Origin of the sequence: Mesorhizobium sp. M0715 (assembly GCF_040320355.1) — a bacterium.
GTDB lineage: Bacteria > Pseudomonadota > Alphaproteobacteria > Rhizobiales > Rhizobiaceae > Mesorhizobium.
In genome coordinates, this window is the sequence record NZ_JAMYPL010000006.1 from 114,237 (window position 1) to 169,978 (window position 55,742).

Consider the following 55,742-nt stretch of genomic DNA (forward strand, 5'->3'; position numbering starts at 1 on the left):
CGGCGACCCGCGACGGGCGCTGGCCCGCATCCTCGATCGCTACAAGGCCTTGGGCCTGACTCCGGTCGCGGCAACGGAACTCGAATTCTACCTCGTCGATCCGCAGTCGCAGCGGCCGGTCGGACCGGTCTCGCCGGTGACCGGACGCCGCCTCGATTCCGACGCGGCGCTGTCGATCGACGAGATTGACGACTTCGAATCCTTCATCCATGACGTCTACGAGGCCTGCCGGACGCAAGGCATTCCCGTCGACACGGCCATCGCCGAGAACGGCGTCGGCCAGTTCGAAATCAATCTGAACCATGTCGCGGACGCCTTGCGGGCGGCTGACGATGCGGTGCTGTTCAAGCGCACCGTGAAGGGCATTGCCCGCAAGCACGGCTTTGCCGCCTGTTTCATGGCCAAGCCCTATGGCGACCGGGCCGGCAACGGCTTTCACGTTCATTTCAGCCTGATCGACGGCGAAGGGCGCAACGTCTTCGATGACGGCACCGACCAGGGTTCTGAGACCATGCGCCATGCGGTCGGCGGCCTGCTTGCGGCAATGGCCGAAAGCACGCTGGTGTTCGCGCCGCACTTCAACTCCTACCGCAGGCTGCGCCCGAGATCCTATGCGCCGACCGCAGTCGCCTGGGGTTATGAGAACCGTATGGTCGCGATCCGCATTCCCGGCGGGCCAACCGGTGCGCGCCGCATCGAGCATCGCGTTTCGGGAGCCGACGCCAATCCCTATCTGGTGCTAGCGGCCATATTGGGCGCCGCACTGACGGGCATTGAAAGACAAATATCGCCAGGCGATCCGATCGGCACCGACGGCCAGGGACTTCCGCCGGCAAAGCTGCCGCCGGACTGGGCGTCGGCGATCGCCGCCTTCGAGAGCGGGACGCATGTGGCGGAGATTTTTCCAGCCATCCTGCGCGACTCCTTCGTTGCCTGCAAACGCCAGGAATTGAACACGTTCGCGCTCAATGTCAGCGATTTCGAGATCGAGACATACCTCGAAAGTGTTTGAGGCCCGATTGCCCCAGCGGCATTGGTTCCGGCCGATTTTCGAGCAGCCGCAAAGCACTTGCGGTGGGGTCGCTAACCGGGCATAAACATGATGGTCATGTATTATGGCTGGGATCACAGGACTTGACCTTCGTTGCGCGCATGGAAAGCCGGATTGAGGGCTTTTCAGTCATTGGCGACCTGAAATGGCATGTCTGGGACGGCGTGGTCGCCGACCTCTGGGATGTCTCATGCGGTGACAAGGCCGAAGGCTATTACGTCTCTCCCGACCCCCGGCTGTTCGTCGCGCTCGATGTGGATGGCGATGGCGCTTTCTTCGTCGAAGACGCCAAGGGCGAATTGCGCCGCCACGACCAGGCTTTTTCCATGGCCTACATACCGGCCGGCGTGCCGATCCGCGGCCGGGTCGAGGGGCTGCGGCGGATCCGGCATCTCGACCTGCATTTCGACGCCGCAGTGCTGACGCGCCGCTTCGGCCGCAGCCTTGACCACGAGGCCTTGCGGATGTCGCGCTTCCAGTTTCGCGACGACCGGATCGCCATGCTTGCCGGCCTGATCGCCGCCGAATGCGGCAGCGACCGGCCCCTGCATGATCTCTATGGCGAGGGTCTGCTCAATGCCTTGTTCGCAAGCCTGTTCCAGATCGACCGGCCTGATACCCTTAGGCGGCGGTCGCCGCTGTCGCGCCGCAAGCTGCGCCTCGTCACCGACTACATCGACGCGCATTGCCTGGAAAGGATCCGGCTTGCCGACCTCGCCGCGCTGACCGGCCTGTCCGAAACCGCGATGAGTCACGCCTTCAAGGCGGCGACGGGCGTGCCGCCGCATCGTTGGCAGATGCAGGCGCGGGTCGACAGGGCCAAGGCCATGATGGCGCGTGGCACCGCTTCACTTGGCGACATCGCCGAGGCAACGGGTTTTTTCGACCAGGCGCATCTGACGCGTGTGTTCAAGTCGATTGTCGGCGTGACACCCGGCGCCTGGATGAGGAGCACCAGTCGCCAGTGACATTTCCGCAACATCACACCGCGATGTCCCTCGTTTGGACAAGAATGGACAAACCGCCCAATTCCGTCCAATGACCAGCAGATAAGTTGAGATAAATAATCAGGTATCTCAATATCGACAGGCGGGGACTTTCCTGATGAGCAGAACTTACCTGATGAAGGCGCTTCTGGCGGCCAGCGTCGCCGCAGCCGCGATGATCCCGCCAATGGCCGCGTTGGCGCAGTCGGTGCAAACCAGCACCCAGCTTGAACCGGTGGTGGTCGAGGGCGAGGCCGGCGATGGCGCGACCGGACCGGTTAAAGGCGTCGTCGCCAAAAAAAGCAGGACCGGCTCCAAGACGGCGACCGACATCAAGGATATCCCACAATCCGTGTCGGTGGTCGGACGTCAAGAGATCGACGACCAGGGCGCACAGAAAGTCGACGAGGCCTTGCGCTACACGGCCGGGGTGTTCGCACAGCCCTTCGGCCCGGACAGCGACACCAACTGGCTGTTCATCCGCGGTTTCCAAGCCACGGCTGATGGCACCTACATGGATGGGCTGCAACTGTTCAGCTACGCCTTTGGCGGCTTCTACGTCGACAGCTTCGGCCTCGAGCGAGTCGAAGTGCTGAAAGGGCCGGCCTCCGTACTCTATGGCGGCAGCAATCCCGGCGGCCTCGTCAACTATGTCAGCAAGCGACCGGATGGCAGGCAGCGCTATATCGAGACCGGCGTCAACGATGCCGGCAATGTCTATCTGGGCTTCGACATCGGCGACGTCGACGGCAATGGTGTTGTCAGCTACCGGGTAACGGGCAAAGTCGCCGGCGGCGACACCTACAGCGATTTGCAGAATGGCTGGCGCGGCTTCATTTCGCCCAGCATCACCTGGCAGCCCGACGAGCAGACCAAGCTGACGGTACTGGCCAACTACAGCCACATCGACGAGAACCACAATGGCGGCAGCTTCCTGCCTTACATCGGCACTGTAACGGATCGGATTATCGGCGGCGTGAATTACGGTCGAATCGACCCAGATGCCAATTTTACCGAGCCGAGTGTCGATCTCTACAAGCGCGAGCAAGGTTCGATCGGCTACGAGTTCGAGCACACTTTCGACAACCAATGGACGGTGCGTTCCAACATGCGCCTCAGTGCGGCCTCGATTAATGAAGTCAACGTCTACGCCAACGGGTGGGCGAGCGCGACGCAGCTCAATCGCATCAATTTCGGTCACGATACCGACGCCACGACATTCCTGTCGGACCTGCAGATCGAGGGCAAGGTGGAGACAGGCGCTGTGGAACACACGCTGCTGGCCGGCATCGACTACAAATATTACAACATCGACCAGGTGCAATCGTCGGCGCTCTTCGGCACAACCCCTCCCATTGATGCTTTCGACCCAATCTACGGCGCGCCACTGACGCCACGAGTCAGCTACCTCAATCAGGACTTGACCCAGAAGCAGCTCGGCTTCTACGCGCAGGACCAGTTGCGCTTCGGCGACGGCTGGCTGGTGACGCTGAACGGCCGTTACGACCGTGGCTGGCTCGACGCCGACAATCGGCCGACATATTACTCGGCGAGTTCCAGCACGCAGAACCAGACTGTCGGCGACTTCTCCGGTCGCGCGGGCCTCGCCTATGAGTTTGCCAATGGCGTAACCCCCTATGCCAGCATTGCCACCTTCTTCAACCCGCTCATCGGCACCGACGCCAACGGTAATCTGTTCAAGCCGGAAGAGGGCGTGCAGTACGAAGTCGGCGTCAAATATGTGCCGACCTTTGTCGATGGCCTGTTCACCCTGTCGCTTTTTGACCTGACCCGTCAGAATGTACCGTCGAACGTTACTTTCTTCACGCAGTTGCAAACCGGCGAAGTGCGCTCACGCGGTATAGAACTGGAAGGCAAGGTCAACGTCACCGAGGATTTCCGGCTCACCGGCGCTTTCACCGCCTATGACATCGATATCACCAAGGACGCCAACCCGGCGCTGATTGGCAAGACGCCGTTCATCGTGCCAGAGGTGATGGCCTCCGCCTCAGTCGACTATACTTTTCGTGGCGGCTGGTACGACGGCATCTCGATCGGCGGCGGCCTGCGCTACGTCGGCTCCTCATGGGCAGACAACGCAAACAACAACAAGGTTCCAGCTGTCACGCTGGCCGACTTGAAGCTTGGCTACGACAAGGAGACCTGGGGTGTCGATCTGAACATCACCAATCTGTTCGACAAAACCTATGTCTCCAGTTGTCAGACCACCACTGTCGAAGCCTGTTCTTATGGCGAAGGCCGCTCATTCAAGCTGAAGGCGCATACGACTTGGTAGCCATGTGCCGAATCCGCCAGTGATGATCCATCTGCCCAACAGACGGCAGGTGCTTGCGCTGGCGGCCGCGGCATTGCTGCCACCGGTCGCCGCCAGGGCGGCGGCGATGCGCGTTGCCGCGATCGACTGGGGCATGCTGGAGACGTTGCTGGCGCTCGGCATCGAGCCGGTGGCGGCGACCGAACTGATCCAGTTCCGCAAGATCGCGGTCGAGCCGGCGGTTCCTCAATCGGCAACCGATCTCGGGCTGCGCGGCGCGCCCAATTACGAGCTGCTGCGCATCGTCGCGCCTGATCTCATCGTGATCTCCAATTTCTACGAATACCAGCGCCCGATGCTCGAACGCATCGCGCCGGTGTTTGCGCAAACGGTCTACGAGGCCGGCGTGCCACCTTATGCGCTCGCCGAGGCGGCGACACTGGCCCTGGGCGAAAAGCTGGGACGGCAGGCCGAGGCGAAGCGCTACGTCGATGAGACGGCGGTCGAGATCACGCAGCTTGGCGCCACCTTGCCCCCCTCCCCCGCGCGGGTCTTCGTCATCAGTCTCGGCGATAGCAGGCATTTTCGAGCCTTTGGCCGCGATTCCATGTTCGGCGATGTGCTGACGCGTCTCGGCCTGGTCAATGCATGGACCAACGAGACGAGCTACAGCGCGGCGGCACCCGTCGGACTGGAGGCGCTAGCGCGCGTGCCCGAGGCGTCGATCCTGATCGTTTCGCCACTGCCGGCAGATGTCGGGCGTTCGCTTCCTACAAATGCCTTGTGGAACGCGCTACCCGCTGTCCGCCAGGGGCGTGTTGCTGTGCTGGATCCGGTCAACCATTTCGGTTGCCTGCCATCGGCACGCCGCTTCGCGCGTCTGGCGACGGCCGCCCTTGCCGGGCAGAGCCATGGCTGAGCGCACCATAAGCGATCGCACCGCGACGAGTGCCGCGCTGTCGCCAATCGCCCTGTGGAGCTTCCTGGCGGCGCTGGCCGCGCTCCTCTTCGCATGGCGCGTCGGCATGCAATGGCCGGCCGCACCGCCGGGCGACGGCATTGATCTCGACAGCGTCATCCTGGTCTACAGCACGCTGCCGCGCGCCGCCGTGGCGGTGCTGGCCGGCGCGGTGCTCGGCCTGTCCGGCCTGCTGTTGCAGCATGTGCTGCGCAACCCGCTGGCCGAACCGTCGACGCTCGGTATTTCGGCCGGCGCGCAACTGGCCATGACGATCGCCTCGCTTTACGCACCGCTGCTGATGGAGCGGTCGCAGGGCCTGGTCGCCTTCGCCGGTGGCATCGCCGCGGTGCTGCTGGTGCTGGCATTGACCTGGCGGCGCGGGCTGGAACCGGTCTCCGTCGTGCTCGCCGGGATGATGGTGGCGCTGACCGCCAGTTCCGTGAGCGCGGCGCTGATCCTCGCCAATGGCGAGTACCTGTTTTCGCTGTTCATCTGGGGCGGCGGATCGCTGGTCCAGCAGGACTGGGAGCCGACCATCGCGCTGACGATCAGGCTGGCGGCCGGTGCGGTTGCCGCATTGATGCTGCTGCGGCCGCTGACCATCCTTGGTCTCGACGATGCCTCGGCACGCGGCCTGGGCGTCGCCCGTCACTCAAGCCGCTTTCTCATCATCGCGCTTGCCGTGTGGATGGCGACGTCAGTCGCGGCAGAGGTTGGCGTCATCGGGTTCGTCGGTCTTGCAGCCCCGGCGCTGGCCACGCTTTCGGGCGCCCGCACACTGCGCCAAAAACTGATCGCCGCGCCACTGATCGGCGCCGTGCTGCTGTGGCTGACGGACGGGCTGGTACAGCTGGCCGCCGGTTCCGGTGGCGAACGCATTCCGACCGGTGCCGGCACCGCCCTGCTCGGCGGTCCGTTGCTGCTGTGGCTGTTGCCGCGGCTGCGCCTTTTCGAATGGCCGCATCTCGGCTCCAACGGGGCAGCACCGCGCAAGGCCAGCCGGCCCTGGCTGATCATCCTGCTTCTGTTTGCGCTGGCGCTTGTCGCTGCCATCGCGGCGCTTGTCGTCGGGCGCGGCCCGGACGGCTGGTCTATTGCTGGGGGAGACCTGTTAACCGACCTCGCCGCGTGGCGCGCGCCACGGATCGGCGTAGCGGCTGCCGCCGGCGCCATGCTCGCGGCTGCCGGCGTCGTCATCCAGCGGGTCACCGGCAACCCGCTGGCAAGCCCCGAAGTGCTGGGGGTCGGCACCGGCGCCGGTGCCGGCCTGACAGCCGTGCTGATGGTCAGCGCCACGGCCAGTCTCGGCTGGCAGCTCGCCGGCTCAGCCCTGGGCTCACTGGCGGCCTTGGTTGCCATGCTGGCCCTTGCCGCACAAGCAAAGTTCGGTGCCGAGCGGCTGCTGCTTGCCGGTATCGCCATGAGCGCGCTGTGCAGCGCCGCGATCACCGCGTCGATCGCCATGGGCAACGCGCAGTCCTACATTCTGTTGCGCTGGCTGAGCGGCTCGACCGGCCAGGCGTCGGCGCTCGATGCAGGGCTGGCAATCGCCTGTCTGTTGCCGCTGACGTTGCCGCTGTTCCTTGCCGCCCGCTGGCTGGACATCCTGCCGCTCGGGTCCGACAGCGCACGCGGGCTGGGCGTGCCGGTTGCCGGCGGACGGCTGATGCTGATCGTCGTTGCCGCGCTGCTGACCGCGCTGGCCGCCATGGTCGTCGGGCCATTGAGCTTCGTCGGCCTGATCGCGCCGCACCTCGCCAGGTTGGTGGGGTTTTCGCGTGCCCGCGTCCATCTCGCCGGAGCGATGCTTCTGGGCGCCCTGCTGATGATCGTCTCGGACTGGCTATCGCGCATGGCGGCCTTTCCCTACGAACTGCCCGCGGGCCTGTTCGCTTCGCTGCTTGGCGGGCCGTATCTCGTCTACCTGCTTGCCAAGGGCGTGCCGCGCCAGGGCTGACAGGTGCCGAAATGCTATGAGGTTCTATCCATAGGGCTAGGCCAGTGCGGCCAAGCTGGCGCGCATCGATCGGTCATGTTCCGGCAGCCGCGATACGGTCGGCAGGCCGCGGGCTTCCTGGGCGCCGAAGCCCAATCGGTTCAGACAGGCTCGCGCCAAGGCCGCATTGCTGTCGATGACGACCAATCCAGTGATATCGTTGAGGCTGGCGGCCACCACCGACAGTTCGGTGCAGCCGAGCAGGGCTGCATCGGCGCCGGCCGCTTGCGCGATGTCGAGCGCGCGCTCGGTTTCAACCGCCGCATCAGCGATCGAACCCGCCTTGACGAGGCTGATCGCGCTGTCGACGCAGGCCTGAAACTCGGTGTTCGCGGGAAGGCAGAGCTCAAATCCCGCTGCCGACATCCTGTCCTGATAGAAGCCGGAGACCAGCGTGCCTTGGGTGGCGAGAACAGCAACCCGGCCCTGATCCAGGCTGCGACGCGTCTCCGTCACCACAGCATCTCCGATATGGATGATTTCCGCGCGCGAATTCGCCGCCAGTTGGCCGTACCAATGGTGGGCGGTGTTGCACGGCATCGCGATGCGGGCGACGCCGAGCGCATTGAGCGTCGCGACCGCGGCTTTCAAAGGCGCCAGCGGCCCGTCATGGCCGGCAAGGATGGCTTCGGTCCTGTCGGGCAGCTGCGGGACACTGAGGATCACGGCAGGCACATGTTCGTTGTCCCTGAGCGCCTGGGTCATCCGGGTCAGCTTGAAGTAGAAATCAGCCGAAGCAAGCGGCCCGAGACCGCCGATAATGCCGAGCTGGGGACGGATGCTGTCGTCGATCATCTGACGGGCTCGGCTTCGAGCTGGTCCGAGGCGGCGTCAGTCTGCGTCGTCTCCCTGTGGCTGGGAGCGATCATTGCCGTGCTCGCCGCGACGGTGCAAACGCTGGCCAGCGTCATGAACGTGTCCACGGCCGCATCCACAGCGACGAACAGGACGAACGCAGCCTCGAAGGGAAGCTTCAGGTATCCGCAGACGATGGACATCTGCGACAGGATGAGCAGGCTGCCCATGCCGCCGGTGGTGAGCGCGAGAAGCGCTGAGATGATGCCGACGAGCACGAGGTCCGAGACTGCAAGCTGGTGGCCGTAAAGCTGGGCGATGAAAAGCGCACCCGAGGTGTAGAGCAGCGCTGGGCCTGTACGCAGCAATGCCGCCTGCAACGGCACGAGCAGTTCGACCACCACCAGGCTGAACCGCAGGCGCTCGCTCAAAAGGTTGATGACCCAAGGGAGCGAGGCGACCGTAGAGCGTGTGGTGATGGCCACCATGAGAAGGGGCTGGCAGGTCTTGATCGTGGTCCAGTAGCTTCGTCGCGACCGGATGGCGATAATGGCAAAAGCCCCGGCAACGAATATGAGGCAGGAAAGGCCCATCACCAGCAGGTAACCGCCCATCAGTGTGAGCGGCTTGGTTCCAGTCGACGCGGTCTGGTCCGCGATCAGGATGAAGGTTGCAAAGGGCAACCCCCAGATGAACCAGTTGGTGAGCACCGTGCAAGCCCGGTAGACGGCGTTGAGCGCCTGGGTCAGGCTCATGGACGAGGGCTGGGGAATCTTCCCCATCGCGAGCCCGAAAAGCAGGCAGAACAGCAAAACCTGGATGGTCTGGCCCGAGGCCAGCGCGTTGAAGACGTTGTTCGGCACCAGGTCGAGCAGGATCGAGTGCCCGCCATTGGGATCCCCATTGGAGGGCGGCGGCTGGAACGGGAAGGCGAGATCGGTGGACACGCTGCCTTGCGAATTGATGAACTCGCCAAGCTCGATACGCGACTGGGGATTCTCGATCTGGCCCGGCTGCAGGATCAGCGACAAGGTGCCACTCACCAGCACGCTCAGGAACGACACGACCAGCACGGCAATACCCACCTTGCCGAGGTAGCGGACCGATTTCGGGTCCTGGACCATCGCCGTGATGGAGAAGATGACCGACGAGACCAAATAGGGCAGGACGACCATCTTGAGGAAATTCAGGTAGAGCTGTGCGACAGGGCTGATCGCATGGGCAAAATCTGGATAGTAGAGGCCGCACAGGATCCCTGCAGCAATCATCGCGATCGTCGTCACGGGTGATCGCAGTATGCGCCTGGCCATCAGGCGCCAATCGAAAGGCAGGGGTCCGGCTAACTCGGAGATTGCCATGTCAGGCTTTGCTCCCCTGGCGATAGCGGGCGATGATCTCGTCCGTGCTGAGAACCTGCTGACCCCGCGCGAGATCGAGATACAGATCGACAAAGGCTGCGAGATGCGGATTGTCCGGCCGCACGCCGACTGCGATCGTATCGACCTTGTCGGTCAGCGTGATGGAGCGCGCTACGACCGTCATCGACGGATCGTCGACCATCAGCTTCTTGATCTCGAAATCATCGCGATAGGCCATGTCGATCGTCCCGTTTCGGATCGCATCGATGATCAGATCCCAGCTTGCCAAGCGGTGGATTTGCGCATGCGGGAAAGTCGTGGCCGCATAAGTGGCGAATGAAGAGCCCTCGATCACGCCAAGATCGCCTGAGAAATCACGGACGATCCCTTCGGGCGGCTTGCCTTGCGCGATACGCGCCAGGTTGAGGCGGTTGGCGATCAGCCCTTGCCGCAGCATGGCGTAGGGGCGCGAATAGATGATCGACCGGCCGCGCTGAAGCGTCCGGCTGAGCTTGCCAATCGCCAGGTCGGCCTGTCCGGAACTGACCTGTTTCACAATATCGTCGAACGTTGCGGCGGATCGGTCGAACACCGGCTCGACGCCAAGCGCCGCGGCGATGCCGTGGGCCAGTTCCATGTCTATGCCATCGTCCCCCGATCCGTCGGCCGGGAAGAACGGATTGGAAGCGAAGGCCGGCATTGCGATGCGCAATGCATCGCCGCTCGCGATAGGTTGAGGGGCGTTCTCCGCCTGCTGTCCCGGAGTGCTGGCTGCGCGGGCTTGCGAGATCAGCAACCCGCCGCTCCCGGCCGCAAGCAGTGTACGACGTGTAACCGGCATGCGCGTTCTCAATTAACCCGGGAAAGCCAGCAACATGCACAACCGACGTTAAACAAACGTATATATTACACTGTGCCTTTTTATGCATTGGATAAGCAGCTTAGCGCCACAAAACATGAGCAGCGCCTAACATACAAGGAATGGCGGAAGGATCGCGATACTTCCCGCCCGCCGATCAGCTGGCCCTCAGGCGATCAGCTTTACTGTCAAAACGTCTCAATCCACGGTCGCAACTCAAGCTCCGAGCTCCAGGCGCTGCGATGCTGGCGATGGGTTGTGAGATAGGCCTCGGCGATAGCGTCCGGCGACAGGCGGCGGTCCTGTCGGTCGGGATCGGCTGCCTGTCCGGGCGCCTCGATCTGGCCGTCGATAATGAAGTGGGCGACGTGGATGTTCTTCGGGGCGAGTTCGCGGGCCATGGACTGCGCCAGGCCGCGCAGGCCGAATTTCGGCATGGCAAAGCCGGCCGAGCCGGGAAAGCCCTTCACACTGGCGGTGGCGCCGGTGAACAGGATCGAACCGGATCCCCGGACAAGCAGCCGGCGCGCCGCCTGCTGGCCGACCAGGAAGCCGCCATAGGCGCCGACCAGCAATGCCTGTTTGACCGCTTCGGCATCGAGCTCGGCGATCGGGCCGCGTGTGCGTGCGCTGGCGTTGAACACCACGAGCGCCAGCGGGCCGGCCTTGTCGGCGGTGTCGAACAGCCTGGCGACGGACGCAGCGTCGGCGACATCCGTCTCAACGGCCAGCGCACCGGTCTCATCGACCAGAGCGCCCAGCTTCTCGACGTTGCGGGCGGCCAGAACCACGCGAAAGCCTTCCCGGGTGAGAAGGCGCGCAAGCGAGGCGCTCAGACCAGCGCCCGCGCCTGCAATAACGGCCACATCGGATGTCATGATTTTCTCTCCCTTGCGGATTTCGGCGGAAGCGTTTCGCCAGATCGAGCAAGGTCGCGCCTTCGCGCATGATAGGCAAGAGGTGGCATTGCCGCTGTGTTGAGCCCAAACGACCGCAGAACCGGCGTTGCGCGGTCCAGCATCGCCTGTGGCGCTACGAAGGCCGCTCGGCCTTCAGCAACGAGACCGCCACTTCGAAAGTGGCAAGGCTTGGACCTTGCCCGCCAACCGGATTCATCCGACCGACATTTTGACGGTAGAATCGTTAGGCTTCGTAAAGCTGTCGGCGATCTCATCAATGGGGACTGGAGCATGGTCCCGAAAAGTGGGAAACGGTTTTCGGAAAAGATCATGCTCAACGAGGAAACGACCATGGAACCAATCTGGGCTATCGGCCTGATGACCGGCACGGTGCTGGACGGCAACATCGACGTCGCGCTGATCAAGACCGATGGCGAGCAGATCGAGGATTTCGGCACATATCGGCTGATGCCCTATCCCCCATCTATCCGCTCCCTGCTGGAAGAAACGCTGACGCAGGCGCGGGCGTGGAATTTCGTCGGGCCGGAGCCGGCGATCTTCCGCACCGCAGAGCAAGCCCTGACGCGCGCGCAGTCGGCGGCCGTCAAGGAGTTGGTCGAAGGCTATGGCATGACGATGGCCGATATCGGCATCGTCGGTTTTCACGGCCAGACCGTGCTGCATCGCGCGCCGCAAATCGGACGTCTCGGCCAGACAAGGCAACTTGGTGATGGCGAGCTGATGCACAGCATATTGGGCACCAAGGTTGCCTATGATTTCCGTTCGGCCGACATGCGCGCCGGCGGGCAAGGCGCGCCACTGGCCGCAGCCTATCACACCGCGCTGATGCGCAGCGCCGGCGCCAGCGGCGAGGTGGCAGTGCTCAATCTGGGCGGCGTCGCCAACGTCACCTGGTGGGACGGCGCCGACAATGTCATCGCCTTCGACACTGGACCGGCCAACGCGCCGCTGAACGATTTTATCAAGTTGAAGGGGCTCGGCGAGATGGACCGCGATGGCGCGCTTGGCCGTGCGGGAACGGTCGACGAGGCTCGGCTCGCCAAGCTGTTGCAGCACCCTTATCTCAGCAAAGCCTATCCCAAATCGCTGGACCGTTTCGACTTCGGCGCCGCGATGGCGGAGGGTCTGGACGCCGAGGATGGCGCGGCGCTGCTGACGGCCTTCACCGCAGGCGCCGTCGGCAAGGCGCTCGACCTCTTGCCAAGCCGTCCGAAAAAGCTGGTGGTCAGCGGCGGCGGTCGCCACAACCCGACCATGATGGCCATGCTGGCCAGCCGCGCCGGCGTCGAAGTGGTGGAGGCCGAAAGCCTCGGCTGGAGCGGTGACGCGGTGGAGGCGGAGTGTTTTGCTTTCCTCGCGGTTCGCGTGCTGCGCGGCCTGCCTATCAGTTTCCCGAGCACGACCGGCGCACCGCAGCCGATGCGCGGCGGAAAACTCGCAGGGTAATCAGCCAGCCAGCTTCTTCTGCAGGAAGATGCGGCTGCGGCCGACAGGGAAATCGGCAAGCGTGCCAAAAGGCTGATAACCTTGGCGCTGATAGACCTTGGCGGCGTTTGGGTTGAAGGTGTCGATCCAGGCGTTTTGACAGCCGCGCGCCATGGCTTCCTGTTCGGCGGCATCCAGCATCTGGCCAGCCATATGCTGGCCACGCAGCCGCTCATCGACCCAGAGCCATTGCACATAAAGCCAGCCCCAGGCGGTGTAGCCCGAAATGCCTGCGACGACCACGCCATCCTCGTCATGCACGAACACGGCCAGCGCCTTTCTTTCGGACGCACCGACATCGCCGTCGTTGAACGCCGTCAGACGTTCGCCGAGAAAGGCGAGTTCCTCCGGCGAGGGATTTGCCGTCGTTTCCAGTGTCGTGTTCATCGCTTTCCCGAGACAGGTTGTGGATCGGCATCGCCGCCATTGCGAAATTCGGACGCGGCAATGCCGTAGCGCTTGAGCTTGTCGTAAAAAGTCTTGCGCGGCACGCCGAGCGCGTCGATGGCGCCGCGCACGTCGCCGCCATGGTCGCGCAGCGCATCGCGGATGAGCTGCGCCTCGTAGTGGCCGACCCGTTCGGGTAATGCTGCCTCCGGCTCCGGCACGTGCGCGGGAACCGCCCTCACCTCATCGTCCGGGCCGAGACCAAGTGCGACGCGATCGGCGAAATGGGCGAGCTCGCGCACATTGCCCGGCCAGTCATGCGACTGGAGATGATCGCTGACCGCGGCATTCACCTTCGCAACCGACCGGCCGAACCGTTCCGCCGCCTTGCCGAGGAAATGCCCGAACAGCATCGGGATGTCGCCGCGCCGTTCGCGCAGGGGCGGGATGCGCAGCGTCACCACGTTGAGACGGAAATACAGATCCTCGCGAAAATCGCCGCGCTGGTCCGGCCGGCCGAGATCGACCTTGGTCGCGGCGACGACCCTCAGGTCGATGCGCCTGATGTCGTTCGAGCCAAGCGGGGTGAGGCTGCGCGTTTCGAGCACGCGCAGCAGCTTGACCTGGAGCGCCGGCGGCATGGATTCGATCTCGTCAAGAAACAGCGTGCCGCCGCTGGAATGCTCGATGCTGCCGATCCGTCGCCGCTGCGCGCCGGTGAACGCACCCGCCTCGTGGCCGAACAGCTCGCTTTCGATGACGGTTTCCGGCAGTGCGCCGCAATTCAGCGCGACGAAGGGTTTTGCGCGGCGCCGGCCCCATCTGTGCAGGAGGTCCGCCACCACTTCCTTGCCGGTTCCCGTTTCTCCTTCGACCAGCACATCGACATCCATGTCGGCGATCTGGCGCAAGGTCTCGCGCAACCGTTTGATGGCAGGCGCCTCGCCGATCAACGGCAGGCCGTCGGCCGCCAGTGCCGCCGCTTCGCGCAGCCGCCGGTTTTCCATCACCAGTCGCCGCTTCTCGCTCGCCCGCTTCAGCGCCTCGACAAGGCGGTCCCCGGCATAGGGTTTCGGGATGAAATCATAGACGCCGTCCTTGAGCGCAGCCACGGCGAGATCGACATCGCCATGCCCGGTGACCAGGATCACGGGTATATCCGGATCGATCGCCTTGATGCGATCGAACAATTGCAGCCCGTTCATGCCCGGCATGCGGATGTCGCTGACCACCACACCTTCGAAGGCCCTGTCGACGACGGCAAGTGCTGCCTCGGCGGCATCGAGTGCGGCCACGGTGAAGCCGGCAAGCTCGAGCAATTGCGTGGTGGCGTGCAGCAGGTCTGCATCGTCATCGACGAGCGCGACCAGCCCTGATCCCTCGTTCATTCTATTCGCCTCAGATCGATGGTGAAGGATGCGCCGCTGCCATTGCCGGAGGCGCTGGCGCTGCCGGGATCGAGCCGCAGCGTGCCGCCCAATTCCTGGGCGATCTCCTGCGAAATCACCAGCCCGAGGCCAAGCCCCTTCTCCTTGGTGGTCTGGAACGGCATGAACAGATTGCCGGCCGCTTCCGGCCCGAGACCGGGACCGTTGTCGCGCACCGAAATCAGCACCCTGTCGTCACGCTCGGCAAGTTCGATCTCGATGCGGGGGGCGGGCTGGTCCTTCATCGCGTCGAGCGCATTCTGCAACAGATTGACGAGGATCTGCTCCAGCCGGATGCGGCTTGCCATGACCACCGGCGAGGCATTGCCGCGCGGCTTGACGATGGTCACGCCGGAATCGCGGATGCGCCCCGACAGCAGCGACAGCGCACCGTCGATCGCCTCGCGCACCGGCAATGGCGAGGCGGCGACGCCTGGCCGGCGGGCGAAGGTGCGCAAGGTGCTGGTGATCGCGCCGATGCGTTCGGTCATCGACACGATCGACGTCAGATTGCCGCTGGCCGGTTCGGTCTTGCCGCTGTCGAGAAAGCGGCCGGCGTTCTCGGCATAGGTGCGGATCGCGGCGACCGGCTGGTTGATCTCATGCGCCACGCCGGCCGCGATCTGGCCGAGGATGGACAGCCGGTTGGCCTGGGCGAGGTCGTCACGCAACCGGCGGACCTTGGCCTCGGCATTTTCACGCTCGGCGATTTCACCGGCAAGTGCGGTGTTGGAGCGTGTCAGCTCGGCCGTTCGCGTGCTGACCCGGCTCTCCAGTTCGGCATTCATGCGCGCCAGCGCTTCCTGCCTCAGCCGGCGCGTGCGCCGGCGGCGCGTGAGCACGTAGGCAAGCAAGCCCGTCAGCAGCAGCCCGAGCACCGTGGTCAGGCGCGCCGTATTGGCGGCAGACGAGAGGGCAGCGTCGGCAGGCGTCAGCAGCCAGAGACGCCAGCCGGGAACCGCACCGGGCAGATCCTGCACCACCTCGACGAACTGGCGCGGTTTTCCGGCGCTGTCGATTGTCGCCAGGCCGTCCCCGGCGCCGCGCCGTATCGGCAGGGGTTCGAAACCGGCATCGGCCAGCTGAAGCTGGTCATGGGCGGCGGCGGCGTCTTCGGCGGAGAGCCGCGCCAGCGCGTGAAACCGCCATTCGGGCTGGCTGGTGGCAAGCACGACGCCGTGTTCGTCGGTGACGAAAACGAGGAAGCCGCTGGAGCGCCAATTGGCTTCGACGCCGTCGAGCTCGACCTTCAACACCGCGACGCCAAGCGGCTTGCCGTTATCGTCGACGCGGCTCGAAAGGTATAGGCCCGGCCGTCCGCTGATCGTGCCGAGTCCGTATTGGCTGGCGGCGCCGTTGGCCATCGCCTCCCTGAAATAGTGACGAAAATTATAGTCGATGCCGACAAAGCTGGTCGGCTCGCCGGCATTGCTGGCTGATATGGCGATGCCCGCCGTGTCGATGACATAGATGGCGGACGCCGAGGCATCGCCGGCGATCGCCTTGAGCTTCTCGTTGAGGGCCGCTTCTTGCATTTTTCCGGCCCGGCGCAGCGCCCCGCGCACCGCATCGTCGCGGGCCAGGACCAACGGCACCAGACGCTGCTTTTCGATTTCGCCGGTCAGGGTTCCGGCCGCCAGCGGCAGAGCGGCAAGTGCAGTGTCACGCAGATTGCCGGCAGCCTGGCCGGAGGCAATGCGCCCGGCGATGACGATCGCGCCGGCCAGGACGGCAAGCGCGACGAGCACGACAAGCCAGCGGCCATTGCGCAGCCGGGCCACCGCCTCACGCAGCAACTCACGGCCGGCAAACCCTTGGAGTTCGCTATCGGTGCCTGCTTGCAGCGTCTGCCCTCTCCTTTTGCTCGCAGCCTTGCGGCCAGTGTAATGCGAAAATCCGCCCAGGCAAACGCCGTCTGTGCGGAAATCCGCACAGGCATTGCCCGCATGGCCTCTGACAAAGGCGGAATTGCCGGGATTCCAGCCTTTCCCCGATCTGGCACGACGCTTGCAAAAGTCCTGGCTAGCGGCGCGCGACCGGAACGCCGCGATGGGAGAAGTCACGCAGGGCGGTGCATTCCGCCCTATCCGGCCAGGGAGAGTTCGATGCACATCGCAGACCATTCAGGCGCGTCTTCCGCGCAGCGCAAGCCTTTCTATGCCCAGCTCTACGTGCAGGTGCTCGTCGCGATCACCGTCGGCATCCTGCTCGGCCATTTCTATCCGTCCGTCGGCGAGAGCATGAAGCCGCTCGGCGACGCCTTCATCAAGCTGGTCAAGATGATCATCGCCCCGGTCATCTTCCTGACCGTGACGACGGGCATAGCCGGCATGAGCGACCTGCAGAAGGTCGGGCGTGTCGCCGGCAAGGCGATGCTCTACTTCCTCACCTTCTCGACGCTGGCGCTGATCATCGGCCTCGTGGTCGCCAATGTCGTGCAGCCGGGTGCCGGCTTCAACATCGACCCAGCGACGCTCGACGCCTCGACCGTCAACACCTACGCCGCCAAGGCGCACGACCAGTCGGTCACCGGCTTCCTGATGAACATCATCCCGTCGACCATCGTCGGCGCCTTCGCCGACGGCGACATCCTGCAGGTGCTGTTCTTCTCGGTGCTGTTCGGCATTGCGCTGGCGCTGGTCGGCGACAAGGGCACGCCCGTCCTCAACTTCCTGCAGGCGCTGACGACACCGATCTTCAAGCTGGTCAGCGTGCTGATGAAGGCAGCCCCCATCGGCGCCTTCGGCGCCATGGCCTTCACCATCGGCAAATACGGCATCGGCGCGGTCATCAACCTCGCCATGCTGGTCGGCACCTTCTACGTGACCTCGTTTCTGTTCGTGTTCGTCGTGCTGGGCGCGGTCTGCCGCTACAACGGCTTCTCCATCCTGTCGTTGATCCGCTACATCAAGGAAGAGCTGCTTCTGGTGCTGGGCACCTCCTCGTCTGAAGCCGCCCTGCCCTCGCTGATGGAAAAGATGGAGAAGGCCGGCGCCAAGCGCTCGGTGGTCGGCCTGGTCATCCCAACCGGCTATTCCTTCAACCTTGATGGCACCAACATCTACATGACCTTGGCGGCGCTGTTCATCGCACAGGCGACCAACATCCACCTGTCGATGGGTGACCAGATCCTGCTGCTGCTGGTGGCCATGCTTTCCTCCAAGGGTGCCGCCGGCATCACCGGGGCCGGCTTCATCACCCTTGCGGCGACGCTTTCGGTGGTTCCGGCGGTGCCGGTCGCTGGCATGGCGCTGATCCTCGGCGTCGACCGCTTCATGTCTGAATGCCGGGCGTTGACCAACTTCGTCGGCAATGCTGTCGCCACGCTGGTGGTGGCGCGCTGGGAAGGCGAACTCGACGAGGCCAAGCTGGCGAGGGCGCTGGCGGGCACGGCCGACGATAGCCTGCCGGCGGACGTTGTTCCCGCCGAGTAATGACGCGCGGTCAATGCGTAAAAGGCCGGAGGCGTGCTGCCTCTGGCCTTTGTCATGCAGGTCGCAACGTCAGACCGTGCCGGTCTTGCTCAGCGGTGTCCGGAAACGTGCTTGGGCCAACAGGCATGCGGGCTGCCAAAGTGCCGCCGTCGTCGAACAGCACAAGGCTGGCGGCGCCGACGAGCCCGGCATGGCGGCCGAGCTGGGCCTGAACGACCGGCACGTCGCGATAGGCGCGCATGGCCCGTTGCCTGATGGTCGCCTCGATGGTCGGCAGCATCAGGTCGAGCCCATTGGCGATGCCGCCGCCAACGACCAGCACATCGGGCGAATAGAGATGCAGGAGATTGGTGAAGCCAACACCCAGCCAGCGCGCTTCCTCCTCCAGCAAGGCCGAGGCAAGAGCGTCCTGCAGCCGTGCCGCCTCGACGACATGGCGGCCGGTTACCTCCGCGTCCGCTGACAAGCGTCGCAAGGTAGAGCCGTCTCCGGCTGCCGTGGCGGCGCTGGCGCGGCGGCCAAGTGCCGTTCCCGAGGCGATGGCCTCGAAGCAGCCAACGACACCGCATACGCAGCGCTCGCCTTCATTGGTGATGGTCATGTGACCGATCTCGGCGGCAAGGCCACGGCGGCCATGCAGGATGCGGCCGTCGACGACGACACCACCGCCAATGCCGGTGGAAACCGTGACGAAGACCAGCGAGCCCGCACCATGGCCGGCACCGAAACGCCATTCGCCGAGCGCCGCGGCATTGGCGTCGTTCTCCAGCCGCACCGGCAGGCCGAGCCGCCGCTCGAGGATGTCGGCAAGCGGCACGTCCAGCCAGCCGGCGAGTGTCGGCGGGCCGACGGCGATGCCGGCCAGCGGATCGAGCGGTCCCGGCGCACCGACGCCGACGCCGACGATCGAGAGTGCCGGCGCCTCGGCGTGGACTGTCGCCGCCAACGCCTCGATCTGGCCGATCACCACATCGGGACCGGCCTGCGCCTGCGTCGGCACCGCCGCGAATGCCAGGATCTTGCCGTCGCGGTCGACCAGGGCGACACGAAGCTCCGTCCCGCCAAGATCGATCGCAAGGGCGGCTTCTGATGTCATGCCGCGACCTTCAAGCCGTGCAGCCAGCCGAGGCGGCCGGCGAGGTCCTTGTCACCGAAGGCGAGCGAACCGAGAACCACGGTTTCAGCCCCGGCGGCACGCAGCGACGGCACGGTCTCGTGGCGGATGCCGCCATCGGCCGCCAGAACCACCTGTGCCTCACGGCCGGCCTTTCTCAGGATGGCGCGGGCAGCGCCCAGCCTGTCGCAGGCCTTGTCCGACAGGCTCTGTCCCTTGACGCCGATTGCGGTTCCAAGAAGCGTCACGAAGGCGACTTCCGGGGCAAAGGCCGTCACCGCTTCCACAGGCGTCTCCAGCCTGAGTACGACGCCGGCCTCGGCGCCGAGCTCCCGCGCCAGCCGCACGGCGCGCAATCCGGCCTCGCCATTCTCGGCATGGACGCTGATCATGTCGGCGCCGGCCTCGATGAACTGGCGCGTCTGCGCCTCGACGATTGCTTCATCGACCATCAGATGGACGTGGATGGGTTTCGCCGTCAGCCCGGCGATGCGGGCGACAAGATCGGGAAAGAACAGGAAGGACGGGGCGAAGTGGCCGTCCGCCACATCGATATGATGAAGATCGACATAGGGCTCGATGCGCTTCAAGTCGTTTTCGAAATTGGCGAGGTTGGCCGACCACAGCGAGAATTCGGCGATCATCCGGTCGCGCGGCAATGCGGCGATGGCGGCCGGGCCTGAGAGAGGTTTCGAGATCATGACTGGTCCTGGTTGTTGAAACGATCTTTGAGGAAGCTGCCGATGGCGGCGCGGATCTCGGCGAAATGGCGCTCCTTGTCGGTGGCCTTCGGCGTCACCTCGGCAAAGGTCGCATTGGGGATGGCGTCGGCGAGGCTGCGGGCGGCGGCCAGCGGATGGACGAGATCGATGCCGCTGCCGATGACGAGCGTAGGGAACGCAAGGCTAGCGGCCGCTGCCCGCGTCACGCCAGGTCCATCCTCTGCGATCGGCTGCATCACCTCGGCGAAGACGGGTGCGTTTTCGCGCGCGAAGAAGCCGAGCAGGGAAGCAAGATTGTCCGGCGCTTCGGTGCGAAAGCGGGCGGCCGTCGCGGACGCCGCGAAGATATCTCGCGCCTCCGATAAAGGACGGCTGAGGATGAGCTCCGCCACTTCCACGTAAGGGCGCATGTTTTGCGGTGCCGCGTCGAAAGCCCAGGCAGGGCGAACAAGCACCAAACCCAGGACGCGGTCCGGGTGGCGGGCGGCAAGCTGCAAGGCAATGGCCGCACCCATCGAAATGCCGCCGGCGACGAAACGGTCGAGGCCGGCCGCATCTGCGGCGGCCAGCACATCATCGGCGAACATCGCGATCGAAAACGGGCGCTTGCTACCGGCGCCGGAACCGCCCTGCGCGCGGCATTCGACGGTCAGCCGGCGGTATGACGGGCTGTCGGGATAGTTCTGCGCGACCTGCGCTGCGTCACCGCCGAGGCCATGCTGGAAGACGACGGGAAGTCTGCCCTGCCCCGTGTCGAAGACACGAAGCGCTGCATCGTCGCGGAGCAGGATCGTCGGGGCGGCGCCCATCAGAGGAGCCTTCGTAGAAAGGCGGCGACATCGGGGGCTTCGTCGGCGGACAGCCCGTGGGTGACGAGCGATCCCTCGAAGCCGACTGCCTTCAGCCGCGCGCCGAAATCCGGGAAATCGACGATGCCTTGCCCTGATGGGGCAAAGCGGCCGTCACTATAGCGGTCCTTGGCGTGCGCCATGGCGATGTGGCCGGCGGCCTCGTCGATCGCGGCGGCAACGATGGCGCGCGCCTCGCCGGGCGTGGCGTGTTCGAACAGGTTTGCCGGATCGAGCACGATCTTCAGATGCTTCGATCCCATCTCGGCGATCAGCCGGGTCGCATCCCTGGCCGAGGTGACGATGTTGGCCTGCTCAGGCTCGATGCCGAGATCGACATTGGCACCTTCGGCCAACGCCAGCGCCTTCGCCATCTCGGCGGCCATGTCGGACCAGGCGGCCGGATCGGCATTGTCGGGATGATAGGCCCACTGATCGGCGGCGTTGCGCGAGCCGGTGCAGAGCGTGAGCAGCGGGATGTCGAGGGCAGCAGCAGCCTCGATGACGACGGCGAGACGCCGAAGGCCATCGTCGCGCACGGCTTTGTCGGGATGCGCCATGTTGTAGGTGCCCGAAAGTGCTGCAAGTGAGACACCGCTCGATTGCGCTGCGGTGCGGATGGAGGCGATGGCGTCCGCCGGCACAGCATCCGGCATCGACGGCAGGCCGGCACAGGCCAGATTGAGCTGCGTCGTCTCGTATCCCGACTGCTTCACCGCAGCCAGCACGGCGGCCGGGTCGGTGCCGGCAAAGGTCTTGGCGAAAATGCCGAGACGCATCACACCGCCCCCGAAACCGAGGCGAGTTCGACTCGCTCGCCTGATACCACCGAACGCGCGATGGCGACCATGGCGCGGATCGAGCCGATGCCGTCCTCGACATTGGCGCCGCGCATCGGCGCGCCGTTCAGCACCGTGTCGGCAAGACCTTCCAGCTGGCGGCGGAAGAAATGGCCATCGGCGCCGAGCGGCCGGCGCGATGTCGCGTCCTTCTCATGAAAAATGTCGACCTCGCTGGCGCGGAAATACCAAGGGTTGAATGTCCTGGCGATAACGGAGCCGTTCTCGCCATAGAGCTGAAAACCTTCGTGCCAGTCCATGCGCACGGCAACCGTCAGGTCGAGATGGCCGAGCGCGCCGCTGGCGAACTCGGTCTCGACGAACCAGCAATAGGCGCCGAAACGCTCGTTGAGGCGCGCGCGGACCGCAAGGATTTCGCCACACAGGAAACGCGCCGTGTCGACGAGATGCGAGCCATGCGCCAGCATGAAATATTGCCTGAGATCAGCCTTGGGATTTCCCGCTGGCTTCCTGGCTAGCCTGCTGGTGACGGGCAGCGGCTGCACGGCATCGGTGTTGGTGTAGCGATGGGTGGAATCGCAGTACCAGGCCTTCAGCGCCAGCACTTCGCCGATCTCGTCTCGAACGAAGTCGCGCGCCGCCTCCAGTGCCGGATCGAAGCGCTTCATGTGCCCGACCTGCAGGATCTTGCCCGAGCGCCTGACCGCTTCGGCCAGCGCCTCGCCTTCCTCAACCGAGGTGCCGATCGGCTTTTCACAGAGAACATGCTTGCCGGCGTTGAGCGCCCTGATCGACATCGGCACGTGATAGGCGTCCGATGTGGCGACGATCACCGCTTCCAGCTCAGGATCGGCGAGCATTGCCTCATAGTCGGAATACATCTTCTGCGGCTCGTAGGTCGCGCCCATGCGCGCAAGCAGATCGGGTGCCGCGTCGCAGATGGCGTAGAGGTCGGCATTGCCGGCCTTGGCGCAGGATTCCAGATGCGCGAACTGCGCGATGGGGCCGCAGCCGAGCACGCCGACCCTGAGGCGTCTGTCCTGTTTCTTGATCATCGTCTCGTTCTTCAGGCGCCGTAGGAGCGCATCGTCTGGCGGTTGGTCTTGACCGCGCCGGCGGGATCGGCGGCGGCCGTTTCGGATTCTTCCTCCAGCACCAGCCAGCCATTGAAGCGCGGTGCGGTGCCGGCGATCTCGATGACCGCAGGCGTGTCGCAGACGCCCTTGCCAAGCATGGCCCAGGTACCGTTGGCATCGACGTCCTTGAGGTGGATGTAGCGGATGCGGTCGCGGTGGGTGCGCAGCGTGTCGGCCATGTCCTTGTGGCCGCGCAGGATATGGCCGGTATCCGGCACCCAACCGACCAGATCGGGATCGAGCAAGGCAAAGATCGTGTCGTAGTCGGCCCGGTCGAACAGCAGCGTGTTGTGGTGCGAGCTTGGATGCACCGCGACCTGGACGCCGGTCTTGCGGCCAAGCTCGCCAGCCTCGTTGTAGACCTCTGCGGCGATGGCGAATTTGTCGTCGCGCGGACCGTCGGAGACCACCGTCGCAGAGCCCATCGACACGAGCGCGCCAGGGAAGGCGGCGGCGAAGTCGATCCAGCGTTTGGCGGTCTCGAGATCGGCGCCGATCTCCTCCTTCAGCGTAAAACCACTGTTCGAGCCAAAGGCGAAGGAAACCAGCGTCAGCCCCGACGCCTTCAGCGCGGCGGCGAACTCCTCCGGCTTGTCGCCATAATGTCCGATCATGGTGTCGGTGATCTCGATGCCGGCATAGCCACCGTCAGAGATCGCCTTCAGCAGATCGTCGGGGCCGCCGGTGAACCGGTCTCCCAGCATTTCCCAGGTGAAGGTCTGGCAGCCGACTTTGAGGTCTTTCACGTTCATCCTTTCATTCCTTGGTATCGCCTATTGCTTGATGCCACCCTGCGTCGCCGTCGGATGGACGTCCTACTTGACCGAGCCCGCGGTCATGCCGGCGAGGAAGTACCTCTGGGCAACGAGGTAGATGAGCAAGAGCGGTAGCGAGCCGAGCACACTCATTGCCATCATCTGGTTCCATTCGAAGGCGTGCTGCCCCATCAACAGCTGGATGCCGATCGGGACGGTGCGCATGGACGTTGACTTCGTCAGTGTCAGCGCAAAGAGAAATTCGTTCCAGCACAACAGGAAGGTGTAGACTGACGTCGCCACGATGCCAGGCAGTGAAATCGGGACTATCACCCGCCAAAGCGCTGTCCAACTGGTGCCGCCATCGACGGCTACAGCTTCATCGAGATCGCGGGGCAAGGTGTTCAGATACCCCGTCATTAGCAGGATCGCGTAGGGCAGCGTAAACACCAGATAAGTCAGGATCAGTGCGACATAGGTGTCGAAGATGCCGTATGAGACGACGAGCCCGAAGAAGGGGATCAAAAGTGTGATCGGCGGAATCGTCTGCGTGCTGATGATGATTGTGTTGAGGCTGCCCTTGCCGCGGAAGTTGAAGCGGCTGAACCCGTAGGCCGCCAGCAGGGCGATCAGCACCGTCAGCACAGTCACCGCTCCCGCCACGAAATAGCTGTTGAAGAAGAAGCGCAGCTTTACCGGGTCGCCAAGGATGGCTGCATACGCTTCCAGCGTAAACGCCTTTGGCAGGATGGTTGGTGGCAGGGCAAAGATTTCGGTATTCGATTTGAACGAGCTGCTCAGCATCCAGTAGATCGGAAATGCCGCGAAAAAGAGCCCCGCTGCAAGCGCTACATGGAGCGCGACGGTGATCAGCCTGTCTTTCGGCGTATGCCTTTTCCTCATGATGACTACCGAGCCTTTTGATAGCGAATATAGAACAGCGTCAGGCCGAGAGAGATCAACAAGATGACCACAGCGCTCGCCGAAGCCTGCGACAGGTTGTAGCTCGAAAACGCCAGCTTGTACGTGTAGGTGCTGAGGACCTCGGTCGAGTAGATCGGGCCACCGCCCGTCGTTATCCAGATTAATGGGAAGACCTGCATGGTCCAGATGAAGTCAAGCAGCGAGATGCTGATGATGATCGGCATCAGCTGCGGAATGGTGATGAAGATCAGCTTCTGGTAGGCTTTCGCCCCGTCGATATCGGCGGCCTCGTAGAAATCCTTGGGAATGCCCTGCAAACCCGCGAGCAGGCTGACCATGAAGAGCGGATAGCCCGCCCAGATATTGGCGAAGGTGACGGCGTGCAGCGCGGTCTCAGGCGAGGAAAACCATTCGACCTTGGAACCGATGATGCCGATTTGCATGAGTATGCTGTTCACGACACCGTTCGGCTCAAGCAGCAGGCGCCAGATCACGGCGATAATCACCGCGGTGAACAGCCAGGGCAATATGTAGAGCACGCGCAGAATATTGCGCAGCGTCGGATTGATGCGGTCGCTGTTCAGCATGAGCGCGAAGGCCATGCCAATGGTCATGTGGAAAATGACACTCATGCATGTGAAGTAGAGCGTGTGCCACAGCGAAGCCCAGAACACGGGGTCGTCGAAGATCGCCTGGTAGTGTTTCAGTCCGGCAAAGGATGGGTCACGACGCAGCACCGCGCTGTTCTGGAACGAGTAGCCAATCACCGTCACCATCGGCAGCAGCATCAGAAGCCCGATTATGAGCAGCGAGGGCGACAGATAGAGGTAGGGTGCGACCGCTCGTTTAAGCTTATGGTGGGAGCGCTTTTGCCGGGTCATGTGCCAACCTTGGGATACGCCTTCAAGAGAAGGTAAGCTTCAAAAACAGGTCCACTCAAATTGCCGATCCGTTGTTGCCGGGTGGCCTGCCCGAAGTCAGGCCACCCGGTCAAAGATAGCAAACGGGAACAGGCCGATCAGAATTTCGCCATCCAGCCCTTCTGAGCGGCGGCTGCGGCTTGTTCCGGAGATTGCTCGCCGGCGAGCATCTTTTGAGCTTGCACGTCGAACTGGGTCATCAGGTCTTCTGCCACCGGCAGGCCCGTGAACTCATTGGCGAGATAACCGGTCTTGAAGATTTCAAAAGCCTTGCCGAAAGCCTTGTCCGAGGTCACGAAATCGGGCTGGGCGTTGACGTTGCCCGGGAAGGCGTTTGCAAGCGATACGAGCTTGGCGTTCACCTTTTCACTCATCACATATTGGACGAGTTTCCAGGCCTCTTCCTGATGTTTCGAGGCAGCAGAGATGCCGATGCCCCAGGAGGCATAGGGAAGGCCGCGCTTGCCGGTATAGTTTTCCACGACCGGGACCGGGATGAGGTCGAAGTTCAGCTTGGGATTGCGCTTACGGATGAGGTTCACATGCGCGAGCGAGTCGATCATCATCCCGACGCGGTTGTTGACGAACTCCTCGACCTTTTCCTGCTCGGTCTTGGTGGCGATGCCGGGCGAGATGGTTCCGGCGTCGTTGAGAGATTTGACGAAGGTGAGCATATCCACCACCGGTTTGCCCTCAAGGTCCGGCTTGCCGTCCGCCATCATCGACTGACCCGAAGCCCAAACCCACGACATCATGTCGTTCTGGACGCCGGATGGCGTTTGCAGCGAGAGGGGCAGCACCCAGCCATACTGGTTCTTGTCGGCGATCGTCATCTTCTTGGCGGCTTCGAGAAACTCCGCACGGGTCGACGGCAGCTTGGTCACGCCTGCCTGGGCGGCGAGGTCCAAATTCACGAAGACCGGATAGACGAAAGAAGCCACGGGAAACATCACCGCCTTGCCGTCCACCTTGACGATGTCCGCGACCTGGCTCTTGTCGAAACCGCTCGCATCCATCATCGGATTCATGTCGGCGAGTGCGCTCTGCGCATTCAGATTGTTCACCCAGGCACCGTCGAGACCGACGACGTCGCTGAGCGTTCCGGTTGCAGCACCAACCGAGATCTGGTCGCGCGTGGTCGCGTAGGGGCCGCTGACCAGCGTCACTTTGATTCCTGGATTTGCGGCCTCGAAGTCATCCATGATTGCCCTGAGCGAGCCAGCCGGCAATTCGGGCTCCCACCATTGGGTGAATTCCAGCGTCGTATCCGCCATGGCGCCGGTTGCGCCAAGCAACCATGCGGCTGCGGCTATTTTCAGCATCGCGGGTTTTATACGAAACGTCATCTTCTCCTCCTTCTTTATATTCGACCGCACAATGCGGCCGATCGTCTGGTTATTCACAAGTCTTCTTATGCAGGTGCCTCACCCTCACCCGCGGGTCTTATCGCTGATATTCAGATTGCCAGATGCGTCTCGGGATCGAAGAAATGGAGCTTGGTATCATCCAGGGCCAACCTGATTTCCGAGCCGGAGCGGACTGTGCTGACCGGTTCGAATTTCGCCACCGCATTCGACGCCAGGCCGAAATCCTGCACCGCGTCGGGGTCGCCGGAGTCCACCCGGACCGCGTCGATGTCGAGATGGACGATTTGTTCGGATCCAAGTTCTTCGATCGAGGTCACCTTTGCCGGTATCGTCTGATACTTGCGGCCGGATTCGAGGCTGCTGTCATAGAGATCCTCCGGTCGTATCCCGAACACGACCTTGCGCCCCGCATACGACCTCAAGTCCGGCCTGCGGACGAAGGCTGCATCCTGCAGCCGGATGGCTAAGGCGCCGGACATCAGTTCGTCGCCCGTCAGGGTCGCCTCGAAAAGGTTCATTGAAGGAGACCCGATGAAGCCGGCAACGAAGGCGTTCACCGGCGATTCATAGAGCCTCTTGGGTGTGTCGACCTGCTGCAGCACGCCGCCTTTCAACACCGCGACCCGGTCGCCCATCGTCATGGCTTCGGTTTGGTCGTGGGTCACATATATGGTCGTTACGCCGAGCTGCTTTTGCAAACTGGTGATTTCGGCGCGCATTTGAACGCGCAGTTTCGCGTCCAGATTGGAAAGGGGTTCGTCCATGAGAAAGGCTGCCGGCTCGCGCACCATGGCGCGGCCCATGGCAACCCTTTGACGCTGTCCGCCTGAAAGGTTCGCGGGCTTGCTGTCCAGCAGAGACGTCAGTTGAAGGGTTTTGGCGATCTCGTCCACGCGCTTTTTGCGCTCGGCCTTCGGCTTGCCCGCCAGCCGCATCGAAAAGCCGATGTTTTCGAACACCGTCATATGCGGGTAGAGGGCGTAGCTCTGGAAGACCATCGCGATGTCGCGGTCCTTGGGCGGCATGTCGACAACGTCGACTCCGCCGATCCGAAGGCTGCCGCTGGTGACGTCCTCCAATCCCGCGATCATCCGCAGCGCGGTGGATTTGCCACAGCCGGACGGCCCGACGAGAATCAAAAACTCGCCGTCCTTGACCGACAGGTTCAATTGGTCGATTGCGTGAAAATTGTTCCCGTATGTCTTGCAGATATTCTCAAGAACGACTTCTGCCATATTCCTCCCTCCACAAGTCTAAGCCACTGATTTTTATGATTGTCCTCGGCTTATGTTCACCTGCGAAATATTCCTCGGATAGTTCGGACTAAGTTCCGGTATCGAGCCGCGCATATTTCAGTTCGACTGCCGACGGCGCTTTCGTCGATGCCAGAAGTTCCATGACCTGGTCGTTGGTCGGAAGCGCCTCGCGTCCGCCCCGCCCGGTTATCGAAAGGGCCGCCGCCGCAGCCGCGAATGCGACCCGGCCTGCGGTGTCGGCCCCGCGCGTTAATGCAAGGGCATAGGCGCCATGAAAGCAGTCACCGGCGCCGGTCGAGTCGACGACGGCAACCCGGTGCGGAGGCAGGTGCCAGAGCCCTGTCTGGTCGCGTCCGCGATAGAAGACGCCCCTGCCGCCATCCGTCAGAACCACGGCGGACCGCGACGGCAACCACAATGCGTCGAGTATCTCGGCCGGCGACCGGCGGCCGGTGGCGGTCCGCGCAAAGCCGAGCGGAAGAATGAGATGGTCGCAGAGCCCGATCAGTCTCTCGGTGGCCGGGCCGTGGCTCCATTCGACATCACCGAGGATCGCAAGGCCGAGATCGCGAGCCCGGGCCACGACATCCAGCGACCCGATCCCGTAACTGTCGACGATCAGGACTGTCGCGCGGCTGAGAACCTCGTCCGGAAAGTCCGGCGCGGTGCCCAGCATCGCTTCGTCGTCATACGCGATGAATCGCTCGCCATCCGAACCGACGGTGATCCGCGAGCGCACCGGGCGCGCGTGCGGGTGGCGCGGCGCGAACGCGGTTTCAACGCCGCTCGCAACGAGATCGCACAACACGGCGTCGTCGGCGGCATTGCCCAGCCATCCGACGAACCCGGCGCTTCCGCCGAGCCGCGCGACGGCGGCAAGTGCCGTCGCGACATTTCCTCCGAAAGCTCGGGCACTTTGCAGAACCTTCCCCTTGCCCGCCGACAACGGCTGATCGACATAGACGATGTCGTCGATCGCAATAGCTCCGAAGCCGAGGATTGAAGGGACGGTGGGCATCGTTCAGGCACCCGCCTTCGCCAAGGCGTCTTGCGCCGAAAGGCCGTCATGGATGACGCCTCGAAAGGCGATCGCTGCCTTTTCCGGATCGCCGTGCCCCCAGAGATTGCGGCCCACCACGGCACCGCGCGCGCCGGCACGGATGGCGTCCGCCGTCTGCTGAAGGGCGCCGAGCAGCGTGTCGGTCTTCGGACCGCCGGCGATCACAACCGGCACCGGGCAGGTCCGAACGGTCTCTCGAAACGACTCGAAATCGCCCGTGTAACCGATCTTGATCACGTCGACGCCGGACTCGTAGCCGATGCGTGCCGCATAGGCGATCTCGTCGGGGGTGAAGACGATTTTTGCCCCGTCGGTGAAATCGCGAGGGTAGATATGCGCCACCACCGGCATGCCGTAACGGGCCGCCGCATTCACCGAATCGGTCAGCCAGCGTATGTATTTGCCCTCGGTCGCGCCGCGCACCGGAATGGCCACGGCCAACGCATCGGCGCCAGCGCGCACCGCATCCTCGGGCGTTGCAATTAGTTCACTGATGCGATCGTCCGGGGTGAAGCAGCCGGCCTGGATCACCAGGCAAGCCTTGCCCGCGTATTGCGGCCACAGATGGCGCGCAGTGCCAGGCTGGATGCTGACGTAGTCGGGTTTGCCTACCATGACGCGTGCAAGCGCGCCCGGCAGGTCGGCAAGACCTCCTTTGCGCACGTCGCCATAGCCGACAAAGTGGTCGACCGCGCCGCCAAAAAGATTCCCCGACGGATGTGAGAAGAGGCGCGCCAGGCGCACCTTGGTTCCGAGGCTCATGAGTCCAAAACTCTCCAATCGATTGATTTCAAAATCCTGGACCCAGTGTTTGCGAAAGAAAAGACAAATGCAATCTTTCGAAAGCTTTCGAATTCGCATATTTTTGGTAGAGTGAACCGAAGCCAGGGCGATCGCTTGGCGCATGGAGGCAAGGACAGGGCATGTTGTCAGAGCAGAGACGCCAGTCGATCCTGGGTGAAGTGCAACGCAGCGGACAGGTTCGCATCAAGGACCTGTCAGACGATTTTGGCGTGTCGGAAGTCACGGTGCGCTCCGACCTCGAGATACTGGACCGTAAGGGACTGCTGACCAAGACCCGTGGAGGCGCAGTGACCCGGACCACGGATTCGACCACGGCCGCGTTCGCCCGGCGGATGCAAACGAACCTCGATGCAAAGAAACGCATCGCCCGGGCAGCGGTAGAACTGTTCGAGGACAACCAATCGGTCATCTTCGACGGCGGCTCGACATTGATGCAGGTTGCCATGCTGTTACCGCCGCTCAGCAATGTCGTGGTCGCGGCCACGGCGATGAATATCGTGCAGCATCTGATGCATCGGCCCGGGCTCGACGTTCACATGATCGGCGGCCGGGTCTATCCAGACACGGTGAGCACACTGATCACCGATGCCGACACGGCTCTCGGCGGCTTGGTAGCGCATCAGGTCTTTGTTGGAGCGCATGCGATTGACTCGTCACTGGATGTGGTCGACGTGAACGAAGACATGGCGCGAACGAAGCGAAACCTCGTGCGCATGGCCCGGCGCGTTGTCCTCCTTGCGGATTCGAGCAAATGGGGCGTCAGCGGGACCTCAAAGGCCTTTTCGCTGTCGAGCGTCGATGTCGTGATCACGGACGATGGCCTGTCCGGCGCGATACGCAGCCAGCTTGATAGGACCGGGGCCAAGGTGATCTATGCCTGACTCCCTCGCGGTCCCTGGCCACGACGGAAATACCCAATGCGCGCATGACCCACCGGATTCGCATCGGCGGTCGGCCGTTTTTTCATGTCGGTCATTTTCTCCTCCCAGGGCTGGCAGCCTCCCGATATCGCGCCAGCATTTTCGCATGTTGTATAAAAATTTTACGCGCGTCAATATTTAAAATGTTGTATAGCCCTTTGCGAAAGCGATCCGTTGCCGGCTGGGCGAATCCGGCGGAGCATGGCGCATCGGGAGGTACGATCGAAAATGCACGGGATACCAATGACGAAACTCGGGATCGGCGTCATCGGATGCGGCAATATCTCGATGACCTATCTGCGCAATGCCGCCCTCTTCGGCGGCATCGAATTGCGCGCCTGCGCCGATATTTCCGCCGACATGGCGGCAGTGCGGGCGAAGGAATATGGCATACGGGCACTCGGCGTCGATGCACTGCTGGCCGACCCCGAGATCGATCTTGTCCTCAACCTGACCATTCCGGCGGCGCATTTCGATATTTCGTTTGCCGCGCTTTCGGCCGGCAAGCACGTCTTCACCGAAAAGCCGCTCGCCACCTCGGCCGCCGATGGACAGCGCCTGGTCAATGAGGCGCGGTCGCGCGGCCTGCTGCTCGGCTCGGCGCCCGACACGTTCCTCGGTGCTGCCGGGCGCCGTGCGCGCCGGTTGATGGACCAGGGCGCCATTGGCCGTCCGGTCACCGGCACCGCCTTCATGATGGGCCGCGGCATGGAGCACTGGCACCCCAACCCGCAATTCTACTACCAGCCAGGCGGTGGCCCGGTGTTCGACATGGGTCCGTACTATCTGACCATGCTGGTCAATCTGCTCGGCCCGGTCGAGCGCGTCATGGCAATGGCGACACGCGGCCAGGAAGAAAGGCTGATCACCGCCGAAGGGCCATTCAAGAACACCACATTCAAGGTCGGCACGCCGACCAATGTGCTGTCGCTGCTCGAGTTCCGCTCCGGCGCGACCGTCACCTTCGGCGCCTCGTGGGACGTCTTTCGCCACTCCAACCATCCGATCGAACTGCACGGCACGGAGGGCTCGCTGCGCCTGCCCGACCCCGACACGTTCGGCGGCACGGTGTCGCTGTCGGAACGCGGCACCGACTGGCAGGATTTCGCCAGCGAGGGCGAGCTCTACGGCGCCCGCAACTGGCCTTACGCGGCACCCGATCGCGCCAATTACCGCATGCTCGGCGTCGCCGATCTGGTGCGCTCGCTTCAAACCGGCAACACCCCACGGGCCTGCGGCAGCCTTGCGCTGCATGTACTGGAGGTCATGGAGGCTATCCTGCGCTCCGGTGAAACACAGGGCTCGGTCGCCATCGCGGGCGATGTCGTGCAGCCGGCTCTGCTGACCGAGGAAGAGGCGAGCAGCCTGCTGGCCTGAGGGTATGATCATGACGCTCGATCCGGATGCGCTGCGCGTCCTCGAAATTGGTCGTGCAGCCGGCGGCGAGCCATTCGAGACCGGCAGCGTGGCGGCGGCGCGAACTGCCTACAACGCCTCGTTCCCGGCGCTACAGGGTGAGCACGAGCCGGTCGCTGCGACCCAGGAACGGCAGATCGACGGGCCGAATGGGCCTATTGCGCTCCGCATCCATCGCGGCATCGGCGCACCGCAAAGCGGGGCGCCGGCGCTGCTCTATTTGCATGGCGGCGGCTGGGTCATCGGCAACCTCGATTCGCATGACGAGATCTGTCGCCTGATGGCCAATCTCGGCAACGCCGTCATTGTCTGTCCTGACTATCGCCTGGCACCGGACCATAAATTTCCCGCCGGGCTCGAGGATTGTCTGGCAACTCTTCGTTTCCTGGCCGAGAACGCCGCCGATCTCGGCATCGACATCAGACGCATCGGTGTGGCCGGCGACAGCGCCGGCGGCAATCTCGCCGCCGTGCTGGCGCTGCTCGCCCGCGATGGGCTGGCGCCGTCCCTTGCCGCGCAGATCCTGATCTATCCCAACACCGACGCGCGGCAGACATCCGACAGCTACCGGCGTTTCGGCGACGGCTTCGGGCTCACCGCAACCACCATGGCCTGGTTCCGCGACCATTATTTGCGAACGCCCGACGATATCACGGACTGGCGCGTCTCGCCCTTGCTGGCGCCTGCCCTCGCCGGCGCGGCGCCGGCTTTTGTGGCGCTTGCCGGCTGCGACATCCTCGCCGACGAAGGGGCAGCCTATGCGGCGCGCCTGCAAGCCGCGGGCGTTCCGCTCATCCTGCGGCAATGGCCGGGCCAGATCCACGGCTTCGTCTCGATGGGACGCCATATCCCCGCTGCCCGGCAAGCGGTGGCCGAGGCGGTGGCCGCCTGGCGCCAGTTCGAGAAAAGCTGATGCCGGTCGCTCAGGCTGACTGACGCATCACCAGGGTGGCGCCGAGCTTGACGGTGCGCGCCATGCCCTGCTTCGGCGGATCGGCCTCGTCCAGCAAGGCCAGCAGGATCTCGACGCTGCGCCCGGCCATGGCGGCGAAATCCTGCGCCATGGTGGTCAGCGCCGGGCAGGTGTAGCGGCTCAGCGGATGATCGTCATGCGCGGCAACGCGCAGATCGCAATCGGGCCTGCGGCCGACCTTCAGGCCGCGCGAGAACGCAGCCGCCATCACGCCAAAGGCGAGACGATCGTTGGCACACAGGATTGTGCGGCCGGGCAAGGCGCCGGCCTCCAGCATTTTTTCCGTCTGCTCGTAGCCGATGCGTTCGAAGTCCCAGGTGTAATCGCGGGCGGCCTCGATGACGACCGGCTTGAACCCGGCGGTCTCCATCGCGACGATGTAGCTTTCCTGGCGTTCGCCGGAGTTGTGGTTGACGTGTGGGATGTCAAGATAGACCGGCGGCTCACCCGAACGGCAGAGATAGTCGACGATGGTCGAGACGCTCTGCCGGTTGTCGTTGCCAACGAACGGCGTATCGCCCTCGATATAGGTGTCGAAATAGACGATCGGAATGTCCTGCCCGAGCTTGTCGAAGACGCCGCGGTCAGAAGCCAGGCCCAGTGGGGCGATGATCGCGCCGGCGACCTTCAGGGACAGCAGCGTCCTGACCGACTCCGCCTCCAGCTTCGGCGAACCATGCGAGGAGATGACGATCGGCCAGTAGCCTTCGTCGCGGCAGCGAAATTCGATGCGGCTGACCATCTCGGCGTAGAACGGATCGGTGATCGTCGGCACGACGATGCCGATGTTGCGGGTGCGCTTGCGGTTGAGGTTGCGGGCGAAAAGGTTGGGCTGATAGTCCGAGGAGCGCAGGGCGGCTTCGATGCGCGCCCGCGTCGCCGGCTTCACGCTCGCCGGATCGTCGAAATATTTGGACAGCGTCGGCCGGGACACGCCGCATGCCTGGGCGAAGTCGTCCATCGTGCGGTGTGTCTTCTCCGCCATCGATATATTCCTGATCCCCTGCCATGATCGGCCCGGCCACCAGTCATGCGGCCGTTGACCGGATGCGACAATGCTCGACAGAACTTATTCAGTCAATTTTCACGGTTACCAATAGAGCGCAAAAAAATTGCATGCGTCAAATTATTTGTTAACGTTTAAAGCTGACGTGGCTCGCCGCCGTTTTCCCGCCAAACGCTTTCGGACAGCGCTGTTTCGTCGACTTGATCGTCAGTTCGACTATCAAGGGATAGGCTGCAGAAGCTTGCCGCTCGCTCTCGGCTACGGGCCTGCTTGCCAAATGTCGCCATGCCGCCCATACACGGCTTGGGCAATCGCCTCGCCCGTTCGCCACCTGCCAGGGATACTGTCCGATGTCTGCGACGCCGTGGTCAAAGCCGTGACGGATTCTTCCATGCCATCTCTCGCCAGCCTGGGCTGGACGGATTTTTTCGCTGATCAGCTCGAGCCCGACGACGCCGATCTCGTGCCGACGCGGATCGCCACCGTCCACCGCGATCGCCTGACCGGCCTGTCGCAGACAGGGCCGGTCGATCTGACGCTGCCGGCGCAGGCGAACACCGGTGACTATGCGGTCGGCGACTGGGTGCTGGTCGATGGGCATGAACACCTTGTCCAGCGCCGCCTGTCCCGCAAGACGGTGTTGGAACGCCGCACCCAGGGCGGCAGGGTGCCGCAGCTTGCCGCGGCCAATGTCGACACGCTGTTCATCGTCACCTCGTGCAATGCCGACTTCAATCCCGCCAGGCTCGAGCGCTACCTGGCGCTGGCCAATGAAGCCGGAACGACGCCGGTGATCCTGCTGACCAAGGCCGATACCGCTGAAGACGCCGAGACCTATGAAAGGCAGGCTGCCGCGTTGCAGCGCGGATTGCCGGTCGTGATGCTGAACCCCCGCACATCGGATGCGGCAACCGCCCTGGCTGCCTGGTGCGGTGTCGGCCAGACGGTGGCGCTGATCGGCTCCTCCGGCGTCGGCAAATCGACGCTGGTCAACACGCTGGCCGGATCGGCGCAGCAATCGCCGCAACAGACCGGAGGCATTCGCGAGCACGATTCCAAGGGACGCCACACCACCACGTCGCGATCGCTGCACGCCATTGCCGGCGGCGGCTGGGTGATCGATACGCCGGGCATGCGGACTTTGCAGGTCAGCGACGTCGCCTCCGGCATCGACACGCTGTTTGCCGAAATCACCGAGCTCGCGCCGCTCTGCAAGTTCCGCGACTGCACGCATGTGCATGAGCCGGGCTGCGCTGTGCAGGCTGCCTTAAAGGCCGGGACGCTCGATCCGGAGCGCCTTGCCCGCTGGCGAAAACTGTCCGACGAGAACCAGAACAACACGCCGGTTCAGAGCGGCCCCCGCGGAGCCAAGTCTCCCGGCGGTCGCGGGAAGAGGCGTTGAACGGTTGGGGTTGGTCTGGCCTCGGACTAGAGCCGCGCCGTCCCGAAAACCCGATCCCAGAATATCGACGTCACGCCGAAATTGGCGTTTTCGTCGACATGATGATGCACGGCGTGTCGGCGCTTGAGCGTGTAGAGATAGCTCGGATGGGCGGGGTGCCAGTGATGGATCATGTGGTGGATGCTGATGTACCAGAGGTACCCCAGCATCAGCCCGCAGCTTACCGCGCTCGCGGTTGCGAAGTCCGAGACCACCCAAACGGGCACAAACGCGATCAGCGCATGCACCCCGAGGCTGAGCCAGGTCGGGGTGCCCACCGAACTGCGCTCCTCGACATGGTGACGATCATGCAGGTCCTTGATGTAGGGAATATGGTGAAGAACGAACCTGTGCAGCACATACTCGATCAGCGTCCAGAGGCCTAGACAGGCGAGGACCGTGCCGATCCAGCCTGGTGCACTCTCTTCGCCGGCCTCGAGCAGCCCGGCCACTGCCAGCACGGCGATTACCAGCGGATACACGACGAAGTCGCTATAGTAGCCAATAAGACCGAGTTGCATCGTCACCTAGCCTTCGAGCCGCCAAATAAGCGATGGTATCAGATTGCCGGACTCGCGGGTGAGGTGCAATGCAGACGAACCTGACATAGCGTCGCAATCCCTAGGTGCAAGGTTCGCGTCAACGATTCAAGGACCATCGGCAGGCTGCCGGCTTCGCAAACGGACGTATCACAATGGCAAAACGCAGTGCGGGATTGCTGATCTATCGCCGCGGCGACGGCGATCTCAGGGTGTTGCTGGTTCATCCGGGCGGACCGTTTTGGGCGAAGAAGGACGACGGTGCGTGGTCGATACCGAAGGGCCTCATCGGCGAGAACGAGGACGAGTTGGCGGCAGCGCAGCGCGAGACCGAGGAAGAGCTCGGCATCAGGGTCGATGGGTCCTTCACGCGTCTCGGCGACTACAGGCAACCAGGCGGAAAGATCGTCATGGCCTGGTCTGTCGAGGCGACCGCCGACATTGATGTCGCTGCCATCACGAGCAACATTTTTACCATGGAATGGCCGCCAAGGTCGGGATTCCTGAAGGAGTTCCCGGAGGTGGACAGAGCGGGCTGGTTCACCTTGGCCGAGGCCGAGGTGAAGATCCTCAAAGGGCAGCGCCCGATGCTGTCGGACTTTGCCAGGCAGCAAGGCGCCGGATGATCCGCGGCCCTCAGTACGGCAGGCCGACATAGTTCTCGGCGAGCGCGGTCGATGCGGCACGTGACTGCACGAGGTAGTCGAGTTCGGCCTCCTGGATGCGCTGGCCGAACTCGCCGGTGTCTGGAAAGCGGTGCAGCATCGTCGTCATCCACCAGGAGAAACGCACCGCTTTCCAGACCCGTGCCAGAGCCTTGCCTGAATAGGCGTCGATGCCGGCCGTTGACTTGTCGCGATAGAAATCGTGCAGGCCGGCAAAGAGATAGCGCACGTCGCTGGCGGCGAGGTTGAGGCCCTTGGCGCCGGTCGGCGGCACGATGTGGGCGGCATCACCGACCAGGAAGAGCCGGCCGAAGCGCAGCGGCTCGGCAACGAAGGAGCGCAGCGGCGCGATCGATTTCTCGAAGGACGGTCCAGTGACGACATTTGCCGCCGTCTGCTCCGGCAAGCGGCGGCGCAACTCGTCCCAGAAGCGCTCATCCGACCACGCCTCCACGCGATCGTCCTGCGGGCACTGCACATAGGAGCGGCTGCGATGCGTCGAGCGCATCGAGCACAGCGCAAAACCCCGCTCGTGATTGGCGTAGACCAGTTCGCGGTCGGCTGGCGGCACCTCGGCCAGCACGCCGAGCCAGCCGAACGGATACCGCCGCTCGAAGATTTTTAGCGCACGCTCGGGCACCGATTTGCGGCTGACGCCATGATAGCCGTCGCAGCCGGCAACGAAGTCGCAGTCGATGCGATGCGTGACGCCGTCCTTGTCATAGGTGGCGAAAGGCGCGGTGCCGTCGAAATCGTGCAGAGCGACATTTGCCGCCTCGTAGATCGTGGTCAGCCCTGCCGCGTCGCGCTTGTCCATCAAATCGTGCGTCACCTCGGTCTGGCCATAGACGGTGACATGCCTGCCGCCGGTCAGCGCCTCGAGGTCGATGCGATGCAAGCGTCCGTCGAAGGCGAGCGAGATGCCAGTGTGCGGCAGCCCTTCGGCATGCAGCCTTGCCGCCGCGCCGGCCTGTTCCAGCAATTCGACGGTGCCCTGTTCGAGCACCCCTGCCCGCACGCGGCCAAGCACGTGCTCGCGGCTCGCACGTTCCAGAATGACCGTCTCTACGCCGATGCCGGCCAGCAGTTGCCCAAGCAGCAGCCCGGACGGCCCGGACCCGATGACGACGATTTGCGTGCGCATCAGTGGCCGAGACTTTCGACCTGTGCGGCCAGTTCGGCGGCAAGGCGCAGCGACGCGGCCGTTGCGACGACCATCTGCGGCAGCAATAGCCACTCCAGCGTCCAGGCAGCACCCGACCGCTCCTGCTCATGCACGAGCGCGTGATGCATGCCGGCAAGCTGCGTGGCGTTGAAGCGGGCAAGCGCCACCAGCGCTTCGGCCTTCACCGGGTTCTTCTTGTGCGGCATGGCCGACGAGCCGCCGCCACTGGAAAGCTCGATCTCGGTTCCACCTTGCGCCAGCAGCGCGATGTCCTGGCCGAACTTGCCGAGGCTGCCTGATACCAATGACATCAGGCCGGCAAAGTCGGCGAGCGCGTCACGCTGGCTGTGCCACTGCGGTGCGTCGCCAAGACCAAGCCTGGCGGCAAGTGCCGCGCGCACCGCCGGCCCCTTGTCATCAAGCTTTTCCAGCGTGCCGGCGGCACCGCCGAATTGCACCACCAGCAGACGCCTGGACTGCTCGGATAGCCTCTCCTGATGCCGTTGCAGCGGCGCCCGCCACACCCTGACGCCATCGGCCACTTTGATCGGAAGCGCCTTCTGCATGCGCGTCATCCCGGTCAGCGCCCTGCCGCCAAAACGCTCTTTGAGCGAAGCGAGGCGTATGACGGTTTCGGTCAACAGCAGATCGAGATGCTCGACGACGGATTTCAGCCGAAGCATCAGGCCGGTGTCGATCACATCCTGGCTGGTCGCACCGAAATGCACTTTCCGGCCATGCGGTTCGCCGACCGCAGCCCTGATCTGGCGCACCAGCTCCGGCACCATGACGCCGTCCTTGGCGACCCCGGCTCGCAGCAGAGCCGTGTCCGGCCGGAAGGTGCCAAGCGCCGCCACGATCGCTGCCCCGGCATCCTTGGGGATTATCCCGTTATCGGCCTCCGCTTGCGACAGCGCCTGTTCAAAGGCCAGCATGGCCTCGATTTCCGCCTCAACGGAAAAATGCCTCGCCGCTTCTTCGTCGCCGAGAAGAGCGGAGAGCAGCGGATGGTCGAAAGGCGATACAGTCATGTCACAGGCCTCCTGAGCATCAGCTATCGAAGAAGACCGTTTCCTTCTCCCCCTGGAGATGGACATCGAAGATGTAGGTATCGCCCTTGCGCTCGGCGATTAGCGTCGGCACGCGGACGCGGTGCTCGATGCGTGCCAGGATCGCATCCCCGGCATTGGCCTTTTCCTCGTCGGAAAAATACAGCCTTGTGTGCAGGCCGAGATTGATGCCGCGGGCGACGATCCAGAGCGTGATATGCGGCGCCATCAGGCGACCATCGTTGAACGGGACGCGGCCAGGCTTGACCGACTCGAACGTGCAGAGGCCGGTGTCCATATCGGTCGGGCAACGGCCCCAGCCGAAGAAATTCGGATCGGCAGCACCACGCAGTTCGGCCGGCGAATTGTAGAGCCCATCCGCATCCGCTTGCCAGATCTCGATCAGCGCGTCCTTGAGCGGCGTGCCGGTGCCATCGAGCACCCGGATGCGCAGGCCGATGCGCTCGCCCTTGGTCTTGTCGTTGACCATGGTGGCGCCGAGATCACTGGGATAGACGCCGCCGATGCCGCAGAAATTGGGTGTCAGCCCGATATGAACGTAGGGTCCGGCGGTCTGCGAAGGGCTTTCCCTGAGCCGGTCGAGCGACTGGGCCATCAATTGCCCTCCAGCCTGTTTTCGAACAGCGACGCGCGGCGCCCGCGCAGCACGATGTCGAACTTGTAGGCGCGCGCGTCGAAGGGGATCGTCGCTTGCATGTCGAGCGCGGCGATCAGCGTCTCAACGGCTGCCTTGTCGGGAATGCCGCGCGCGATCGGGCACTGCCAGATCAGCGGGTCGCCCTCGAAATACATCTGCGTGATCAGCCGCTGGGCAAAGCCGTGGCCGAACACCGAGAAATGAATGTGCGAGGGGCGCCAGTCGTTCGGCCCATTCGGCCAGGGATAGGGTCCAGGCTTGACGGTGCGAAACGCATAGCCGCCGTCCTCGGTGGTGAGGGCTCGGCCGCAGCCGCCAAAATTCGGGTCGAGCGGCGCCAGATAGCCATCCTTCTTGTGGCGATAGCGGCCGCCGGCATTGGCCTGCCAGAATTCGAGCAGCGCGCCGGGCACGCCAACGCCTCGCTCGTCGAGCACTCGGCCATGGACGATAATCCGCTCGCCGAGCGCGCTCTCGCCGGGCCTGGCGAAATTGTGGATCAGGTCGGCGTCAAGTTCGCCCAATATTGCGTGGCCGAAAACGGGGCCTGCAATCTCCGACAGCGTGTTGTCGAAGACGAGGGGGGCTTTTTGCGGCGAGCGCAGCATCGAGGTCTTATAATTCGGCGTCAGAGCCGGCGGATGCCAGGTCCGATCGCGCCGGAAGAAGGCGCCGGTCTCGGGCCTCGTCGAGCCGGACTCAGCGGGCATTCCTGGCTCCGTCCATTTCCGAAAACACGTCCTTGGCTATTCTGAAGGCACGGTTGGCGGCCGGCACGCCGGCATAGATGGCGACATGCAGGAACGCCTCGCAGACGTCGTCGCGCGAAGCACCGGTGTTGACGGTGGCGCGCACATGCATGGCGACCTCCTCATCATGGCCGAGTGCGGCGAGCAGCGCCAGCGTGACGATCGAACGCTCGCGCTTGGTGAAGCCCGGCCGCGCCCACACGGTACCCCAGGCGGCCTCGGTGATCAGTTCCTGGAAAGGCTGGTCGAAATCGGTGGCGGCGACCTCGGCCCGGTCGACATGCCGGTCGCCAAGCACGGAGCGCCGCACCGCGAGGCCGGTGCGATATCTGGCTTCGTTGCCGGGGACTTCATCCATGGGTTTCGGCTCCAGGGGCAAGCGATGCGATAAAATCGCGGATCAGGGCGACCAGCGCCTCTGGCTGTTCGACGCAAGGAATGTGCCCGGCGTCGCGGATGATTTCGAAGCGCGCGCCGGGGATCAGCTCGGCCAGGGAGCGGACAAGATCGGGAGGCGTCGAGCCATCCTGATCGCCGGCGACGCAGAGCGTCGGCACCGCTATGTGGCGTGCGGCATCGGTGAAATCCGCATCGCGAACGGCCATGCAAGTCCCGACGTAACCGGCAAGCGCTTGCCTGGTCATCATGTTCCAATAACCGTCCAGCTCGGCCAGACGCGCCGCGTGGAAGGCGGGGGTGAACCACACTTTGAGCACGCCATCCGCAACGGCCTGGATGCCCTTGCTTTCGACCGTCGCGATGCGTGTGTTCCAGCTGTCTGTCGTGCCGATCTTGTGGGCCGTGTCGCAAAGGATCAGGCCTTCGACCATTTCTGGGCGCCGGCGATAGAAGCCTTGTGCGATCAGGCCGCCGACCGACAGGCCGCACAGCACGACCTTGCTCAACCCGAAATGATCGACGAGCGCCGAGAGATCGTCGACATGATCGTCGATCGATCTGATGTCGCCGATATCGGACAGCCCATGGCCGCGCTTGTCATAGACCAGCAGCGGCATTTCACCATCGAGCGCCGAGACAATTTCGTCCCAGACCCGGAAGTCGGTGCCCAGCGAATTGATGAATATGATCGGGCGTGCATTGCCGGCCGCCTTGGTGTGGCGATGGTGCAGCGTGATGCCGCCGATGGTGACGAATGGCACGGTTTTGGTCCTCCGCCTCCACATTGCACAAGGCGTTTGGTTCGGTAAAATGATATTTTGCGTCGTTTCATTAACTCATGGGTTATCAATCCATGTCCCATAGCCGCATCCGGTTCCGTCACCTGCAGGCATTCCTGGAAGTTGCGCGGCAAGGAAGCGTGGCGCGAGCGGCCGACTTGCTGCATGTCAGCCCGCCGGCGGTGACCAAGACATTGCGCGAACTGGAAGAGGCGCTGGGGGTGGCGGTGGTGGAGCGCGACGGCCGCGGCATCCGACTGACGCGCATCGGCGAAATCTTCCTTCGCCATGCCGGCACGGCGATCACGGCGCTCAAGCAAGGCGTCGATTCCGTCCGGCAGGACGGAGCGGTCAACCGGCACCCGATCCGCATCGGCGCGCTGCCGACGGTCTCGGCGCGGGTGATGCCGCTCGCCATGACCTTGTTCCTCAAGGAGAGCGCCGGTGCGGCGATCAAGATCGTCACCGGCGAGAATGCGGTGCTGCTCGAACAGTTGCGAACCGGCGCACTGGATCTCGTCGTCGGACGGCTGGCGGCGCCGGAGAACATGACCGGCTTCTTCTTCGAGCACCTCTATTCCGAACCGGTGCTGTTCGTGGTGCGGGCGGGACATCCGCTGCTCGATCCAGGACAGGATGTGTTCGCACGGCTCGACGAATTCCCGATGCTGATGCCGACGCGGGAATCGGTCATCCGCCCCTTCGTCGACCGCCTGTTCATCACCAACGGCATGACGGCGCCGGCAACCGAGATCGAAACCGTCTCGGACTCCTTCGGCCGAGCCTTCCTGCGGCAGAGCAATGCCGTCTGGATCATTTCGGCTGGCGTCGTTGCCAACGAACTCGGCAGCGGCGCCTTCGTCGCCTTGCCGGTCAACACCGAGGAAACCAAGGGACCGGTCGGTCTGACCATGCGCACCGACACGGCGCCCTCGCCGGCCTTCTCCATCCTGCTGCAGACCATCCGCGAAGCAGCAAAGCAAAGCAGTTGATGCGGCTCAGATTGGCGATCAGGCCGCCTGCGAAGGCGTGAAGCGAACGCTTGCGGATCGCATCTGCCCAGGCGCCAGCACGATGCAACCGGTGTCGATGCCTGCTTCACCCGTGCGGTTGAAGGCGTCGGTGATGTTGCTGACCGGCTCGGCGCAAAAGAATGGCTCGCCGGGCGGCGTGTAGAGGACGAGGAAATCGAGCGGCGCCTCGGCCTCGATGTCCAGTTGCCGCCCACGCTCCGGCCAGGAGATCCGGGCACGGCGCGTCCATCCGGTGAAGACCGTGTCGAAGTCCGTCTCCGACACGTCGAAGCCGGTGGTAGGATTGGAGCCAGCGGGCGGCAGGACGTGCCGGGTGGGCAGGATTTCCGCATCGGTCTCCCACATGCCGGATACCTGCGCCTGGACATGTGTCCACGGTGTCGACGGGAAATAGGGATGGAGGCCGAAGCCTGCCGGCATCGGCATGTCCGAGAGATTGCGCAGCGAAAGGGCAATGATCAGCCCGCCATCGACCAGCGAGATCGCTTGCCTTGCCTCATAGCTCCACGGCCAGGAATCGGCGGCATGGCGATAAGATAGGAGGGTGGTGCTGGCTTCGTGCCGGACGACTGTCCATGGCCGACGCCAGCCATGGCCATGCTCATGATGCGGATCTTCCGGGCTGGTCGGCAGTTCGACGGTGCGGCCCGCGAATGCGAAGCGCCCGCCCCTTATGCGATTGGAATAGGGAACCAGCGGGAAGCAGGCCATGGCGCCGGCATCGCGGCTGTCGATCGCCGCCTGATCCGCAGGACGCAGCCAATCCACGACGGATCCGTTTTGCCGCCAGCGATACGACGCCAGCGCGCCGCCGGCGGCCGGGGCAATCTCTACAGTCGCAATGCCATCGCTGATCGAGACCAGCTCTTGATGCCGCTCGGCAACGGCAGCGGAATTCTTTGTCACCGGCATTCCCCCTCCCTTGACTCCAGTCGCAATGCCGATAAGACATATCATATGAATAGTATGAAGAATAAGAAATCTTTCAGCACGGCGCGCACGTCGAGGGTTGCGGTCGCGGTCTCCAGCGGCTCGACGGCGCTGCATGCGACTGTCGTCGAGCAGATCGGATTGCGCATCGTGCAAGGCGATTTCCTGCCCGGCGAGGCACTGCCCAATGCCGACGATTCCAGCGAGATGCTGGGGGTCAGCCGCACGGTGCTGCGCGAGGCGATCAAGGTGCTGGCCGGCAAGGGACTGGTCGAATCGCGGCCGAAGACCGGCACAAGGGTGCGTCCCCGTGCCGACTGGAATTTCCTCGACCCGGACGTCCTGTCATGGCGCTACGCAGGCGGCGTCAGCGCCGACGATGTCCGGGCGCTGTTCGAGCTGCGCCGAGCCATCGAGCCGATGTCGGCCGCACTTGCCGCGCAACGCGCCACGCCGGCGCAGATTGCCGAGATCAATGCCGCGCTGGCCGAAATGGAAGCGGTGGTTGACGACGGCGACCGCTTCGCCAAGCCCGATCTTTTGTTCCATCAGACCATCCTGCGCATGACCGGCAATGAGCTGATCGGCTCGCTGGCGGCACTGGTCGAAACCGCATTGGTGATGAGCTTTCGCCTCTCCAACGACAATCCGGACGGGCAGCGTCATTCTTTGCCGCTGCATCGGGAAGTGGCCGAAAAGATCGCATCCGGCGACGCCACTGGTGCGCAAAACGCGCTGCTGGTGCTCATCGACAATGCCGAGGAAGACGTGCGCCGCAGCGTCGAAAGCCGCAACAAGCGCCGCCAGGATCGGGAACAGACATCGTGACCGACACCAAACGCAAGCTGCGGTCCGAGGCCTGGTTCGGCGGTGAGGGCAAGAACGCCTTCATGCACCGCAGTTGGATGAAGAACCAGGGCATCCCCGCCGACGCTTTCGATGGCCGCCCGGTGATCGGCATCTGCAACACCTGGTCGGAACTGACCCCATGCAATGCCCATCTGCGGGCGCTGGCCGATCACGTCAAACGCGGCGTCTATGAAGCGGGCGGCCTGCCGCTCGAATTCCCGGTGATGTCGCTCGGCGAGAGCAACATGCGCCCGACCGCCATGCTGTTTCGCAATCTGGTCAGCATGGATGTCGAAGAGTCCATCCGCGGCAACCCCATCGATGGCGTCATCCTGCTGGTCGGCTGCGACAAGACCACGCCGGCACTCTTGATGGGTGCCGCGTCGTGCAACCTGCCGACCATCGCCGTTTCCGGCGGGCCGATGCTCAACGGCAAGTTCCGCGGACAGGATATCGGCTCGGGCACCCATGTCTGGAAATTCGCCGAGGAAGTTAAGGCCGGCCGGATGCCGGTCGCCGACTTTCTCGCCGCCGAGCAGGGCCAAAGCCGATCTGCGGGCAGCTGCATGACAATGGGCACGGCCTCGACCATGGCCAGCATGGTCGAGGCGCTCGGCATCGGCATGCCGGACAACGCCGCGATCCCCGCGGTGGATTCGCGCCGTGGCGTGCTCGCCCAGATGGCCGGACGCCAGATCGTCGACCTCGTCCGCAGGGACGTGACAATCGCGCAGATCCTCACCCGGGAAGCATTCGAGAACGCCATTCGAGTCAATGGCGCGATCGGTGGCTCGACCAATGCGGTGCTGCATCTGATCGCCATCGCCAACCGGATCGGTGTCGATCTCAGCCTCGATGACTGGGACCGCCTTGGCCGGGACATTCCAACTATTGTCGATTTGATGCCGTCGGGCCGGTTCCTGATGGAAGATTTCTACTACGCCGGGGGGCTAGCTGCGGTCATGGCGTCGCTTGATGAAGTGGGGCTTCTTCATCGCGACGCCATGACCGTCAGCGCCAAGACCATCGGTGAACTGATCGACGGCGCGCCCAACTACAACAGCGAGGTGATCCGGCCGCTGAGCCAGCCGCTGACCAAGGAAGGCGGCATCTCCATCCTGCGCGGCAATCTGGCGCCTGACGGGGCAGTCATCAAACCGTCCGCGGCAACGCCCGCGCTGATGCAACATCGCGGCAAGGCGGTGGTGTTCGAGAACATCGAGCACTACTACGCCCGCATCGACGATCCGGAGCTGGACATCGACGCCTCCTCGGTGATGGTACTAAAGAATTGCGGACCGCGCGGTTATCCCGGAATGGCCGAGGTCGGCAACATGCCGCTGCCGGCGAAACTGCTGAAGCAAGGCGTCTCCGACATGGTGCGCATTTCGGACGCGCGCATGAGCGGCACCGCCTACGGCACCGTGGTTCTGCACGTGGCACCCGAAGCAGCCGCAGGCGGCGCGCTGGCGCTGGTGCGCGACGGCGATCTTATCGAGCTCGATGTCGCCGGCCGCCGGCTGGAGCTTTTGGTATCGGACGAAGAGCTCGCAATCCGCCGGCGTGACTGGAAGCCGCCGGCGCCGCCGGAAGGCGGCTATCAGAGCCTTTATGTCGAGCGCGTGCTGCAGGCCGACAAGGGCTGCGATTTCGACTTTCTCGTCGGTCGGCGCGATGCCGGCATTCCTCGGCATTCGCACTAGAGAGGCGCGCGATGACGGATGAAATCGGCTATGCGATCTATCCAAGCCTCAAGGGCCGCAGCGTCTTCATAACCGGCGGCGGCAGTGGCATCGGCGAAAGCCTGGTGCGCCATTTCTGCGCGCAAGGCAGCCGCGTCGCCTTCGTCGACATGGCCGAGGAGCCTTCCCGGCGTCTGGTCGACGCGATCTCGGCCGAGGGACATGCCGCGCCGCTGTTCATTTCCTGCGACCTGCGCAACGTCGAAGAGTTGCAGGCGGCAACCGTTCAGGCGATGCAGCACAACGGCCCTATCCAGGCGCTGTGCAACAATGCCGGCAATGACGACCGCCACCAGACCAAGGACGTGACGGTTGCCTACTGGGACGACCGCATGGCGGTCAATTTGCGCCATCAGTTCTTCGCGGCGCAGGCGGTGCGTCCACAGATGAATGCGCTGGGCGGCGGCTCGATCATCAATTTCGGCTCCATCACCTGGATGGTCGGCGATCCGGATTGCCCAGCCTATGTCACCGCGAAAGCGGCTGTTTACGGCATGACGCGGGCGCTGGCTCGCGAACTCGGCCCCGAACGCATCCGCGTCAACTGCATGGTGCCGGGATGGGTCATGACAGAGCGCCAGATGCGGCTGTGGCTGAACTCGGCCGGCGAACGCCAGATCGCGGAAAGGCAGTGCCTGCCCGACCGGCTGCAACCCTCCGATATCGCGCGCATGGCGCTGTTTCTCGCCGCAGACGACAGCCGCATGTGCACGAGCCAGCAGTTCATCGTCGATGCGGGCTGGGTGTGACCCGTACGGCTCCAAGGGAAGAAGGTTAGTATTCATGCGTCTTGTTCAGTTCAGAATGGCCGACGGCAGCAGAGGGGTTGGCCGTGTCTCGGATGACGGCAATCATCTGCACCCGCTCGAAAAGACCGGCAGCGTGCTGGAGCTGGCCGAAGCGGCAATTGCCCAGGGCACGTCGATCGCAGCGCTGGTCGAGAAGCAGACGGGCACAGCGAAAATCGACTACGACCAACTGTTACGCGATGGCCAGGTGCTCGCTCCGGTCGACCATCCGGAACCGGCGCGCTTCCTGGTCACCGGGACCGGCCTGACCCACACGGGAAGCGCCGCCGCGCGCAACCAGATGCATGTTCTGACCCATGGCGAAGGTACCGAGGAATCGGATTCGCTGAAGATTTTCCGTATGGGCCTGGAAGGCGGCAAGCCTGCCGCCGGGCAGATCGGCATCCAGCCCGAATGGTTCTTCAAGGGCGTCGGCACCTGTGTCGTGCCGCCCGGCGCGCCGCTACCGATGCCGGCCTTCGCGCGCGCCGGCGCCGAAGAGGCCGAGATCGTCGGCCTCTATCTCAACGGTCCGGACGGCCGCCCCTATCGGATCGGCTATGCGCTCGGCAACGAATATTCCGACCATGTGACGGAGGGCGAGAACTACCTCTACCTCGCCCACTCCAAGCTTCGCTCCTGCTCCATCGGACCCGAGCTGCTGATCGGTGACCTGCCCGAAGAAGTGCGCGGCCATTCGCGCATCCTGCGCGACGGCACTGTCATCTGGGAGCAGGAGTTCCTGTCGGGCGAAGCGCACATGTCGCACTCGATCGCCAATCTCGAACACTTCCATTTCCGCTACCCGATGCACCGCAAGGCGGGCGACCTGCATGCCCATTTCTTCGGCGCGGCGGTGATGAGCTACGCCTCCGGCGTCAAGACGGCTTCCGGCGACGAGTATGAAATCCAGGCACAGACATTCGGCAAGCCACTGCGCAACCGGATGGTGTCGGTGCCGGACGAGGGACTGGTCGCTGTTACCCAGCTGTGACGGCGCAGGCCCGGAAATTACGGTCCACCAGAACGACAATGGGAGATTAAAAATGGGACTGAAGAAAGCGTTTCTAAGACTAGCGACAATCGGGCTCGGCATCGGCCTGATGACATCGGCGGCGCTCGCCGCGAACCTGCGGGTACTGGCCTGGGACGGCTACGCCGATGCCGACTGGGTCAAGGACTTCACCGCCGCGACCGGCATCGGCGTCGATGTCGTCTTCATCGGCAGCGACGACGAGATCTGGGCCAAGATCAAGGGAAGCGAAGGCCAGGACTTCGACGTCTTCGCCGTCAACACCGCCCAGTTGCAGCGCTACATCAAGGCCGACCTGGTGTCGCCGATCGACGTCACGAAGCTCGCCAACCAGAAAGAAGTGCTGCCGCGCTTCCGCGACCTGACGGCGGTCAGCGGCGTGACCAAGGACGGCAAGGTCTACGGCATTCCGTTCTGCTTCGACTCCATCGGCCTGATCTACGACACGGACAAGGTCAAGCCGGCGCCGACCTCGATGTCGGTTCTGTGGGACCCGGCCTACAAGGGCAAGGTTCTGGCCTATGACAATGGCGAGCACAATTTCTCGTTCACCGCACTGACGCTCGGCTACAAGGATCCGTTCAACCTCAACGAAGAGCAGATGGCGGCGGTCAAGGCCAAGCTGGTCGAACTCAAGCGCAACGTGCTGAGCTTCTACACCACCGCCGACGAGGCGCAGCAGATCTACCAGAACAATGACGTGGCCCTGATCTGGGCCAATTACGGCCAGCAGCAGGTCAAGGCGCTGCAGAAGATCGGCGCCCATGTCGCCTACGTCAACCCAAGCGAGGGCGCGCTCGCCTGGCTCGACAACTGGGTCATTTCCAAGGGTGTCCGTGACAATGCGGCAGCCGAGAAATGGATCGACTTCATGCTGAGCAAGAAGGTCGGCGGCGAGCTTTCCGAGCGCACCGGCTTCGGCAACACGGTGACGGAAACCGGCAGCGCCGGCGGCAACGACAAGCTGGTCTGGCTCAACAATGTCGAGGACCCGCTCAAGCGTTCGGACATGTGGAACGAGGTCAAGGCTACGCCCTGATCTTTCCGCTCTATGCCTTCGAAGGACCCGGCGGTCCGGAGGTTCCGGACCGCCGAAGCGTATGCGAGAGTATTTCATGAACCAGAACACCGACCTCTTGACGCTGCGGTCCGTCTCGAAATCCTACGGCACGGTCCCCGTGCTGCACGACATCGACCTGTCGATCCGGGATGGTGAGTTCCTCACCGTGCTCGGGCCTTCGGGCTCCGGCAAGACCACGGTGCTGCGGCTGATCGGCGGACTGGAACCGCTGACGTCAGGCGAGATCCGCCTGGATGGGCAAGACATCAGCCGCATGCCGATCAACCGACGGCCGTTCAACACGGTATTCCAGGACTATGCGCTGTTTCCGCACCTGACCGTTTCCGGCAATGTTGGCTACGGGCTTTCGGTTCGCCATATCCAGCGCAAGGAAATCGCGCGCCGTGTCGCGGAGGCGCTGGACCTGGTCCAGCTCGGACGTTTCGCCGACCGCTTTCCGGCGCAGCTCTCCGGCGGCCAGCGCCAGCGTGTCGCGCTCGCCCGTGCACTGATCTGCCAGCCGCGCCTGATCCTGCTCGATGAGCCGCTGGCGGCGCTCGACCTCGAACTGCGCAGGCAGATGCAGGTCTTCCTGAAATCCATCCAGCGCGAAATCAAGACCACCTTCCTGTTCGTCACCCATGACCAGGAGGAAGCCATCGGCATGGCCGATCGGATCTGCGTCATGGAGGCCGGCCATATCCGCCAGCTCGGCACGCCGCACGACCTTTACTACAGACCGAATTGCGAGTTCGTCGCGCGCTTCTTCGGTGAGAACAATCTGGTGGCCGGAAAACTTGGGGCCGTCCAGGGCGAGCTGCGATCGATCGAGACGGCGCTCGGGCGCCTCATCTGTTCGATCAGTGACCAGCCGCATTTGAAGGCCGCGGCGGAAGGCGCCAGCGCTTACGCCGCATTCCGTCCAGAAGCCTTGCACCTTGCGGATGCAAAGGACACCGACAACCGTTTTTCCGGCACGATCTCCGACATGGCCTTTGCCGGCTCATCGACCGTCGCCACCATCACGGCCGGCGCCGACAATGCCGCGCAACGCTTGCGGCTGCGCGTGCCGAGCCGGGTCGACGGCAGCGCGCTCAAATCCGGCGAAGCTGTATCGCTTTCGTTTGCGCCGCATGAAGGCCATCTGGTGCTGGCATGAGCGAAGCCGGATCGACACAGCATGCGGAAAGACGGCTGTCGCTGCTGGTGACAGTGCTGGCGTTTGCCTTGCCGGTGGTCTTCGTCCTGGTGCCCCTGGCAATCTTCCTCGGCTACAGCTTCTTCAGCGTCGACCAGGGCACGATCGTCTACGGCTTGTCACTGGGCAACTATATCAGGTTCTTCACCGATCCGATCTTTCTGCCGGTGTTCTGGAACACCATCGTGCTGTGCGTGTCGGTGGCCATCATCTGCATCCTACTTGCCTATCCCGCCGCTTATTTCCTGACGACGCTGAAAGGCCGCTGGCGCTATGCCTTGCTGATGCTGCTGCTGGTGCCGCTGCTGATGAGCTACGTCATCAAGATCTATGCGATCAGAAGCATCCTCGGCCTCAACGGCTTCCTCAACAAGGCACTGGTGGCGCTCGGGATCCTGCAGGAACCGTCGACGCTTTTCGTGTTCAACATGAACGCCATCCTGCTGACGCTGACGCTACTTTTGATTCCCTTCGCCATCCTGCCGATCTTCCTGTCGCTGGAGCGGATTCCGCAGGTGCTGCTGCGTGCCTCGGACGATCTGGGGGCCAGCAGCTTGCAGACCTTCCTGCGCATCACCTTGCCGCTCAGCCTGCCCGGCGTCGCTTCGGCGGCGAGCTTCGTCTTCGTGCTGGCGATCGGCGATTTCCTGACGCCGCAAATGGTCGGCGGCATCAGCGGCTTCACCTTCGGCCGCATCCTCTACAGCCAGTTCGGCACGGCCTATAACTGGCCGTTCGGCGCGGCGCTGTCGGTGGCGCTGGCCGTCGTGGTGATCGCCGCAATCCTCGTCGGCGAACGCTTTGGCCGCAACCGGGGGACTTCGGTATGAGCGCCCTGCCCCGACTGTCCACGATCTTTCTGGCCGCGATCACGACACTGGTTGCGGTGCTGCTCTACAGCCCGCTGTTCGTGCCGATCGTGTCGTCGTTCTTCACCATTTCGCATGGCTCCGTCGACTGGTCGGCGCCGACCCTGTCGACCTATGTGGCGCTGGCTGAAAACCACGACATACTGGTCGCCTTGCGCACCACGCTGATCGTCGGCGTCTGCACCGTCATCCTGTCGGTGGTCAGCGGAACGCTGCTGGCGCTCTATTATCATGGGCGCCGCTCCGGACGCTCGCTGCTGCAGTTCATCATCTTCCTGCCGTTCCTGATGCCTCCGATCATCAGCGGCCTGGCGCTGCTGATCTTCTTTCGCGAAATCGGTCTCGAACGCTCGCTGCTGACGGTCGTCATCGGCCATACGGTTTTCGTGCTGGCGATCGTCTACCGCACGGTGCTGATGCGGCTGCAGTCGATGAGCCGCACGCTGGTCGAAGCGTCCTACGATCTCGGTGCCACGGGCTGGCAGACCTTTTGGCGCATCATCCTGCCGAACCTGTCGAGCGCCATGGTCGGCGGCGCCATCCTGGCCTTCGCCCTGTCGTTCGACGAGACCATGATCACCATCCTGGTCACCGGCACGCAAAGCACGCTGCCGGTCAGGTTGTGGGCGATGATGCGGCTTGGCTTCTCACCCGACATCAATGCGCTGGTGGCGCTGATCCTGATGTTCACCGTGCTGCTCTGCGTGCTTGCCGCCCGCTTTCTCATCCCCAGACAGCTCGCAACGGAACGGACTTGAGATAGCGGGCAATCGTCATCGGGAGAAGGCGGTCGGGTTGAGGTCGAAGACCCGTCCCCGATTGAGGATGTTTCTGGGGTCAAGGGCTGTCTTCAGCCGCCGCATCGTGGCGATCTCGGCGTCGCTGCGGACCAGATGCAGCCACTTCTTCTTGTCGAGGCCGATGCCGTGTTCGGCCGAAACGCCGCCGCCGGCCGCCGCCACGCCGCGATAGACGATGTCATATGCCGCCGCCGCATCGACCGTGCGGACCTGGTAATGCAGATTGCCGTCGCCGAGATGGCCGAAGAAATAGATGTCGGCGCCGGGATCGACGGCGTGGATGGCTGCGTCCGCCTCTTGCAGGAACGCTCCCATGCGGGCCAACGGGATGCTGATGTCGACGCCGATCAAACCCTTGATCGAAAACAGGACGCGATTGGCGTCCTCCCGCACGTCCCACAGAGCGCGAAACTCGCGCGGCGATTGCGAGACCACCACATCGTCGATGACACCGTCTTCGACCAACTGCATCAACACCTCGGCGAAGCGCTCGCCGTCGCGTTCCGGCTGACTGCCCTGGATCTCGGCCAGCAGATAGACGGGCGAGCCTGCCGGCAGCGGCGCCGGCATAGCCATGCTGGCGACCATGAGGTCATAGAGCGGTGCGAAGTTGACCTCATAGGCGGACAGGAGCGGGCCGAGCTTTTGCCGCAGCAGCCCAAGCAGGGCGATTGCCGCATCGAGCGAAGAGAGCGCGCAGAAAGCGTTCACCTCGGACGCCGGCTTGGGATGCAGCCTGAGCGCGGCGCGGGTGACCACGCCGAGCGTTCCTTCCGTGCCGATAAAGAGCTGACTGAGGTCGTAGCCGGAATTGTCCTTGGGCAAGCCCTTGAGCGAGGTCATCACGCTGCCATCGGCAAGCACGGCTTCCAGTCCCAGAACCTGAGCGCGGTACATGCCGTAACGCAGCACGCGGATGCCGCCGGCATTGGTGGCGATGTTGCCGCCGACCGTCGCGGAGCCGCGTGCGCCGATATCGACGCCGAACATCAGCCCGGCGCTGTCGGCCGCCTCCTGCACCGCCTGCAGCGTCGCGCCCGCTTCGGCGACGATGCTAGCAGCCTGGCGATCCGGAACGGCGAGGTCGGTCATGCGCTCCAACGACAGCACCACCTCGCCCGGCTGCACACGGGCGGCGCCTGCCAGGCTGGTGCGTCCTCCCTGGACGACAACCGGCTGGCTGAGATCGTTGCAAACCGCCAGCGCTGCCGCGACACCTTGTGTGTCGCGCGGGCGCAGCACCGCTTCGGGAAGCGCCCCCAGCTTGCCGTCGGGATCGTCACGATAGCGCTGATCCACCTCCGGACCGGCGAGCACGCCGCCCGCGCCCAGCCGGTCGCCGAGCGCAGAGAGGAGCTGTTGGATTTCAGGCGACATCGGCCGATCCTATCCATGATCGCCTGCCGGTCAAACGCTCGTCCACGCAAAGCGACGTCGTCCGTGCCCGTGGTAATGCAAAACAGGACAATCGTCCGGTATCGACCACGATGGGATCGTGATCGATACCGGAGAATAGGTAGTCTTACTGAAGTTTCGCTTGCAGGGCGTTGACGTCGTCGGTGGTCATTTCACCGTCGGTCGCCACCTTGCCATCGACGATCTTCCACAGCCGGAACGGGCCGGTGATGTCGCCATATTTGTCGAAGGCGACAGGGCCGATGACGCCTTCATAGCGGATCGGCTTGCCGTCCTTGATCAGGCCAAGCGCCTTGGCGAACTCTTCCTTGCCGGCAAAGATCGGCGTGCCGGCCGGATCGACCGCCTTGTACATCGCGTCCTTGATCTTGGCCGGATCCTCCGAACCGGCAATGGCGATGGCGAGGCCAACAATCGCGCCGGCGTCATAGGAACGGTCGGCTGCCGGATTGGTCGGTTCGATGCCGGAGAATTCCTTGTAGTTCTTGGTGAAGTACTCTGTCGAAGCGGTCGGGCTGGTGCCGGACGAGGTGCCGTAGGCTTCCTTCAGATAGTCGGCGCCGACGGACTCGATGAAATCAGGGCTGTTCATGCCGTCATTGAGGAGGAATTTCTGCACGCCGCCCTGCGAGATCCAGGTACGGGCGACCGTTGCACCGTCGACCGGCGTGCTGACGAGATAGAGCCCGTCCGGTTCGCCGGCCATCGCCGCCGTGACTTCGGAGGCATAGCTCGACTGCTTCTCGTTATAGGGCGTGTCGGAGACGATGGTGCCGCCGAGCGCTTTATAGGCACGCGAGAATTCGGCCACCATGTTGACGCCGAAATCGTTGTTGACGTGGATGATCGACAGTTTCTTGAAACCCTTGTCGACGGCGTATTTGGCGGCGGCGACGCCCTGCAGCGCATCCGAGGTGATGGTGCGGAAGAAGATGCCGTTGGTCTTGCCGTCGCGGCCGAGCGCGGTCAGCGTCGGCGAGGACGAAGCCGGCGAGACCTGGACGATCTTGGCTGGCGCGGTGACGGAGGTCAGGATCGGGATCGACACAGACGAGATGATGCCGCCGATGATGACCGGCACCTTCTTGACCTGAACCAGCTGGGTGGCTGCGTCGACCGCTATGTTGCCCTGGCTCTGGCTGTCGCGCGTATCGGTGACGAGATCGCAGCCGCGCACACCGCCGGCTCCGTTGATGTCGCGGAAGGCCATCTCGACCGACTTGGCCCCGGCCTGACCGTATTCGCCGGCCGGGCCGGTCAGTTCCATGACGAGGCCGACGGTGATCTTGCAATCGGCTGCCTGCGCGGCACCCGCCATCGTGACGAGGGCGAGCGCGGTGGTGAGTTGGAGTATCGTCTTTGTCATTGTTGTTCCCCTTTCGTTACTCGACTGTATTTGAATTCTGGAGCCTGTTCAGCGTTCCGGCACCTGCAGCCAGGTCTCATGCAGATGTCGCCATTCGACGCCGTTGGGCGCCGATGAACTGGTGGTGAAGACGGCGCTCGACTGGCGGCGGCTGTGCTTGCCTGCGCGCAGCTGCGCTTCGACATAAAGGACGACGATGGTATCGGCGTCCTGCCAGCCGGGCCGGATGTCCTCGATCGAAATGGCAAAACCGTCGTCGCAAGAGGCGCGGCTTGAGCGGACATGGTCGACGACCGCTTCGCGATCGAGGACCTGCCCGTCCGGCGCCACCATGCTGAGGTCTTTACCCATGGCGCGTTCGAAGCGGCCGAAGTCCACCGTGTTGGCGCGCGCGGCGACGAACCAGTCGACGAAGAAGCGGTGCAGGTCGATGATTTCGGCGCTGGCGCGTGAAAACAGGGAGGGTTCGCCGCTCATTTCTTCCCCGCATTGAGGTTGTAGTGCATGATCGAACCGTGGCGTCCGTGGCGGTCGCGCTCCAGCGTGTAGACGTCGCCCTCCAGGCCCGTGCCTTGCGCGATGACGGCCGCAATCCGCGCCCGGTCCTCGGCGTCAAGCGCCACGTCCATGATTTTCGCATTGGCAATGGCGTGCGCCTGGTTGCGGGCACCGACGATGACAGCCGCCACTTGCGGCTGTTCCAGCACCCAGGCGCTGGCGATGGTGGCAATGTCGACGCCGTGGCGGTCGCCAATGGCTTTCAGTGCCTGAAGCAGGTGCTGGAACAGATCCCAGCCGCCGAAATCATCGATGATCAGCTTGTATTTGACCAGCGAGCGATTTTCGAGCGGCGTGGCGGGTTCGGCCGCACCGAGCCATTTGTCGCTGAGGAAGCCGCCGGCAACCGAGCCGTAACAGAGGAAGCCGACGCCGTTCTGTTTTGCGAGTGCCGCCAGGCTGTTGCCCGGCCGCTGGTCGAGCACGGAATACTGCAGCTGTTGACTGACAAGCGGGATGCCGGCGGCGAGGATTTCGGTGAGCCGCGGCGTATCGAAATTGGTGGTGCCGAGATTGCGCACCTTGCCTTCCAGCCGAAGCTCGTTGAGCCAGCCCATCGCCTCGACATAGCGAGGCTGCGCATAGTCCCACCAGTGGAACTGGACGAGATCGAGCCGCTCGGCCTTCAGCCGCCGCAATGACTGGTCGACGATGCCCCTGATGTAGTCGCGGCTGATGCTGGCCAGCCGTTCCAGGTCGG

Annotated in this window: 53 protein-coding genes (2 of these 53 cut by a window edge); 21 read left to right on the plus strand and 32 right to left on the minus strand. The window is 63.7% G+C overall.

Features of this window, described 5'->3' with window-relative positions:
- From NKI21_RS09690 to fhuB, 5 genes are all read left to right on the plus strand, one after another.
- A protein-coding gene (locus NKI21_RS09690; RefSeq protein WP_127268594.1) for a glutamine synthetase family protein crosses the window boundary here: on the plus strand, positions 1-1,012 show its 3' portion. 344 nt of this gene lie to the left of the window's left edge; the window shows 1,012 of its 1,356 coding nt (coding positions 345-1,356); the start codon falls outside the window, past its left edge; its stop codon occupies positions 1,010-1,012.
- Between the two features lie 122 nt (positions 1,013-1,134).
- Positions 1,135-2,019 (plus strand): helix-turn-helix domain-containing protein, encoded by an 885-nt coding sequence (locus NKI21_RS09695; protein WP_023808772.1) that lies wholly within the window; start codon positions 1,135-1,137, stop codon positions 2,017-2,019.
- A gap of 136 nt (positions 2,020-2,155) precedes the next feature.
- On the plus strand, positions 2,156-4,333 hold the full coding sequence (locus NKI21_RS09700; RefSeq protein WP_245486018.1) for a TonB-dependent siderophore receptor: 2,178 nt from the start codon (positions 2,156-2,158) through the stop codon (positions 4,331-4,333).
- Positions 4,334-4,355: 22 nt separating this feature from the next.
- The gene (locus NKI21_RS09705; protein WP_128302525.1) at positions 4,356-5,231 is read left to right on the plus strand and encodes an iron-siderophore ABC transporter substrate-binding protein; all 876 of its coding nucleotides are present in this window, start codon (positions 4,356-4,358) and stop codon (positions 5,229-5,231) included.
- The gene (fhuB, locus tag NKI21_RS09710) at positions 5,224-7,230 is read left to right on the plus strand and encodes a Fe(3+)-hydroxamate ABC transporter permease FhuB (protein ID WP_352865408.1); all 2,007 of its coding nucleotides are present in this window, start codon (positions 5,224-5,226) and stop codon (positions 7,228-7,230) included. Before NKI21_RS09705 ends, fhuB begins: the two co-directional genes overlap by 8 nt.
- Before the next feature lie 36 nt (positions 7,231-7,266).
- Here fhuB and cuyB read toward each other — a convergent pair whose 3' ends face one another.
- The 4 genes from cuyB to NKI21_RS09730 form a co-directional block, all read right to left on the minus strand.
- Positions 7,267-8,064 (minus strand): cysteate racemase, encoded by a 798-nt coding sequence (gene cuyB / locus NKI21_RS09715; RefSeq protein ID WP_352865411.1) that lies wholly within the window; start codon positions 8,062-8,064, stop codon positions 7,267-7,269.
- Positions 8,061-9,422 (minus strand): dicarboxylate/amino acid:cation symporter, encoded by a 1,362-nt coding sequence (locus NKI21_RS09720; RefSeq protein WP_352865413.1) that lies wholly within the window; start codon positions 9,420-9,422, stop codon positions 8,061-8,063. The genes cuyB and NKI21_RS09720 overlap by 4 nt, the downstream gene beginning before the upstream one ends.
- A 1-nt stretch (position 9,423) precedes the next feature.
- Positions 9,424-10,263, minus strand: a complete 840-nt coding sequence (locus tag NKI21_RS09725) for a substrate-binding periplasmic protein (protein WP_352865416.1) — start codon at positions 10,261-10,263, stop codon at positions 9,424-9,426.
- Between the two features lie 206 nt (positions 10,264-10,469).
- The gene (locus NKI21_RS09730; protein ID WP_352865419.1) at positions 10,470-11,159 is read right to left on the minus strand and encodes an SDR family NAD(P)-dependent oxidoreductase; all 690 of its coding nucleotides are present in this window, start codon (positions 11,157-11,159) and stop codon (positions 10,470-10,472) included.
- A 372-nt stretch (positions 11,160-11,531) separates the two neighbouring features.
- Between NKI21_RS09730 and NKI21_RS09735 the strand changes: the two genes are divergently transcribed.
- Positions 11,532-12,647: an anhydro-N-acetylmuramic acid kinase gene (locus NKI21_RS09735; protein ID WP_352865422.1), complete on the plus strand. Its 1,116-nt coding sequence runs from the start codon at positions 11,532-11,534 to the stop codon at positions 12,645-12,647.
- On the opposite strand, the gene NKI21_RS09740 is transcribed toward NKI21_RS09735, so the two are convergent.
- The 3 genes from NKI21_RS09740 to NKI21_RS09750 are packed head-to-tail and all read right to left on the minus strand — an operon-like array spanning position 12,648 to position 16,296.
- Positions 12,648-13,073: a GNAT family N-acetyltransferase gene (locus NKI21_RS09740; RefSeq protein ID WP_352865425.1), complete on the minus strand. Its 426-nt coding sequence runs from the start codon at positions 13,071-13,073 to the stop codon at positions 12,648-12,650. It lies immediately after the preceding gene.
- Positions 13,070-14,461 carry a sigma-54-dependent transcriptional regulator gene (locus tag NKI21_RS09745; RefSeq protein ID WP_352865428.1) on the minus strand — a complete coding sequence of 464 codons (1,392 nt, stop codon included), beginning with the start codon at positions 14,459-14,461 and terminating at the stop codon, positions 13,070-13,072. Before NKI21_RS09745 ends, NKI21_RS09740 begins: the two co-directional genes overlap by 4 nt.
- On the minus strand, positions 14,458-16,296 hold the full coding sequence (locus NKI21_RS09750; protein ID WP_352865431.1) for a sensor histidine kinase: 1,839 nt from the start codon (positions 16,294-16,296) through the stop codon (positions 14,458-14,460). Before NKI21_RS09750 ends, NKI21_RS09745 begins: the two co-directional genes overlap by 4 nt.
- Positions 16,297-16,605: 309 nt before the next feature.
- On the opposite strand from NKI21_RS09750, the gene NKI21_RS09755 reads away from it, so the two are divergent.
- The gene (locus NKI21_RS09755) at positions 16,606-17,934 is read left to right on the plus strand and encodes a dicarboxylate/amino acid:cation symporter (protein WP_352865434.1); all 1,329 of its coding nucleotides are present in this window, start codon (positions 16,606-16,608) and stop codon (positions 17,932-17,934) included.
- Between the two features lie 52 nt (positions 17,935-17,986).
- On the opposite strand, the gene NKI21_RS09760 is transcribed toward NKI21_RS09755, so the two are convergent.
- The 12 genes from NKI21_RS09760 to NKI21_RS09815 form a co-directional block, all read right to left on the minus strand.
- Positions 17,987-19,030 (minus strand): ROK family protein, encoded by a 1,044-nt coding sequence (locus NKI21_RS09760; RefSeq protein ID WP_128302404.1) that lies wholly within the window; start codon positions 19,028-19,030, stop codon positions 17,987-17,989.
- Positions 19,027-19,749, minus strand: coding sequence for a ribulose-phosphate 3-epimerase (locus tag NKI21_RS09765; RefSeq protein WP_352865437.1), 723 nt, complete (start codon positions 19,747-19,749; stop codon positions 19,027-19,029). The genes NKI21_RS09760 and NKI21_RS09765 overlap by 4 nt, the downstream gene beginning before the upstream one ends.
- Positions 19,746-20,579: an alpha/beta fold hydrolase gene (locus NKI21_RS09770; RefSeq protein ID WP_023808786.1), complete on the minus strand. Its 834-nt coding sequence runs from the start codon at positions 20,577-20,579 to the stop codon at positions 19,746-19,748. The genes NKI21_RS09765 and NKI21_RS09770 overlap by 4 nt, the downstream gene beginning before the upstream one ends.
- Positions 20,579-21,397 (minus strand): sugar phosphate isomerase/epimerase family protein, encoded by an 819-nt coding sequence (locus tag NKI21_RS09775; RefSeq protein WP_023808787.1) that lies wholly within the window; start codon positions 21,395-21,397, stop codon positions 20,579-20,581. Before NKI21_RS09775 ends, NKI21_RS09770 begins: the two co-directional genes overlap by 1 nt.
- Positions 21,397-22,473 (minus strand): Gfo/Idh/MocA family protein, encoded by a 1,077-nt coding sequence (locus NKI21_RS09780; RefSeq protein WP_023808788.1) that lies wholly within the window; start codon positions 22,471-22,473, stop codon positions 21,397-21,399. The genes NKI21_RS09775 and NKI21_RS09780 overlap by 1 nt, the downstream gene beginning before the upstream one ends.
- A gap of 11 nt (positions 22,474-22,484) precedes the next feature.
- Complete coding sequence (locus tag NKI21_RS09785) at positions 22,485-23,306, minus strand: sugar phosphate isomerase/epimerase family protein (RefSeq protein ID WP_023808789.1); 822 nt, start codon at positions 23,304-23,306, stop codon at positions 22,485-22,487.
- 63 nt (positions 23,307-23,369) lie between these two features.
- Positions 23,370-24,212, minus strand: coding sequence for a carbohydrate ABC transporter permease (locus tag NKI21_RS09790; protein ID WP_023808790.1), 843 nt, complete (start codon positions 24,210-24,212; stop codon positions 23,370-23,372).
- 5 nt (positions 24,213-24,217) lie between these two features.
- The gene (locus tag NKI21_RS09795) at positions 24,218-25,114 is read right to left on the minus strand and encodes a carbohydrate ABC transporter permease (protein WP_023808791.1); all 897 of its coding nucleotides are present in this window, start codon (positions 25,112-25,114) and stop codon (positions 24,218-24,220) included.
- 137 nt (positions 25,115-25,251) lie between these two features.
- Positions 25,252-26,499: an ABC transporter substrate-binding protein gene (locus NKI21_RS09800; protein ID WP_352440061.1), complete on the minus strand. Its 1,248-nt coding sequence runs from the start codon at positions 26,497-26,499 to the stop codon at positions 25,252-25,254.
- Between the two features lie 110 nt (positions 26,500-26,609).
- Positions 26,610-27,755: an ABC transporter ATP-binding protein gene (locus NKI21_RS09805; RefSeq protein ID WP_023808792.1), complete on the minus strand. Its 1,146-nt coding sequence runs from the start codon at positions 27,753-27,755 to the stop codon at positions 26,610-26,612.
- 88 nt (positions 27,756-27,843) lie between these two features.
- A complete protein-coding gene (locus NKI21_RS09810) occupies positions 27,844-28,794 on the minus strand; it encodes a PfkB family carbohydrate kinase (protein ID WP_352440062.1) in 951 nt (316 codons plus the stop codon).
- A gap of 3 nt (positions 28,795-28,797) precedes the next feature.
- Positions 28,798-29,598, minus strand: coding sequence for a beta/alpha barrel domain-containing protein (locus NKI21_RS09815; protein ID WP_127255183.1), 801 nt, complete (start codon positions 29,596-29,598; stop codon positions 28,798-28,800).
- Between the two features lie 161 nt (positions 29,599-29,759).
- Between NKI21_RS09815 and NKI21_RS09820 the strand changes: the two genes are divergently transcribed.
- The 3 genes from NKI21_RS09820 (at position 29,760) to NKI21_RS09830 (ending at position 32,889) form a co-directional block, all read left to right on the plus strand.
- The gene (locus tag NKI21_RS09820; protein WP_023808795.1) at positions 29,760-30,521 is read left to right on the plus strand and encodes a DeoR/GlpR family DNA-binding transcription regulator; all 762 of its coding nucleotides are present in this window, start codon (positions 29,760-29,762) and stop codon (positions 30,519-30,521) included.
- 267 nt (positions 30,522-30,788) lie between these two features.
- Positions 30,789-31,937, plus strand: coding sequence for a Gfo/Idh/MocA family protein (locus NKI21_RS09825; RefSeq protein WP_023808796.1), 1,149 nt, complete (start codon positions 30,789-30,791; stop codon positions 31,935-31,937).
- A gap of 10 nt (positions 31,938-31,947) precedes the next feature.
- Positions 31,948-32,889, plus strand: coding sequence for an alpha/beta hydrolase (locus NKI21_RS09830; protein WP_023808797.1), 942 nt, complete (start codon positions 31,948-31,950; stop codon positions 32,887-32,889).
- Positions 32,890-32,899: 10 nt separating this feature from the next.
- On the opposite strand, the gene NKI21_RS09835 is transcribed toward NKI21_RS09830, so the two are convergent.
- Positions 32,900-33,934 carry a LacI family DNA-binding transcriptional regulator gene (locus NKI21_RS09835; protein WP_023808798.1) on the minus strand — a complete coding sequence of 345 codons (1,035 nt, stop codon included), beginning with the start codon at positions 33,932-33,934 and terminating at the stop codon, positions 32,900-32,902.
- 412 nt (positions 33,935-34,346) lie between these two features.
- Here NKI21_RS09835 and rsgA point away from each other — a divergent pair, with 412 nt between their 5' ends.
- Positions 34,347-35,357, plus strand: a complete 1,011-nt coding sequence (gene rsgA / locus NKI21_RS09840; protein WP_352440063.1) for a ribosome small subunit-dependent GTPase A — start codon at positions 34,347-34,349, stop codon at positions 35,355-35,357.
- A gap of 26 nt (positions 35,358-35,383) precedes the next feature.
- Here rsgA and NKI21_RS09845 read toward each other — a convergent pair whose 3' ends face one another.
- Complete coding sequence (locus NKI21_RS09845; protein ID WP_023808800.1) at positions 35,384-35,917, minus strand: sterol desaturase family protein; 534 nt, start codon at positions 35,915-35,917, stop codon at positions 35,384-35,386.
- A 173-nt stretch (positions 35,918-36,090) separates the two neighbouring features.
- On the opposite strand from NKI21_RS09845, the gene NKI21_RS09850 reads away from it, so the two are divergent.
- Positions 36,091-36,561 carry an NUDIX hydrolase gene (locus NKI21_RS09850; protein WP_023808801.1) on the plus strand — a complete coding sequence of 157 codons (471 nt, stop codon included), beginning with the start codon at positions 36,091-36,093 and terminating at the stop codon, positions 36,559-36,561.
- Between the two features lie 10 nt (positions 36,562-36,571).
- Here the strand turns inward: NKI21_RS09850 and pobA are convergent, their stop codons facing one another.
- From pobA to pcaD, 6 genes are read right to left on the minus strand one after another with little or no spacing between them, the layout of a single operon-like run.
- On the minus strand, positions 36,572-37,744 hold the full coding sequence (pobA, locus tag NKI21_RS09855; protein WP_352440064.1) for a 4-hydroxybenzoate 3-monooxygenase: 1,173 nt from the start codon (positions 37,742-37,744) through the stop codon (positions 36,572-36,574).
- Positions 37,744-38,796, minus strand: a complete 1,053-nt coding sequence (locus NKI21_RS09860) for a 3-carboxy-cis,cis-muconate cycloisomerase (RefSeq protein ID WP_352440065.1) — start codon at positions 38,794-38,796, stop codon at positions 37,744-37,746. Before NKI21_RS09860 ends, pobA begins: the two co-directional genes overlap by 1 nt.
- Positions 38,797-38,815: 19 nt before the next feature.
- Complete coding sequence (gene pcaG, locus NKI21_RS09865; protein ID WP_352865443.1) at positions 38,816-39,430, minus strand: protocatechuate 3,4-dioxygenase subunit alpha; 615 nt, start codon at positions 39,428-39,430, stop codon at positions 38,816-38,818.
- Complete coding sequence (gene pcaH / locus NKI21_RS09870; protein ID WP_023808805.1) at positions 39,430-40,182, minus strand: protocatechuate 3,4-dioxygenase subunit beta; 753 nt, start codon at positions 40,180-40,182, stop codon at positions 39,430-39,432. Before pcaH ends, pcaG begins: the two co-directional genes overlap by 1 nt.
- Positions 40,172-40,579 (minus strand): 4-carboxymuconolactone decarboxylase, encoded by a 408-nt coding sequence (gene pcaC / locus NKI21_RS09875; protein WP_023808806.1) that lies wholly within the window; start codon positions 40,577-40,579, stop codon positions 40,172-40,174. Before pcaC ends, pcaH begins: the two co-directional genes overlap by 11 nt.
- Positions 40,572-41,381: a 3-oxoadipate enol-lactonase gene (gene pcaD, locus NKI21_RS09880; RefSeq protein WP_023808807.1), complete on the minus strand. Its 810-nt coding sequence runs from the start codon at positions 41,379-41,381 to the stop codon at positions 40,572-40,574. The genes pcaC and pcaD overlap by 8 nt, the downstream gene beginning before the upstream one ends.
- 92 nt (positions 41,382-41,473) lie before the next feature.
- Here pcaD and pcaQ point away from each other — a divergent pair, with 92 nt between their 5' ends.
- On the plus strand, positions 41,474-42,391 hold the full coding sequence (pcaQ, locus tag NKI21_RS09885; RefSeq protein ID WP_023808808.1) for a pca operon transcription factor PcaQ: 918 nt from the start codon (positions 41,474-41,476) through the stop codon (positions 42,389-42,391).
- An 18-nt stretch (positions 42,392-42,409) separates the two neighbouring features.
- Here pcaQ and NKI21_RS09890 read toward each other — a convergent pair whose 3' ends face one another.
- Positions 42,410-43,339: an aldose 1-epimerase gene (locus tag NKI21_RS09890; RefSeq protein ID WP_352440066.1), complete on the minus strand. Its 930-nt coding sequence runs from the start codon at positions 43,337-43,339 to the stop codon at positions 42,410-42,412.
- Positions 43,340-43,399: 60 nt separating this feature from the next.
- On the opposite strand from NKI21_RS09890, the gene NKI21_RS09895 reads away from it, so the two are divergent.
- From NKI21_RS09895 to NKI21_RS09930, 8 genes are all read left to right on the plus strand, one after another.
- On the plus strand, positions 43,400-44,191 hold the full coding sequence (locus NKI21_RS09895) for a FadR/GntR family transcriptional regulator (protein WP_031212276.1): 792 nt from the start codon (positions 43,400-43,402) through the stop codon (positions 44,189-44,191).
- The gene (locus NKI21_RS09900) at positions 44,188-45,915 is read left to right on the plus strand and encodes an IlvD/Edd family dehydratase (RefSeq protein ID WP_128302382.1); all 1,728 of its coding nucleotides are present in this window, start codon (positions 44,188-44,190) and stop codon (positions 45,913-45,915) included. The genes NKI21_RS09895 and NKI21_RS09900 overlap by 4 nt, the downstream gene beginning before the upstream one ends.
- 11 nt (positions 45,916-45,926) lie before the next feature.
- Positions 45,927-46,703, plus strand: coding sequence for an SDR family NAD(P)-dependent oxidoreductase (locus NKI21_RS09905; RefSeq protein WP_352440067.1), 777 nt, complete (start codon positions 45,927-45,929; stop codon positions 46,701-46,703).
- A 34-nt stretch (positions 46,704-46,737) separates the two neighbouring features.
- Positions 46,738-47,736 carry an AraD1 family protein gene (gene araD1 / locus NKI21_RS09910; protein ID WP_352772196.1) on the plus strand — a complete coding sequence of 333 codons (999 nt, stop codon included), beginning with the start codon at positions 46,738-46,740 and terminating at the stop codon, positions 47,734-47,736.
- Positions 47,737-47,788: 52 nt separating this feature from the next.
- Positions 47,789-48,814: an ABC transporter substrate-binding protein gene (locus tag NKI21_RS09915; RefSeq protein WP_127255164.1), complete on the plus strand. Its 1,026-nt coding sequence runs from the start codon at positions 47,789-47,791 to the stop codon at positions 48,812-48,814.
- A 76-nt stretch (positions 48,815-48,890) separates the two neighbouring features.
- Entirely contained in the window at positions 48,891-49,994 is a 1,104-nt protein-coding gene (locus NKI21_RS09920) for an ABC transporter ATP-binding protein (RefSeq protein WP_352440069.1), read from the plus strand.
- Complete coding sequence (locus NKI21_RS09925) at positions 49,991-50,863, plus strand: ABC transporter permease (protein WP_352440070.1); 873 nt, start codon at positions 49,991-49,993, stop codon at positions 50,861-50,863. Before NKI21_RS09920 ends, NKI21_RS09925 begins: the two co-directional genes overlap by 4 nt.
- Entirely contained in the window at positions 50,860-51,660 is an 801-nt protein-coding gene (locus NKI21_RS09930) for an ABC transporter permease (RefSeq protein ID WP_128302376.1), read from the plus strand. The genes NKI21_RS09925 and NKI21_RS09930 overlap by 4 nt, the downstream gene beginning before the upstream one ends.
- Before the next feature lie 15 nt (positions 51,661-51,675).
- Here the strand turns inward: NKI21_RS09930 and NKI21_RS09935 are convergent, their stop codons facing one another.
- The 4 genes from NKI21_RS09935 to NKI21_RS09950 all read right to left on the minus strand — a co-directional run.
- Positions 51,676-53,079, minus strand: coding sequence for an FAD-binding oxidoreductase (locus tag NKI21_RS09935; protein ID WP_352440071.1), 1,404 nt, complete (start codon positions 53,077-53,079; stop codon positions 51,676-51,678).
- Between the two features lie 145 nt (positions 53,080-53,224).
- Positions 53,225-54,484 carry an ABC transporter substrate-binding protein gene (locus NKI21_RS09940; protein WP_127327037.1) on the minus strand — a complete coding sequence of 420 codons (1,260 nt, stop codon included), beginning with the start codon at positions 54,482-54,484 and terminating at the stop codon, positions 53,225-53,227.
- 48 nt (positions 54,485-54,532) lie between these two features.
- Positions 54,533-54,961 (minus strand): DUF4440 domain-containing protein, encoded by a 429-nt coding sequence (locus NKI21_RS09945; protein WP_023808818.1) that lies wholly within the window; start codon positions 54,959-54,961, stop codon positions 54,533-54,535.
- A protein-coding gene (locus NKI21_RS09950; protein ID WP_128302375.1) for an aldo/keto reductase crosses the window boundary here: on the minus strand, positions 54,958-55,742 show its 3' portion. It continues 271 nt past the right edge of the window; 785 of the gene's 1,056 nt are visible here — the last part of the coding sequence; its start codon lies beyond the right edge, outside the window; its stop codon occupies positions 54,958-54,960. The genes NKI21_RS09945 and NKI21_RS09950 overlap by 4 nt, the downstream gene beginning before the upstream one ends.

What these genes read in the sequence shown, in the direction of transcription:
- NKI21_RS09755 (WP_352865434.1), top strand. Translation starts at nt 16,606, where the DNA reads ATGCACATCGCAGACCATTCAGGCGCGTCTTCCGCGCAGCGCAAGCCT.
- NKI21_RS09765 (WP_352865437.1), bottom strand. Translation starts at nt 19,749, where the DNA reads ATGATCTCGAAACCTCTCTCAGGCCCGGCCGCCATCGCCGCATTGCCG.
- NKI21_RS09930 (WP_128302376.1), top strand. Translation starts at nt 50,860, where the DNA reads ATGAGCGCCCTGCCCCGACTGTCCACGATCTTTCTGGCCGCGATCACG.
- NKI21_RS09735 (WP_352865422.1), top strand. Translation starts at nt 11,532, where the DNA reads ATGGAACCAATCTGGGCTATCGGCCTGATGACCGGCACGGTGCTGGAC.
- araD1 (WP_352772196.1), top strand. Translation starts at nt 46,738, where the DNA reads ATGCGTCTTGTTCAGTTCAGAATGGCCGACGGCAGCAGAGGGGTTGGC.
- NKI21_RS09740 (WP_352865425.1), bottom strand. Translation starts at nt 13,073, where the DNA reads ATGAACACGACACTGGAAACGACGGCAAATCCCTCGCCGGAGGAACTC.
- NKI21_RS09835 (WP_023808798.1), bottom strand. Translation starts at nt 33,934, where the DNA reads ATGGCGGAGAAGACACACCGCACGATGGACGACTTCGCCCAGGCATGC.
- NKI21_RS09705 (WP_128302525.1), top strand. Translation starts at nt 4,356, where the DNA reads ATGATCCATCTGCCCAACAGACGGCAGGTGCTTGCGCTGGCGGCCGCG.
- NKI21_RS09730 (WP_352865419.1), bottom strand. Translation starts at nt 11,159, where the DNA reads ATGACATCCGATGTGGCCGTTATTGCAGGCGCGGGCGCTGGTCTGAGC.
- NKI21_RS09780 (WP_023808788.1), bottom strand. Translation starts at nt 22,473, where the DNA reads ATGATCAAGAAACAGGACAGACGCCTCAGGGTCGGCGTGCTCGGCTGC.
- rsgA (WP_352440063.1), top strand. Translation starts at nt 34,347, where the DNA reads ATGCCATCTCTCGCCAGCCTGGGCTGGACGGATTTTTTCGCTGATCAG.
- pcaG (WP_352865443.1), bottom strand. Translation starts at nt 39,430, where the DNA reads ATGGCCCAGTCGCTCGACCGGCTCAGGGAAAGCCCTTCGCAGACCGCC.
- NKI21_RS09825 (WP_023808796.1), top strand. Translation starts at nt 30,789, where the DNA reads ATGCACGGGATACCAATGACGAAACTCGGGATCGGCGTCATCGGATGC.
- NKI21_RS09895 (WP_031212276.1), top strand. Translation starts at nt 43,400, where the DNA reads ATGAAGAATAAGAAATCTTTCAGCACGGCGCGCACGTCGAGGGTTGCG.
- NKI21_RS09795 (WP_023808791.1), bottom strand. Translation starts at nt 25,114, where the DNA reads ATGACCCGGCAAAAGCGCTCCCACCATAAGCTTAAACGAGCGGTCGCA.
- NKI21_RS09815 (WP_127255183.1), bottom strand. Translation starts at nt 29,598, where the DNA reads ATGAGCCTCGGAACCAAGGTGCGCCTGGCGCGCCTCTTCTCACATCCG.
- NKI21_RS09935 (WP_352440071.1), bottom strand. Translation starts at nt 53,079, where the DNA reads ATGTCGCCTGAAATCCAACAGCTCCTCTCTGCGCTCGGCGACCGGCTG.
- NKI21_RS09800 (WP_352440061.1), bottom strand. Translation starts at nt 26,499, where the DNA reads ATGACGTTTCGTATAAAACCCGCGATGCTGAAAATAGCCGCAGCCGCA.
- NKI21_RS09820 (WP_023808795.1), top strand. Translation starts at nt 29,760, where the DNA reads ATGTTGTCAGAGCAGAGACGCCAGTCGATCCTGGGTGAAGTGCAACGC.
- NKI21_RS09925 (WP_352440070.1), top strand. Translation starts at nt 49,991, where the DNA reads ATGAGCGAAGCCGGATCGACACAGCATGCGGAAAGACGGCTGTCGCTG.
- NKI21_RS09920 (WP_352440069.1), top strand. Translation starts at nt 48,891, where the DNA reads ATGAACCAGAACACCGACCTCTTGACGCTGCGGTCCGTCTCGAAATCC.
- NKI21_RS09775 (WP_023808787.1), bottom strand. Translation starts at nt 21,397, where the DNA reads ATGCGTCTCGGCATTTTCGCCAAGACCTTTGCCGGCACCGACCCGGCC.
- NKI21_RS09810 (WP_352440062.1), bottom strand. Translation starts at nt 28,794, where the DNA reads ATGCCCACCGTCCCTTCAATCCTCGGCTTCGGAGCTATTGCGATCGAC.
- NKI21_RS09805 (WP_023808792.1), bottom strand. Translation starts at nt 27,755, where the DNA reads ATGGCAGAAGTCGTTCTTGAGAATATCTGCAAGACATACGGGAACAAT.
- fhuB (WP_352865408.1), top strand. Translation starts at nt 5,224, where the DNA reads ATGGCTGAGCGCACCATAAGCGATCGCACCGCGACGAGTGCCGCGCTG.
- NKI21_RS09700 (WP_245486018.1), top strand. Translation starts at nt 2,156, where the DNA reads ATGAGCAGAACTTACCTGATGAAGGCGCTTCTGGCGGCCAGCGTCGCC.
- NKI21_RS09915 (WP_127255164.1), top strand. Translation starts at nt 47,789, where the DNA reads ATGGGACTGAAGAAAGCGTTTCTAAGACTAGCGACAATCGGGCTCGGC.
- NKI21_RS09945 (WP_023808818.1), bottom strand. Translation starts at nt 54,961, where the DNA reads ATGAGCGGCGAACCCTCCCTGTTTTCACGCGCCAGCGCCGAAATCATC.
- NKI21_RS09725 (WP_352865416.1), bottom strand. Translation starts at nt 10,263, where the DNA reads ATGCCGGTTACACGTCGTACACTGCTTGCGGCCGGGAGCGGCGGGTTG.
- NKI21_RS09760 (WP_128302404.1), bottom strand. Translation starts at nt 19,030, where the DNA reads ATGACATCAGAAGCCGCCCTTGCGATCGATCTTGGCGGGACGGAGCTT.
- NKI21_RS09850 (WP_023808801.1), top strand. Translation starts at nt 36,091, where the DNA reads ATGGCAAAACGCAGTGCGGGATTGCTGATCTATCGCCGCGGCGACGGC.
- NKI21_RS09940 (WP_127327037.1), bottom strand. Translation starts at nt 54,484, where the DNA reads ATGACAAAGACGATACTCCAACTCACCACCGCGCTCGCCCTCGTCACG.
- NKI21_RS09905 (WP_352440067.1), top strand. Translation starts at nt 45,927, where the DNA reads ATGACGGATGAAATCGGCTATGCGATCTATCCAAGCCTCAAGGGCCGC.
- NKI21_RS09745 (WP_352865428.1), bottom strand. Translation starts at nt 14,461, where the DNA reads ATGAACGAGGGATCAGGGCTGGTCGCGCTCGTCGATGACGATGCAGAC.
- NKI21_RS09790 (WP_023808790.1), bottom strand. Translation starts at nt 24,212, where the DNA reads ATGAGGAAAAGGCATACGCCGAAAGACAGGCTGATCACCGTCGCGCTC.
- NKI21_RS09830 (WP_023808797.1), top strand. Translation starts at nt 31,948, where the DNA reads ATGACGCTCGATCCGGATGCGCTGCGCGTCCTCGAAATTGGTCGTGCA.
- NKI21_RS09845 (WP_023808800.1), bottom strand. Translation starts at nt 35,917, where the DNA reads ATGCAACTCGGTCTTATTGGCTACTATAGCGACTTCGTCGTGTATCCG.
- NKI21_RS09720 (WP_352865413.1), bottom strand. Translation starts at nt 9,422, where the DNA reads ATGGCAATCTCCGAGTTAGCCGGACCCCTGCCTTTCGATTGGCGCCTG.
- cuyB (WP_352865411.1), bottom strand. Translation starts at nt 8,064, where the DNA reads ATGATCGACGACAGCATCCGTCCCCAGCTCGGCATTATCGGCGGTCTC.
- NKI21_RS09785 (WP_023808789.1), bottom strand. Translation starts at nt 23,306, where the DNA reads ATGAACGTGAAAGACCTCAAAGTCGGCTGCCAGACCTTCACCTGGGAA.
- pcaC (WP_023808806.1), bottom strand. Translation starts at nt 40,579, where the DNA reads ATGGATGAAGTCCCCGGCAACGAAGCCAGATATCGCACCGGCCTCGCG.
- NKI21_RS09860 (WP_352440065.1), bottom strand. Translation starts at nt 38,796, where the DNA reads ATGACTGTATCGCCTTTCGACCATCCGCTGCTCTCCGCTCTTCTCGGC.
- NKI21_RS09770 (WP_023808786.1), bottom strand. Translation starts at nt 20,579, where the DNA reads ATGGGCGCCGCCCCGACGATCCTGCTCCGCGACGATGCAGCGCTTCGT.
- pcaH (WP_023808805.1), bottom strand. Translation starts at nt 40,182, where the DNA reads ATGCCCGCTGAGTCCGGCTCGACGAGGCCCGAGACCGGCGCCTTCTTC.
- pobA (WP_352440064.1), bottom strand. Translation starts at nt 37,744, where the DNA reads ATGCGCACGCAAATCGTCGTCATCGGGTCCGGGCCGTCCGGGCTGCTG.
- pcaQ (WP_023808808.1), top strand. Translation starts at nt 41,474, where the DNA reads ATGTCCCATAGCCGCATCCGGTTCCGTCACCTGCAGGCATTCCTGGAA.